This window comes from Dietzia natronolimnaea, from assembly GCF_002289575.1.
Taxonomy (GTDB): Bacteria; Actinomycetota; Actinomycetes; order Mycobacteriales; family Mycobacteriaceae; genus Dietzia; species Dietzia natronolimnaea_A.
In genome coordinates this window covers 1-56,192 of the sequence record NZ_NTGA01000021.1, presented here as the reverse complement: position 1 = coordinate 56,192, position 56,192 = coordinate 1, and the positions used below count along the sequence as shown (strand labels likewise).

Sequence of the window (56,192 nt, the reverse complement as noted above, 5' to 3'; positions counted from 1 at the left end):
ACCCGGACCGGCACCGAAGCGGATGTCCTTGAGGCCGTGCAGGGGGTCGAGGGTGTCGTGTCCGCGGTTCCGGCCGGGGAATCGGATACCGGGTGGAGCCGCATCACCGTGACCCTGGACGCCGCCCCGGCGACCGACCGGTCCGAGGACAGTGTGGTGGCCTTGCGCTCCGCGGTCGACGAGGTGCCGGGGTCCGAGGCGATCGTCGGTGGTCCGGTGGCCGAGGCCGTCGACACCTCCGACGGCAACCTGCGCGACCTCGCGCTGATCGCGCCACTCATCCTCTTGGTGGTGTTCGTCGTCCTGACGCTGGCGTTGCGGGCGCTGATCGCCCCGTTGCTCCTGTTGGGCGCGACGGTGCTGTCGTCGCTCGCGGCACTCGGCCTCGGAACCTTCGTCACCACCCAGATCCTCGGTTTCCCCGGGCTGGACGTGTCGGTCCCGCTGTACAGCTTCCTGTTCCTGGTGGCCCTCGGTGTGGACTACTCGGTCTTCCTCGTCATCCGGGCCCGGGAGGAGGCGGCCACGCACTCCACTCGCGAGGCCATGGTCCGGGCCGTGGCCCTCACCGGCGGCGTGATCACCTCCGCCGGAATAGTCCTGGCCTCGGTCTTCGTGGTCTTGGGCGTGCTGCCGCTCATCGTGCTCACCCAGGTGGGTGTGATCGTGGCCCTCGGCGTCCTGCTGGACACCTTCGTCGTGAGGACCCTCGTGGTGCCGGCTCTGTTCACCCTGGTGGGGGAGCGGGTCTGGTGGCCGGGCGATCCCCGGCGCGGTGTCACGCCCGCCGGAGAGGCCGACCCCGACGGCTCGGACGGCTCCGCCACCTCCGTCGCAGACGACTCCGCTCCAGCCAGCACCGCCGACACGAAGGAGTTCCACCCATGACCACCTCGCGCCGTTCCCGGTTCCGCCTCCTCGCCACCGCCCTCGCCGTGGTCCCGCTCATGGCCGCCGGTCTCGGGGCCGCCCCCGTCGCCGGGGCCCAGGACCTCACCGACGGGGGCCGCCTCGGAGGGGGCTCCTCGCAACTACAGCTGCCCGAGGGTAGTGCGGTCGGGTCGATCGGCGGCCCCGAGCTGCAGCAGGTCGGATACGTCGACCCCGACAGGTTCGTGGGCACGTGGTACCAGGTCGCCGCGATCCCGCAGCCGTACACGCTGCAGTGCACCAACGACACCACCGCCGAGTACGCACGGATCTCCCCCGACACCCTCTCGGTGCGCAACTCCTGCGGATCGGCCCTCAGCTCCGATTCGGTGATCGAGGGCGAGGCGACGATCCGCGACACCGCCACCAACGCCTCCCTGCGCGTGAACTTCCCGCAGGTGCCGTTCCAGGACGAGAACGGGCCGGTCAACTACCGGATCACCTACCTCGCGGACGATTACTCGCTGGCGATCGTCGGCGACCCGAGCCGGTCCTCCGGGTTCGTGCTGAGCCGCGGACCCGCTCTCGACGCGGCGCAGTGGTCCACCGTGCGTGACGTCGTCGACGCGCGTGGTTGGTGGTCGTGTGCGTTCCTGACCGTTCCCATGGCCGGCGGGCGGGGCGACGTCACCCCGCTGTGCCTGCTGCCCTGAGAGCGGGTCCCATGAGTACCGATCTCCGCTGCACGATCCGGGCCGGGGCGGACGAGGCGTGGGATTACTTCGCCTCTCCGGGAGCCTTCCTCCGGCTCTCCCCGCCGTTCATGCCGCTGCGCCCGGTGAGCCAGGCCGATTCCCTGCGGGACGGCGAGGCGGTGCTCGAGCCGAGGTCCGCTCTTCCCGGGCCCCTCGGGGTGCGGTTCGGCCCGCGCTGGATCGCCCGGCACGACCCTGCGGGGTACGTCGAGGGCGAGCGGTTCGTGGACCGCTGCGTCTCCCAGCCCTACGCGGGACTGACCGGATGGGTCCACGAGCACACCGTCACCCCTGGCCCGGACGGCACCAGCGTGCTGGGCGACCGGGTCGACGCCCGCGTGCCGGGCCCCCTGCTCTCCCCGGTCTTCGCCTACCGATACCGCCAGATGGCCCTCGACCTCGACCGGGTCCGGCGCTTCTCCCAAGCGGGCGGACCGCGGACCCTGACCGTCGCGGTCACCGGCGCGTCGGGCCTGGTGGGCACCGCCCTGTGCGCCTTTCTCGGCGTCGCCGGTCACCGGGTGATCAGGCTCGTCAGGGGCGCGGCGAGCGGGGCCGACGAACGCCGGTGGGACACCGATGACCCGGATCCGACACTCCTCGACGGCGTGGACGTGCTGGTCCACCTGGCCGGTGCGTCCATCGCGGGCCGGTTCACCGACCGGCACCTGGCCGCGGTCCGCGACAGCCGGATCGGTCCTACCCGCAGACTCGCCGAGCTCGTCGCCGCGCGGGACGGTGCCACGGCGATGGTGTCCTCCTCCGCCATCGGCTACTACGGCGCCGACTGCGGTGACCGGACCCTCACCGAGGAGACCGGTCCGGGTTCCGGGCCCCTGGCAGAGATCGTGGCCGAGTGGGAGGCGGCCTGCGAGCCCGCCCGCCGATCCCACGCCCGCGTGGTCACCATCCGCACCGGCCTCGTCCTGTCCGGCGCGGGCGGCCTGCTGCCTCCTCTGGCCGCCATCACCCGGACGGGCCTCGGCGGGCGATTGGGTTCGGGGCGGCAGTGGATGTCCTGGATCGCGCTCGACGACCTCACCGACATCTACCTCCGTGCCGTCGTCGACCCTGCACTGGTCGGAACCTTCAACGCCGTGGCACCGCAGCCGGTCACCAATGCGCAGTTCACCCGTGTCCTGGGGTCGGTGCTGCGCCGTCCCACCGTGGTGCCGGTCCCCGGGTTCGCGCCCGGCCTGCTGCTGGGCAGTCGCGGGTCGGACGAGCTCGCGCTGGCGGACCAGAGGGTCGACCCGGTGGTGCTGCGCCATCTCGACCACTCGTTCCGCTATCCCGCCCTCGGGGCCGCGCTGGCCCATGAACTGGGCGGGGAGAAGGTGCCCACCTCGCTCTGACGCAGGCCCTCAGCGCTGCAGGATCATCGGGACCAGGACCCGCCGCGCCAGCTCCCGGATCTCCTCCTCGGTCTCGAGGACCGGCGGTCCGTCCGGCATCACCGCGATGGAGTGGAGGAAGCGACCGACGACGCTCCCGACCTCACGGGACAGGGTGTCGAACTCGTCCGCGTCCATCGGGCGGGTGTGGACATCGGCGTTCCAGGTGCTCCGGATGAACTCGGCGACGATCTCGGTGATGGCATCGAGGACCGAGTCGGATTGTCCGGCGAGCATCGCCATGGCCTCGAGTTTGTCCACCTCGACGATGCGCTGGAGGATCTCGCTTCTCCGGATGTCGAAGACGGTGCCGACGAGAAGGTCCTCGACGTGTCTGACGGGGTCCCACTCGAGGGACTCGAACGGGGTGAACCGTGCGATGACCGACATCATCAGGCGCTGCGCCTCATGGGCGTACAGGGCACGCAGGATCTGTTCGCGTGGACCGAGCCGGCGATACAGGGTCACCCTCGTGACCCCGGCCGCCCGGGCGATGTCGTCGGTGCTCGCGCCCTTGATGCCACGCTCCGCGATGACCGAGGCCGCCGCCTCGATCAGGCGGATGTCCTCGTCATCGGGTGGCTGGGCGCCACCGCGTCCACTGTTACGTGCCACATGGGCATGTTACTTCCAGTGGTCGTGGCGGCGCCCGGAACCCGGCCGGATCCGTTCAGGGACGGTCGCGACCGGTCTCGTCGATCGGGTATCCGCCCTGGTGCAGATCGGTGTCGAGCCCCGCGGCGGGGTCGATGCCGGTGGGCTGACCCGGCTGCGCCCCCTGCGGGCCGGACAGGGCGGGCGTGTCGTCGGGAGCAGCCCCGCCCTCGGACTCCGGCACCATGTCGAACACGCCGGGCTTGGGCTTGGCCTTGCGCGGCTCCTCGTCCATGACCGAGGTCGTCCCCTTGGCGGCGGCCTCCGCGGCGGCCACGGAGCGGGCGATCTCCGGGTCGGTGGACGTGTCGAACCACTCGTCGGGCGCGGACGGCAGATCCGCATCCGTGTCCACGTCGGCGGGCTCGTAGCGGAACACGCCGTCGTCGTCCTTCTTGGCCACGGCCTTGGCGAAGTTCTCCAGCGAATCGCCGAACTGCGACGGGATCATCCACATCGTCGCGGCATCGCCCTTGGCCATCTCCGGCAGGTTCTGCACGTACTGGTAGGCGAGCATCTCGGGGGTGGGCTTCGAGGCCTTGACCGCCGCGTTGACGCGGGCGATGGCCGCGGCCTGACCCTCGGCCACGAGGTACCGGGCAGCCCGCTCACCCTGGGCACGCAGCATCCGCGACTGGCGGTCGGCCTCGGCGGACAGGATCGCGGCCTGCTTGTTGCCCTCGGCGTCGAGGATGGCGGCCTGCTTGGCGCCCTGCGCGGTGGTGATCGCGGCTTCGCGCTGGCCCTCGGCGGTGAGGATGGTCGCGCGCTTCTCGCGGTCCGCACGCATCTGCTTCTCCATCGAGTCCTGGATGGAGGGCGGCGGATCGATCGACCGCAGCTCGACCCGGGCCACCCGCAGGCCCCACCGGCCGGTCTCCGAGTCCAACACCCCGCGCAGCTGCTTGTTGATCATGTCGCGGCTGGTCAGGGTCTGCTCGAGGGTCAGGCCGCCCACGACGTTGCGCAGGGTGGTGGTGGCGAGCTGCTCCACGGCGATGATGTAGTTGTTGATCTCGTAGACCGCCGACTTCGGGTCGGTGACCTGGAAGTAGACGACAGTGTCGATGCTCAGCGTCAGGTTGTCCTCGGTGATCATCGACTGGGGCGGGAAGGTCACGACCCGCTCGCGCAGGTCCACCTTGGCGCGCACGCGGTCGATGAACGGGATGATCAGCGTGAGCTGACCGCTCGCGGTCCGCTGATATCGCCCGAGCCGCTCGATGACCGCGGCCTCCGCCTGCGGGATGAGCTTCACGGAACTCACCACCACCGAGGCGATCAGGATGACGATGACGGCGAGGAAGATCAAGCCTTCCATGGTTCCCTCCAATTGTGTCGTGCTGTCGGCTGTGTGTCTGACCCGCGTGCTCTAGATTCCACGCACGACGATCGCCGTGGCTCCGTCGATCTCATGCACGAGGACCTTGTCCCCGGCGTCGAACGTCTCGCCTTCGATGAGCGGGCGCGCCGTCCACGTATCACCGGCGATCTCCACCAGGCCGCCGGACGGCCCGATCGACTCGACCACGGTGCCGTCGCGTCCGGTCAGCGCAGCGGTATTGGTGTCGTGCTCGGGGAGCGCGGCCAGCATGCGGCGGCGGACGACGGGGCGGACACCCGCGACGAGGATGATCGAGACGAGTGCGAACGCCAGGGCCTGTCCCCACAGCGGGGCGCCGAGCGCGGCCGCTGCCGCGCCACCGAGCGCGCCTCCGGCGAGCATGATGAGGAAGAGTTCGCCCCCCGCCGCCTCACCGGCGGCGAGCAACACCGCTACTGCGAGCCAGACAAGTCCTCCATGCATGCCTACGACCCTACCGACATCCGCCGTTCCGCAGGTGGGACCACGACTCGTGGGCGGACTACGCTGAATCGACGTGTCGACTCTCAAGAAGTTCGCGTGGTTGTCGGTGGCCACGTCGATCGTCACCATCGCGCTGAAGATGGCGGCCTGGTGGGTGACCGGGTCGGTCGGCCTGCTCTCGGACGCCGCCGAGTCGGTGGTCAACCTGGTGGCCTCGGTGGTGGCGCTGATCGCCATCACCGTCGCGGAGCGGCCGGCAGACGATGACCACCAGTACGGCCACTCCAAGGCCGAGTACTTCTCCGCCGGGGTCGAGGGCGCGATGATCTTCGTCGCCTCGACGTTCATCCTCTACACGGGCGTCGAGCGGCTCATCAACCCGGTTCCGATCGAGTCACTCGGGTTGGGTCTCGCGATCTCGGTCGTGGCCGCGGTGGTCAACGGCGTCGTGGGCACCCTGTTGATCCGGGCAGGGATACGGCATCGGTCACCCACCCTGAAGGCTGACGGCAAGCACCTGATGACCGACGTCGTGACCTCGGTCGGTGTGGTGATCGGCGTGGCGCTGGTGTGGATCACCGGATGGGGGTTCCTCGATCCGATCGTCGCGATCGCGGTGGGGCTCAACATCCTGTTCATCGGGTACAAGCTGGTCCACGAATCCGGCATGGGGCTGATGGACGCGACACTTCCCGACGAGGACAACCAGGCGATCCAGGAGGTGCTGGACAGGCATCGACAGCCCGGCCGGGTCGACTTCCACGAGCTGCGGACACGCGAATCCGGCAGGTGGAGGTTCGTCGAGTTCCACGCGCTCGTACCCGGTGACTGGAGTGTGGATCAGGGCCACGACCTCGTCGAGACGGTCGAGCAGGAGATCCACGCCGCGCTTCCGCACTCCCACATCACCACCCACCTCGAGCCGATAGAGGACGAGCGTGCCTACAACGACGTGAGGTTGTAGCCGTGGGGCACCCCATCATGTTCGACGACTCCGATCCACTGCTCGCCCGGGTTGGTATCGGCAACTCGCCGGCGCCGGGAGGGTCGCCAGACTGGACGCCCTGCGGCGCCAGGCAGGCCGGCGCGATCACTAGGCGGGTTATCGCACGCTCCACTGCGAGGCCACGTCATCGATGAGCAGGGCGATGTGGAGCATGCTGGTGAGCAGCGAACCGTAGACCGGCCAGGAGTCCCGGGGCAGTCGGCCGTCCTCGGACATGGAGTGCGTCAACCCGATCAGCCTGTCGTGGATGGAGTCCATCTCGGCGTCGGGATCGGCGATCGCCCGGCCGGCGTCCCGCGCGATGGAGGCCCACTCGGTACGGAAGCGCTCGTCCCACGGACCCTCGGCGTAGGTGGCCTCGTGGAGGGTCCGGATCAGGTGCCTCATGTGCGAGACGGCCTCATCGACGCGGCGCAGCACCTCCGTGTAGTCGACGCCGTCGCTGACCTGACGTGCGCCACCGAGGCGTCGCCGGATCAGACGGGGGTTCGAGCGTCGGCTCTCGCGGGCGAAGTTGACAGTCCCCCATGCCGTCTCGAGTTCATCGGACACCGACTCGATCTCGCGACGCCACGCGTCGGCGGCATCGGTCTCCCATGAGGTGGAGAACTCATCGGCCATGTCAACGAGGATGTCGCCGATCCGGCGGTCGATGCTGTCGACGTGATTGGACGCCTGCTGATCGCGCACCGGGGGGATGATCAGCAGATTGACCAGTACCCCGATCCCCACCCCGACGGCGACCTCGATGATGCGGTCCAGCAGGAGGGGCTGCTGATCGGAGAACCCGCTGGAGAGCACGAACACCGCCGTGGTGGCGATCGCGACCCCCTCGTCCCTGATCCACGTGATCCGGGCCCCGGCCAGACCCACGAACATCGCCAGCGCGAAGGTCCACACACTGACGCCCAGGTAGAAGCCGATGAGGAAGGACATCCCGACACCGATCGCGGACGCCACCGTCGTCTGTACTCCGCGGGACAGCGACCGGTGGACAGTGGCGTGCACGGTGAGCAGCGCGGTCCAGGGCGCCAGGAACGGCAGAGGCGAGTTGAGGACGTGGGCGGAGAGCCACCATGCGGCGGTGGCGGCCACCACGCTCTTGATGATCTGAATGAGGTCGGTCGTGACGTCGGGCCGCCCCACCAGTTCACGAAGTCGTCGCATACAGGGAATTGTGGGGGTTGGCCGGTCGCGGCCACAATCCAGGTCGTCGTGCACCGCCGACCGCGTGTTCAGGGCGAACGTCCCGGATTCTGGCCTCGGTGACGGTACGCCTAGTGTCTAAGCACTCGGACAGTGCCGTATGGTCCGGTGTCGCTCGGAAGGACCCATGAACCCGCTCAGTTCCCCCACCACGTCGTCGGTGACGCTCGCACTCGGTCTCGACACCCGGATCACACTTCTCGCCGCCGGACTGATCTTCCTGTTGGCCCTGGGGCTGGGGGTGTGGAAGTACCGGCAGATGGCGACGAGCGCCGACCACCTCGCGCACCCGTACGTCGACATAGCGCACCGGGCGGCCCTGCTGTACTCCTTCGCGACGCTGCTCATCGCCGTGTTCGTGGAGCTGAGTAGTTGGCCGACCGGGGTCAACCTCGCCGCGGCCGGGGTCCTGGTGTTCTTCTTCGTCGTGGCGATCGCCAGCTACATCGTGCACGGTGCCCTGCGGGACACGACCAACCAGTTCGACGGTGCCTCGCCTGCGACGCACGTCGGCATGGTGGCACTGATAGTGGGTGAGATGGGCGGGTTCGCGGTACTCCTGGCGGGCTTCGTGAACGGGCAGTTCCTGAGCTGAGGCGCTGTCCGGGCCGGCACGGTTAGGCTTGCCCCATGCCGCTGCGCGCCCGCTCCGGATCCGACCGGCAAAGTAAGGAATTGAGAAGGATGCCGAGGAAGAAGCCGTCCGGGAGCATGGATCTGGGCACCCGGTCGCTGGTCCTGGGCGTCGGTTCCCTGGCGCTGTCCTGGGTCCCCATCCTCAACATCGTCGCGTTTCTCGCCGCGTTGATGGCGGTGGCGTTCGGCTTGCTCGCCCGGTGGCCCACGGGCTGGCTCACCAACGAGGACCCGGACCCGCGCCGGGGTCTGACGGGGGTCGTCCTCGGCGGGATCGCGATCGTCGTATTCGTCGTCACCGCGGTGCGGTACTCGGCGCTGTAGCCCGTCCGACGGGGCCCAACACGGTTCGCGTGCCGATCACTATCCGCATGCCGATCACCGTTCGAACTCAGTGCCTGTTGGACACCACCCAGCCGAGCGCCGTGCGCACCCGGCGGGCGAACCGTCCGGGGTGCGTCGCGCAGGCCGCATGACCGGCGCTGAGCGGGAACACCGCGCTGTGCGGCAGGAGATCGGCCATCTCGTCCTGGATCCACCGGGGGAAGGCGATGTCGCGCATGGTCTTGATGATCGCGACCGGGAGGTCCAGTTCGTGGAGCCACGACGTGGAGTTGAACCGGGCCACCTCCGCGATCACGGTCCGGTGGGTCGCGAGGGGCACGGAGGCCAGTTCGCGTATCGCCCAGGTGTAGGCACCGGGTACCTCGTCGTCGATCTCCCTGGCCACCTCGAGGGGGACGGCGTTGAGGGCGGGGGCACCGCGGGTCAACGAGCCGAGGGTGATCTTCTCCAGCCCATTGCGCTGGGCGCCCGTACCGGTGGCGGCCAACACCAGCCCGCCCAGCCGGGAGGGGTCCCGCCGGGCCGCGAGCTGGGCGACGATGCCGCCCATCGAGTATCCGCCGATGACGGGCATGTCGAGGTCCAGGTGGTCGGCCACCCGGAGCACATCCTCACTCAGCGACTGGAAGTCGAACCGGCCGCCGTCGCCCATGCCGTGGCGTCGCTGGTCGTAGGTGATGAGCCGGTACTCGCCCTGCAGGCGCTGGAAGGTCTGGTACCAGTTGAGCATCCCGGTCGCGGCCATCCCGTGCAGCAACACCACCGGGGTGAGGTGGTCCTCTCCGGTGTCGTAGAGCCTGGTGGTGACGTCGTCGGTGAGGGTGACGATCCTCCCCACAGGGAGCCGCCCCATGTCCGGCGCCATCCGCGGAAGGCGCGCGGCCGACCTCGGGAGCGACATCAGCGGAATCCTGGTCATGAGTCTCCTCCTCGGGTACCTCACCCCGATTGTCCGCCACGTCGCCGCCGGGTGCCCCGCGCCGTACAGGGTCAGTCCACGGAGACGAGCCCCTGCTCCACCAGGAAATCCCTCGCGACCAGCGCCGGGTCGTCGCCGTCGACGTCCACCCGCATGTTCATCTCGACCATCACCTCGTTGTCGAGGACATCGACGAGCGGAGCGAGGACCTCCTCGATCTCCGGGTGCGCATCCAGGAACTCGCCCCGGACGACGGTGGCGAGGTTGTAGACGGGGAAGAAGCGCCGGTCATCCTCCAGGACCACCAGGTCGAGACCCTTGATCCGGCCGTCGGTGGTGTAGACCTCGCCGAACCGGCATTCCCGGCCGGTGGCGGTGGCCTGGTAGATGATCCCGGGCTGCATGATGGGCACGGGGACCGTGGCGGCGTCGAAACCGTAGGCGTCGGCCAGGCCCGGCCAGCCGTCACGACGGACGGAGAACTCGGTCTCCATGCAGGTCACAGCCGACTCCGGATCAGTCTGCACGAGCCGGGCGTAGTCGGAGAGCGTGCGGGCGCCGGTCTCCTGCGCGGTGGCCCGGCTCAGGGCGAACGAGTAGGTGTTGTCGACGGTGGTCGGGGGCAGCCATCGGATGTCGTGGGCCTCGAGGTCGGCGTCCCGGACGGCCACCCACTGCCCTTCGGGGTCGCGGATCGGTTCGGAGTTGCCGAGATAGCTCATCCACGCGGTGCCCGTGTACTCCATCCCGATGTCGACCTGGCCGGTGACCAGGGCCTGCCGGAAACTGTTGGACCCGGCCAGCGAGGACATGTCGGAGACCTCCATCCCGGCGGCCGCCAGGAGGAACTCGACCAGATAGCTGCTGATCACGCCTTCGGTGAAGTCTTTGCCGCCGACCGTCACGCGCACCCCCTCGAGCGCGGGGACGGTGCCGTCCGGGCCCGGGCCCACGGGCAGCGGCACGGATCCGCCGTCGCTGAGACCGCACCCGGTCGCCACGAGCACAGTGGCCAGACACGTGGCCAGCAGGCGCTTTACCGCCGTCATCGCAGCCCCCTCGGGTTGAACAGGACCTCGCCCACCCCGCCGAGCCAGTCGACGAGCAGGGCCAGGCACACCGCCAGGACGGAGCCCACCACGATGGTGGCGGTGTCCTGGAGTCGGTAACCGGTGTCGATGAAGATCCCCAGACCGCCTGCGTCCACCAGGAAGCTCAACGTGGCGGTGCCGACCGCCAGGACCAGCGTGGTGCGGAGCCCGGCCAGGATGAACGGGACCGCGAGCGGAAGCTCGACGGTGCGCAGGACCCGGCGCGAGGTCATGCCCTGCCCCCGCGCCGCGTCGATCAGAGCGGGGTCCACGTTCCGGATCCCCACGATCGTGTTGCGCAGCACCGGGAGCAGCGAGTAGACGGCCACGGGCAGGACACCGATCCAGAAGCCGGTGCGGTTGGTGGCCAGGAAGAGCAGCACGATCAGCCCGATCGCCGGTGCCGCCTGGCCGATGTTGGCGATCCCGATGGCGACGGGCGCGAGGAAGCCCATCCGGCGGCGGGTCAGCAGGATTCCCAGCGGCACCCCCACCGCGACGACGATGGCGGCCACGGTGAAGGTGATCTGGACGTGCTCCAGTGTGCGTTGGGTGATGGACGAGGCGTTGAGCGAGGCCCGCTGGGTCTCGTCGAGCTCGGTCCCGAAGGCCCACCACAGCACGCCCACCGCGGCTAGGGTGATGACGATCGGCTGCACCACCAACCGCGCCGAATCCGCGCGGGACGCGGCACGGGAGGCGGTCGCCGCGGCGCTCACGAGCGCTCCACGGTGTCCGCGGGGCCGGTGGGCTCCGAGGAGCCAGGATCGTTGTGGTGGTGGTGGATGCGCCGGAGCTCCGCCACCAGGTCGTCGATCCCGATCGTCCCCCGGTACGCGCCTGACCTGTCCACCACCACGGTGGTCGCGCTGGCGGTCGAGAGCAGCCCGTCGAGCGCTTCCTGGAGAGTCGAGTCGACCGTCACGGTGCCCGTCACCGGCTGACCACCCGACCGCAGGTCCGGCATCCCGGCCACCAGGTCGCCGCGGACCCAGCGCAGGGGGCGCCCGGAGTCGTCCAGGACCACCGCCCACTCGTCGTCGGCCCCGCGGACGCGGGCGGCGAAATCGGCCGGGGCCTCCGACTCCCTCGCCGTCGTCGCCCTGCCCAGGTCCACGTCCCCCACCCGCCGGAGGGTGAGGGTCTTGAGCGCGGCGTCGTCGCCGATGAACCCGGCCACGGTCTCGTCTGCAGGGTTGGCCAGGATCGCTTCGGGGGTGTCGAACTGGAGGACCGAGGAACCGGGACCGAGCACGGCGATCCGGTCACCGAGCCGGACGGCCTCGTTGAAGTCGTGGGTCACAAAGACGATGGTCTTGTGCAGTTCCTCCTGCAGGCGGATGAGTTCGTCCTGGAGCGAGGCGCGGGTGATGGGGTCCACCGCCCCGAACGGCTCGTCCATGAGCAGCACCGGCGGGTCCGCGGCCAGCGCCCGTGCCACCCCGACCCGCTGTTGCTGACCACCGGAGAGCTGTGCGGGGTAGCGGTCGCGGTAGTCGGCCGGGTCCAGGCCCACCAGTTCCAACATCTGGTCCACGCGGTCCGAGATGCGCGACTTCCTCCACTTGAGAAGCCGGGGCACGGTCCCCACGTTCTGGGCCACCGTCATGTGCGGGAACAGACCGGATGCCTGGATCGCGTAGCCGATGTGGCGTCGGAGCGTGTCGGCGTCGAGGGTCCGGTTGTCCTGGCCGTCGATCGTGATGGTGCCCGAGGACGGCTCGATGAGGCGGTTGATCATCCGCATCGTGGTGGTCTTGCCGCAGCCGGACGGCCCCACGAACACGGTGGTGCGCCCGGCGGGGAGCTCGAGCGAGACGTGGTCGACCGCCGGCCGCTCCTGGCCGGGGTAGATCTTGGTGACGTCGTCCAGGGTGATGGGCACCCCGGACACGGCGTCGGTCTCGTGCGCGGCGGGTGTGGTCACTGGTTCCCCCTGATGGTCAGGCGCCCGAGCAGGACGAGGAGCGCGTCGAGGACGAGCGCGAGGACGACGATGAGAACGGTCGCCGTGAGCGCCATGGGCAGTGCGGTGGGCGTCCCCACCCGGGAGAGCCCGGCGAAGATGAGGTTGCCCAGCCCGGGTCCCTTGGCGTAGGCGGCGATGGCGAGGATGCCCATGGACATCTGGGTGGAGATGCGGATCCCGGCGAGGATCGACGGCCACGCCAGGGGGATCTCGATCCGGCCCAGGACGCCGATCCGGCTCATCCCCACCCCGCGCGCGGCATCGACCGTCGCGGCGGGGACGGCGTCGAGCCCGACGATGGTGTTGCGCAGGATCGGCAGCACCGCGTAGATGACCAGCGCGGTCATGGTGGGTAGGACACCCAGGCCCAGGATGGGGATGAGCAGCCCCAGCAGGGCGAACGAGGGCACGGTCAGGGCGGTGGCGGCCAGGCCGGTGGCCACGGCCGAACCGGCCCTGCTTCGGTACACCGCCACACCGACCGCCACCGACAGCAGCGTGGCGAGCAGGACCGCCTGCACGGTCGCGCTGACGTGCTGCCACGAGTCCGTGGCGAGCTGGAGCCTGCGGGTGGAGAGGAAATCCACGAGGTCGTTCAACGTCTCTCGGCTCCGTCCGTGCGGTTCGGTCTGCTCACGCTATCCGGACGGGTAGCCGTAGAGGGGTGGGATCGAGTATGCCGCGTCGCGAACGGGTGTGCGACCGGTGCCCGTGATGCACCATGGGGCCATGACTGCCAGGCCCGACCGACCACTGGACCCCGACCTGATCGAGCATCTCGACGAGTTGCTCGCCGCCACCGGCAGGATCGCCCGCCGACATTTCCACGGCGAGCTCCAGGATCTGGTCCCCGAGGACAAGGGCGGCGCCCGGGGGTACGACCCGGTGACCGAGGCCGACCGCGACATCGAGGCGTTGCTGCGTGCCGGGATCTCGTCGATGGCGCCGGGGGACCGGGTGGTGGGCGAGGAGAACGGCGAGTCCGGCCCCTCCGACGCCTCGCGCACCTGGTACCTCGACCCGATCGACGGCACCAAGGCCTTCATGACGGGCATGGCCGGGTGGGGCACGCTGGTCGGGGTGGTGGAGAACGGCCGCGCGGTGGCGGGGTGGATGGACCAGCCGGTGTTGGGGGAGACCTTCTCCGCGGTCCACGGCCGGTCCACCGTGCGTCGCCGGTCGGACGGTCCGGAGGCCTTCGACCTCCATGTCTCCGGGTGCGACGAGCTGTCCGAGGCGATCATGTACACCACGCACCCGTCGATGTTCGGAGACGACGGCGGGTTGCGACGGCGCTACGACGACCTCGCCTCGCGGGTCCGCCTGCAACGTTTCGGCGGGGACTGCTACGCCTACTGCATGCTCGCCGCGGGCCGGGTGGACCTCGTGGTCGAGTCGGACCTGAATCCCTACGACATCATCGCGCTCATCCCGATCGTCGAGGCGGCGGGCGGTGTGATCACCGGACCCGACGGGCGACAGCCACTGGACGGCGGGACCGTCGTGGCCGCCGCGACGCCGGCCCTGGCGGAGCAGGCGTGGGAAGTGCTCGGCGCGGATCCGCGGTGACCGACGCCCTCTTCGGGATCGACCGTCCTCCGGCGATCCTCGCCCCCGGCGCCGTCCATGTTCCGGACTGGATGGACCGCGCGCAGCAGGAGTTCCTGCTCCGGGCTTGCGTGGACTGGGCGTCCGCGCGGCCGCCGCGGTCGATCGTGCTGCCAGGCGGGGGGAGGATGTCGGTGCGGACGCTCTGCCTGGGGCGGCTCTGGACGCCGTACCGGTACGACGACGACGAGGTGGTCCCGCCGCTCCCGGACTGGCTGGTCCGGGCGGCGCGGGCGGGGCTCGACGCGGCGGCCGCCGTGGACGCGTCGCTGGTGGGGTCGGCGTACACCCCCGACGCCGCGCTGGTGAACCTCTACGGTCGTGGTGCCACCATGGGTCTGCACCAGGATCGCGACGAGGCCAGCTCCGCACCGGTGGTCTCGCTGAGCCTCGGTGACGCCTGCACCTTCCGCTTCGGTACCCCGGAACACCGCGGCAGACCGTATACCGACGTGCGGTTGGAGTCCGGGGACCTCGTGGTGTTCGGTGGCCCGTCGAGGATGGCGTTCCACGGGGTGCCCAGGGTCTTCGACGGGACCGCACCGGCCTGGTGCCGGGACGTGCTGGGGGCCGGGCCCGGGCGGGTCAACATCACGCTGCGGGAGACCCGCCCGCCCACGCCGCGGGAGTCCCGCCCGGCCGCGCCGCGCGCGCGCCGCCCGCCTACGCTGGGCGGATGAACTCAGGGAACCCCCGCTCCACCGGCCGGAGACGGTCACTTCTCCTCGTGGCGCTGGTCGCCGTCCTGGCGGTGGCCGCCGCGGTAGTGACCGTGCTCGTCTCGGCTGCGACGTATGCACCGGGGGTCCGCACCCTGTCCCCGAAGATCCAGGTGGCCGCGGGCTCGGATCACGTTGACCCCTACACCGGGCTCGCCGTCCGTGTCCCCGAGGGCTGGCAGGCCGAGTCGGGCGAGCATCTGATCTTCGGCACCACCGCGCTGACCCCCGACAGGGAAGCGGGGGACGGGGAGACCGACCGCTCGGACGGGATCGTGCTGACGGGCGCGCTCACCGAGGACCTGGTCGAGCCGCGCGATCCGGACAACCGGCGGGCGGCGATCACCCTGGCCGGTGGAATCGGACAGTTCTTCCTGCCGGTCCCGGGGCAGCCGGTCGAGGAGCGGGCGCAGGAGATCGCCACCGGCGTCGGCGACGGCTGGTCCGTGTCGTTTCGCGTGCTCCCCCTCGCCGAGCAGGAGTTCATCGGCCCCGAGGGCGCGCTCGTGTACACGGCGGTCGTCGGGGAGGGTGCGCAGCGCTACTGGCTCACGTACATCGGTCTCCCGGGTGACGGCACCCTGCACTCACCTCACGCCGAGTGGGCGGACGAGATCGTCGAGCGACTGCGGCCCACCGAGGCGGCCGACACCCCACGAGCGCGGTCGGGTGAGCCCGCCTGACCCCGGCTCAGGGCCGCATCCGCCGGAAGCCCACCACCGGGTTCCCGTCGGACAGTCCGTCCCGCGGCGCGCACACCTGCTCCACCTGCGCGCGGGCCTGATCCCGCACGGGCGTGGCCGGGTCGAGTACCGAGAGGTACTCGGAATGCTCGGCGAGCGCGTCCACGGCGAGTTCGACGAACCCGCTCACGTCGACGTAGTGCGTCATCTCCGGCGAGGACTCGAACCACATCTGCGGCCGCCCCTCTGCGGCATCGACCCCCACGGCCGCGACCAGGTCGTCGTACGCGGCCCCCACGGCCTCCCCGAATTCCATGTGATCACTCTGGTTGGGCTGCCCCGGAGCGAACTCGTCCCCGGAGAACAGGGAGACCACGACGTCGGGGCGGTGCCGGCGGATGGAGTCGGCAACGGCGTCGCGGAGCTCCGCGTCGTTGACGATCCTGCTGTCGGGGAAGCCCAGGAACTCCACCCGGTCGACACCGACGATCGCCGAGGAGCGCCGCTGCTCCTCCTCCCGGACCGGGCCCGCGACCTCAGGCGGCATCCCCTCGATGCCGGCCTCACCGCTGGAGGCCAGCACGTAGGCGACGCTCCGGCCCTCGGCCGTCCAGCGGGCCACCGCCGCGGACATCCCGTACTCGGGGTCGTCGGGGTGCGCCACCAGGACCAGGCAGCGGGTCCAGTTGGTGGGGAACGGCTCGGGCGCCACGGGATCCGGGGAAGGGGTCATGCCCCGAGTATGGCCCCGGGTGCGTCGGCGCGCGAGTGGTCGCGTCAGACCGTCGTCGTATGCTCGACCGCGCACCTCGTCCTCGTCGTATCCCCTGCTGAACCCGCCGTCATCTCGCCCCGGAGGCCTTGCCATGTCCGCACTCTTCCCCGACTATCGCCCCTCCTGGGAGACCGACGACCACCGGTTGCTCCGTGATCACGCCCGCGCCTTCTTCGCCAAGGAGATGACACCCAACCAGGAGAAGTGGGCCGCGCAGAAGCACGTGGACCGCGAGACCTGGCTCCGCACAGGCGAAGCCGGGCTCATCTGCCTCGACGTTCCGGAGGAGTTCGGCGGCCAGGGCGGAGACCCGGGGATGGAGTACCTGGTCACCGAGGAGCTCGTCTACTCCGGCGACACCGCCTTCGGGATGGGCGTGGGCTCCACCATCACCCCGCACTACATCGCCAACTACGCCACCGACGAGCAGAAGCGGCAGTGGCTGCCGAAGATGTGCTCCGGTGAGTGGATCTCGGCCATCGCCATGACCGAGCCCGGCGCGGGCTCCGACCTCCAGGGCGTGCGCACCACCGCCAGGCGGGACGGTGACACCTACGTCATCAACGGCTCCAAGACCTTCATCTCCAACGGCGGCTCCGCCGACTTCGTGGTGGTGGTGGCCAAGACCGACCTCGACGCCGGACACAAGGGCATGGCGCTGTTCGCCGTGGAGGCCTCGACCCCCGGGTTCGAGCGTGGACGCGTGCTGGAGAAGATGGGCCGCCACGGCGCGGACACCGCCGAGCTGTTCTTCAACGACATGCGCGTGCCCGCCGCCAACCTGCTCGGCGGTGAGGAGGGTCAGGGCTTCTACCAGCTGATGAACCAGCTCCCGCGCGAGCGCCTGGCGATCGCCGTGGACGCGCTCGCCATGGCCGAGGCCGCCGTGGTGGAGACCCTCGGGTACGTCCGCGAGCGGCAGGCGTTCGGCAAGCCCATCCTGGATCTGCAGAACACGCGGTTCGAACTGGCGGTGTGCAAGACCTCCGTCATGGCCTCCCGCACCTTCATCGACCACTGCATCTCCCGCGAGATCGCCGGGGAGCTGGACGCCGTGACCGCGTCGATGGCCAAGCTCCAGGCCACCGACATGCTCGACGACGTGGTGGACCGCTGCTTGCAACTGTTCGGGGGCTACGGCTACATGATGGAGTACCCGATCGCGCAGAAGTTCGCCGCCGCCCGGGTCATGCGGATCTACGGCGGCACCAACGAGATCATGAAGGAGGTCATCGGCCGGGCGCTGTGACCCGCCGCGCGTGGACGTCGATCGTCTACTATCGATGGTCGTCGATACTTTCTGCCAGGGGAGTCACCGTGACCGATCGTCCTTCCGTCCTCTTCGTCTGCGTCCACAACGCGGGCCGCTCGCAGATGGCCGCGGCCTACACCGCGCATCTGTCCGGTGGGGCGGTAGAGGTCCGCTCGGCCGGGTCGGCACCCGCGGATTCGATCAACCCGGCCGTCGCCGAGGCGATGGCCGAGGACGGCATCGACATCTCGGCGGCCACGCCAAAGGTGCTCACCGCCGAGGCGGTGCGGTCGAGTGACGTGTGCATCACCATGGGCTGCGGAGACGTCTGCCCGGTCTTCCCGGGCAAGCGCTACCTGGACTGGGCCCTCGACGACCCCGCAGGTCAGGGTGTCGACGCGGTCAGGCCGATCAGGGACGAGATCAAGCGCCTCGTGGAGGGTCTGCTCGCCGACCTCGGGGTGCAGTTGGTCCACTAGCGTCCGAGCGACAACTCCGTGAACCGGCGTCTACTCAGGCGCGGCCTGGTCAGGCGCGGTCTGATCAGGGGCGGTGTGGCTGGGCGCTGGCAGGAGGGGAACGAGGGAGGGTGGGTGACGCTGCCGTGAACGACGCTCGCTCGACGGACGTCGTGGTGATCGGGGGCGGACAGGCCGGCCTGGCTGCCGGCTTCCACCTCACCCGGGCCGGCGCGGACTTCGAGATCCTCGACGCGTCCCACGGGCCGGGGGGCGCCTGGCCGCACACCTGGCCCTCGCTGCGACTGTTCTCGCCCGCCGACTACTCGTCCCTCCCGGGTCGCCGGATGCCCCGGACGGACGGCGGCAACCCCGACGCGTCCCATGTGGTGGAGTACCTGCGCGGGTACGAGGAGTACTACGGGCTACCCGTCCGACGCGAAGTCCCGGTCGCTGCGGTCGAGCGCGGAGATCCGGACGGGTTCGTCGTCCACGCCGTCGATGGCCGCCGGTGGCGAGCGCGCGCGGTGATCAGCGCCACCGGCACGTGGTCGCGGCCGTTCGTGCCGACCTGTCCGGGCATCGCGGCATTCCGGGGCGAACAGATCCACAGCGCCGCCTACCGGGGTCCGGAGCCGTTCGGCGGTCGGCGAGTCGTGGTGGTGGGCGGGGCCAACTCGGGCGCGCAGATCGCCGCCGACCTCGCCGGGCACCTCGAAGAGAGTCACGGCGAACTGACATGGTGCACCACCGAGCCCCCGCGCTATCTGCCCGACCACGTCGACGGACGGGAGCTGTTCCGGGTCGCCTCAGCCTCGGTCCGGTCCGGGAGTAGCGGCGGTGTCGCCGAGTTGGGCGACATCGTCGTCGTCCCACCGGTGCGCGCCGCCCGCGACGCGGGTCTGTTGGCGGCCACCCCGATGTTCACCCGGTTCCATCCCGACGGGGTGGAGTGGGACGACGGCCGCCGCGAGAGGGTCGACGCGGTGATCTGGTGCACCGGGTTCCGGCCCGCTCTCGGACACCTCCGTGGCCTGGGTCTCCCGCGGGTGGGCGGCCGGGTGGTGGCCGAGGGGCCGGCGGTCCCGGACGTGCCCGGGCTGTTCCTGCTCGGCTACGGGGACTGGTGTGGTGCGGCGTCGGCGACCCTGATCGGCGTCGGCCAGTGGGCGAAGGCGGCCGTGACCGCTGCGCTCGCCCGGGGATCAGGCGCCCGGTGATCAGGCGCCCGGTGGTCAGGCCTTGAGGCGCGCGACGATGTCGACGAACTCCTCGGCGTAACCCAGGTGGGTCCGCAGACGCTCGAGCCGCTCGGTGGCCTCGACCTCGATCTCGGCGATCAGCGCGGCCGATCCCGCGGGATCGTCGGCGCGATGGTCCAGGGCCCGACAGAAGTCGCGCATCCGATCCAGGCTGAACCCCAGGGGCTTCATCCGGCGGATGAGCAGGATCCGCTCGACGTCCCCCGGCGTGTAGAGGCGGAACCCGCCGGGGGAATGCGCGGACGGGCTGGCCAGACCGAGTTCGTCGTAGTGCCGCAGGCTCCGGATCGAGAGCGCGGTGCGCTCGGCGACCTCGCCGATCTTCATGGTCTGCTCTCCGTGATTTGGCCCGCCCACAACTCTCCCGTTACGGTAGCTTTCTACTCTCGCGCGGTGTGAGAGTCCTGGCCCTGACTGTAGGTGATCCGTGAGCACCGAGTTCCCGACCGGCGTGCTGCCCTCGTTCCGCGCCGCGTTCTCCTCCCCCGCGCGGCTGCGCACCGAGGTGCTCGCCGGCCTCGTGGTGGCCCTGGCGCTCATCCCGGAGGCGATCTCGTTCTCCATTCTCGCGGGCGTCGACCCCCGGGTAGGTCTGTTCGCCTCCTTCACCATGGCCGTCACGATCGCCTTCACTGGCGGGCGCCCGGCGATGATCTCCGCGGCGACGGGGGCGATCGCCCTCGTCGTGGCGCCGGTGGTGCTCGAATACGGACTGGACTACCTCATCGCCACGGTCCTCCTGGCCGGCGTGATGCAGATCCTGTTGAGCGTCTTGGGGGTCGCGAAACTGATGCGGTTCATCCCCCGCTCGGTGATGGTCGGGTTCGTCAACGCGCTGGCGATCCTGATCTTCTCCGCGCAGATCCCGCACCTGGTGGGCGTCCCGTGGTTGGTGTACCCGCTTGTGGCCGCGGGTCTGCTCATCATGGTGTTCTTCCCCCGGCTCACCACGGTGATCCCCGCTCCGCTGGTCGCGATCGTGGCGCTGACGATCGTGGTGGTGTGGGTGGGATGGTCGGTCCCCGACGTGCACGATCAGGGCGAGCTGCCGAGTTCGTTGCCCTCGTGGCTGATCCCCGACGTGCCGTTCACGCTGGAGACGCTGCAGATCATCGCCCCCTATGCGCTGGCCATGGCGCTCGTGGGGCTCATGGAGTCGCTGATGACGGCCAAGCTGGTCGACGACATCACCGAGACCCACTCCGACAAGACCCGCGAGGGCTGGGGCCAGGGCGTCGCCAACCTCGTCACCGGGTTCTTCGGCGGGATGGGTGGCTGCGCGATGATCGGGCAGACGATGATCAACGTCAAGGCCTCGGGCGCCCGGACGCGGTTGTCCACGCTGCTCGCCGGCGTGTTCCTGCTGATCCTCGTCGTCGTCCTGGGCGATGTCGTCGGACTGATCCCGATGGCCGCGCTGGTCGCGGTGATGATCATGGTCTCGGTGGGGACCATGGACTGGCACTCGATCCACCCCCGGACCCTGCGGCTGATGCCGCTGTCGGAGACGCTCGTCATGGTGGTCACCGTCGCGGCGACGGTGTGGACCCACAACCTCGCGATCGGCGTGATCCTGGGGGTCGTCACCGCGATGATCATGTTCGCGCGCAGAGTCGCGCACATGACGACCATCGAGAAGGTCGCCGAGCTCGACACGGACCACGACGGGGCGGTCGACACCCGCACGTACCGGGTCACGGGCGAGTTGTTCTGGGCCTCGAGCAATGACCTCGTATACCAATTCGACTACTCCGGTGACCCCGCGCACGTGGTGCTCGACCTCACCGACGCCGACGTCTGGGACGCCTCGACAGTCGCCACGCTCGACGCCGTGCAGCAGAAGTACGCGGCCAAGGGCAAGACGCTGTCGGTGATCGGACTCGACGGGGCGAGCAAGGAGCGGCTCGACAAGCTCTCCGGGAATCTCGGCGCCGGGCACTGAGGGGCCTCGACGCCTGACGCCGGGGCCGAGCGCGCGCGGATCAGGTTCCCGTTCCATAGATGTCGGTCTATATTGATGACTGTCGATATGAAACCTGGGAGGCCGACATGTCCCGATCCGTGCACGACGCACCGCTGCCCGAGCTACTCATGCCCCAGACGCAACTCCAGCGCGACGCCCGTGAGCTGGCCCGGCACTACGAGGGCGTGTTCAGTCCGCAGACCGTCGAACGCGTGGTCTTCGAGTCGTACGCCTCGCTCCGTCGCACCGCCCGGGTCACGGCGCACCTGCCGTCCATCGCCCGGCGATTCGCCACCGACCGGCTCAAGGCGCTCGCCCAGGCCGAAGGCGCAGTGGCCAAGGACGTCCCGGAAGTGCTCTTCATCTGCGTACAGAACTCCGGGCGCTCGCAGATGGCGGCCGCGCTCATGGCGCACCGATCCGAGGGGCGTGTGCACGTGCGGTCCGCCGGATCGCTGCCCGGCTCCGGGATCGACGAGAACTGCGCGGCGGTGATGGCGGAGATGGGTCTCGACCTGGGCAAGGAGTACCCCAAGCCCCTCACCGACGACGTGGTGGCGGCCGCCGACGTGGTGATCTCCATGGGCTGCGGGGACGCGTGCGCCGTCTACCCGGGCAAGCGGTACCTGGACTGGGACGTCTCAGATCCCGCCGGGCAGGATCTCGATCGCGTGCGGTCCATCCGGGACGACATCGACGCCCGGGTCCGCGGGGCCCTGCCGGAGATCGTCGCCATGACGCCCTCGGACGCCCCGGGACTCACGGCATCACATGGCGCGGACGGAGGGGTGGGCTCATCCTGAGCGGCCCTGAGCGTCAGGGGACCCGGAGGCCTCGGACGTCCACGATGTCGCGGATCTGCGCGAACGCCTCCGGAACGATGCTGTAATGCGCCATGCGGCCCCGCTGTTCCCGGGTGACCAGGCCCGCCTCGACCAGCTTCTTCATGTGGTGGCTCACCGTGGGTTGAGTTATGCCGAGCGGCTCGGTCAGCGTGCAGACGCACACGTCGTTGCACTCCGCCGCCGCGATGTGGGACAGCAGTCGCAAGCGCATGGGATCGGCGAGCGCCTTGAATCGGGCCGCCGCGGCCTCCGCCTCGGCCTGGCCGAGGGGGCCGTTCGCGCCGGCGATGCAGCACGAGGCGTCCATGACGGCAACGGTGCCGGGCTCCTGCGAGGTCATGACTGCAGGGTACCCGGCCAGTGTGGCAGCCGGACAGGACACATTGACCCCCATCGATGAATCCCATAGGGTCGACGGCATGAGCACCCAGGTCTCGGCCCCGGCCGATCCCGGCGAGAACGTCGCCGCCAGACTGTCCTTCCTCGACCGCTATCTCGCCCTCTGGATCCTCGTTGCCATGGCGGCGGGGTTGCTGCTCGGACGCTTCGTCCCCGGCATCGCCGAGGCGCTCGACACCGTGAAGGTGGCCGACGTATCCCTGCCCATCGCGATTGGGCTGCTCGTCATGATGTACCCCGTCCTGGCGAAGGTCCGCTACGACGAGACGCACCGGGTCACGGGGGACCGGAGGCTTCTCGTCCTCTCGCTCGCGCTCAACTGGCTGGTCGGACCCGCGCTGATGTTCACACTGGCCTGGCTGATGCTCCCCGACCTGCCCGAGTACCGCACGGGACTCATCATCGTCGGACTGGCCCGGTGTATCGCCATGGTGTTCATCTGGAACGACCTCGCCTGCGGGGACCGGGAGGCCGCGGCGGTGCTCGTGGCGCTCAACTCGGTGTTCCAGGTCATCGCGTTCGCCGGCCTCGGGTGGTTCTATCTCCAGGTACTCCCCGGATGGCTGGGCCTGGAGACCACCACAGCGCAGTTCTCGGTGTGGGCGATCGCGCTGAGTGTGCTGGTCTTCCTCGGCATACCCCTCGTCGCCGGGTTCCTCACCAGGTACTACGGGGAGAAGGTCAAGGGTCGCGAGTGGTACGAGGAGACGTTCCTCCCCAAGATCGGCCCGTGGGCGCTCTACGGGCTGCTGTTCACCATCGTCGTGCTCTTCGCATTCCAGGGCGACGCGATCATGGCCAACCCGCTCGACGTCGCGCGGATCGCCCTGCCCCTGCTCGCGTACTTCGTGCTGATGTTCGGTGGGAGCCTGCTCGCGGCACGGGCGTCGGGCCTGAACTACGCCAAGTCCACCGCTGTCGCGTTCACCGCCGCGGGCAACAACTTCGAGCTGGCGATCGCCGTGAGTATCGGGACCTGGGGCGTGGCCTCCGGCCAGGCACTCGCGGGCGTGGTCGGGCCGCTGATCGAGGTCCCGGTCCTGATCGGGCTGGTCTACGTGAGTCTCTGGGCCGGTAAGCGCCTGTTCAAGGACGACCCCACGGTGCCGGCCGCGCTGCGCCAGGCGCCGTCCAGCGCTGTCCGCAACTCAGGAGAGGGCCCCCGGTGACCGATCGGCAGACTCCTCGACCCGCCGTTCTGTTCGTCTGCAAGTCAAACCGCGGCAAGTCCCAGATGGCAGAGGCGCTGCTGCGCCGCGTCGCGGGGGACGCCGTCGAGATCCACTCGGCCGGCACGCAACCCGCCGTGGGCAAGCCCCCCAACGCCGAGTCGGTGGCCTCGCTCGCAGAGGTCGGTGCCGACATGTCGGGCGCCGTCGCCGAGCCGGTGGACGACGACTTCTTGCGCCGCGCCGACCGCGTCGTCGTGCTCGGGACGGCCGCCCGCCTCGATCCGGTCGACGTGATGCGTGCGGACATCGAGGTCTGGGAGACCGACGAGCCCAGTGAGCGGGGGATCGACGGTCCGGAACGGATGGCGCTGATCCGCGATGACATCGACGCTCGCGTCAGGCGCCTGTGGGCGGAACTGGACGACCCGGGGGCCGCACCTTCCGATTAGGCGGGTCCCGCGGCCGGGCGTGCCCCGTGGCTCGGCGGTTTCGGCTAACCGACGTAGCGCTCCGGCTCCTCGCCGAAGGTGAAACCGCGGCCGGAGATGTGCTCGGGCGTGATCTCCACGAAGTTGTACTTGAGCGTGGGGATCCACGGCTTGAGGTCGAGTTCCTCGGCGCGATTGATCTCGTCGAAACCGTCCAGTCGCCGGGCTTCGCCCCGGACGACCACCGACCACGCCTCGCGGTCCTCGATGTGGTCCACCTGGAACACCACGTCGGGGTGGATGGTGAGGCCGGCGAGCTTGCTCCCCTCGGCGGTGCGGAAGAAGAGCTTGCCCTCCGTGGACAACGCGTAGTTGACGGGGTAGATGTCGGCCCGCCCGCCTGTGACGGTGACCAGACGGCCGAGGGACTCTGTCGCCAAGAGCTCGAGCGAACGGCCCTCGTCGAATTCTGTGATCGGGTTCTCGTCCATGAAAATATTCTCCCAGGCGCGGGGCCGCGACGGAAGAGTGCTGACCCCCCGAGGTGCCGATACCGGGTGACCGACATCACTGCGGGCTGATCACCTGCGGACTCGCCTGCCAATCAGGTAACGATCCGGCGAACCGAGATGCAGCAACCGGTTGCCGTCACTACGCTGGGACACACATATGAACCCAGGAGAACGAGAAGCACCCCGTAACCCTGATTCGTCCGACGCGATGTTCCGTCCGCCCACCGCGGCCGATGGTAATCGCATGTGGGAGATCGCCCGCGACAGCGGAGTCCTCGACCTGAACTCCTCCTATGCGTACGTGCTGTGGGGAGCGGAGTTCTCCGAGAGTTCGGTGGTCGTCGAGGTGGAAGGCCGCGTGGTCGGCTTCGTCACCGGCTTCCTGCGGCCCTCGGAGCCGGACACGATCTTTGTCTGGCAGGTGGGAGTCGACGCGGACCAGCGAGGCAAGGGTCTGGCCGCGCGGTTGCTCCACAGCCTGATGGACCGGCTGGCCGAGCGCGGTGTCGTCCGACTGCGCACCACCATCAGCCCGGACAACGAGGCGTCCCAGCGCACGTTCGGCGCGGTCGCGCGGGACCGCGGCATGACGCTGTCCAGCGAGGACTACCTGAGCTCGGAGCTGCTCGGAGAGGGTCACGAGCGAGAAGACCTCTACACGATTTCCTAGACGAGGGCCCACGGGCCGTCCGGCCCGCCACCGTCGCCCGCATCTTTCCCTTTGGAGTGATCAGAAGACCATGACCGAGTCCACGCACGACACGAGCACGAACACGGAGATCTTCTCGGACCGCGAGTCCGAGGTCCGCAGCTACTCCCGGAACTGGCCGGTGGTCTTCGACACCGCCAAGGGCACGACGCTCACGACCGTCGACGGGGATGAGTACCTCGACTTCTTCGGTGGCGCCGGTGCGCTGAACTACGGCCACAACGACGACGACATGAAGGCCGCTCTCCTGGAGTACATCCAGCGCGACGGCGTCACGCACTCGCTCGACAAGTACACGGTCGCCAAGCGTGCGTTCCTCGAGACCTTCTCCTCGACGATCCTCGAACCGCGTGGACTCGACTACAAGGTGATGTTCCCCGGGCCGACCGGGACCAACGCGGTGGAGTCGGCACTCAAGCTGGCCCGCAAGGTCACCGGGCGTGAGGCCGTCATCAACTTCACCAACTCGTTCCACGGCATGACCCTCGGCTCGTTGTCGGTGACCGGCAACTCGATGAAGCGCGCGGGCGCCGGCATCCCACTGGTCCACGCCACGCCGATGCCGTACGACAACTACTTCGGGGGCGTCACCGAGGACTTCCAGTGGATGGAGCGCGTCCTGGTCGACTCCGGCTCGGGCATGAACCGCCCCGCGGCCGTGATCGTCGAGTGCGTCCAGGGTGAGGGCGGCATCAACGCCGCCCGCGCCGAGTGGCTGCAGGCGCTCAACGAGCTCTGCGTCCGCCACGACATCCTGCTCATCGTGGACGACGTCCAGATGGGGTGCGGCCGCACCGGCGAGTTCTTCTCGTTCGAGTTCGCGGGGATCAAGCCGGACATCGTCTGCCTCTCGAAGTCCATCGGCGGGTACGGGCTGCCGCTCGCCCTGACCTTGTTCCGTCGCGACCTCGACGAGTGGACCCCCGGCGAGCACAACGGCACGTTCCGCGGCAACAACATGGCCTTCATCACCGCCGACGTCGCGCTGCGCAAATACTGGTCGGACGACACACTGCAGAACCGCACGCTCGAGAACGGCCGAATCCTGCGCGAGCGCTTCTCCCCGCTGGTCTACAAGTACGAGGGCAAGCTCGAACTGCGTGGCCGCGGTATGGCGTTCGGCATCGCGTTCCTCGAGAACCCGGAGCTCGCCGGCCAGGTCATGGCCCGGTGCTTCGACAACCATCTGCTCGTCGAGACCGCCGGCCCGAGCGACGAGGTGGTCAAGTTCCTCGCGCCGCTCACCCTGACCGATGAGGGGCGTGACCGCGGCATCGAGATCTGTTACGAGGCCGTCGACCACGTCCTGGCGCAGCAGTACGTCTGAGCGCGTCCAGACCATCCACCTTCCCCGAGGAGGCACCACATGATCGTTCGCACGACCGCAGGCATCACCGACACCGAGCGCCACATCAAGGGCAACAACGGCAACTGGGAGTCCAAGCGCATCGTCCTTGCCGACGACCGGGTGGGGTTCTCGTTCCACGAGACCACCATCGCCGCCGGCACGACCAACGACTTCCACTACGCCAACCACATCGAGGCGGTCTGGCTGACCCGGGGCAAGGGCACGTTGCGTGACCTCACCAACGGCGAGGAGTACCCGCTCGAGGCGGGGTCGATGTACCTGCTGGACGGTCACGAGAAGCACCAGGTGATCGTGGAGGAGGAGATGCAGATGCTCTGCGTCTTCAACCCCCCGGTCGTCGGCGACGAGAACCACGACGAGAACGGCATCTACCCGCTGTTGCGCTTGCAGGACGACGGAACGGTCGTCCGGGAGAAGTAAGGCAGCACCGCACTCCCCGGCCGGGGTCGCTCACCACGAGCGGCACCGACCGGGGAGTCGCGCGTTCCGGGCCCTGCTCCCAGCCCCTCGGCCCCAGCCCCTCGCCCCCTCCCTCTCGGCCCTCGCCCGCCAGGCTTGCGCGTCCTCTTCGGCCTGCGCGCCCGGACCGCACGCTGTGAGAGGGGGTGCGCGTCGGGTTCGGTCCATTCCGGGCGCACACCTGGCCGGGCGGGAGGGCACACTGGTCGGGTGTCCACGATCGTGTTCCTCCACGCCCACCCCGACGACGAGACCTCGCAGACCGCCGGGATGATGGCGCTCGCCTCGCGCGGTGGCCACCGCGTCGTCACGGTCTTCGCCACCGACGGCGACCACGGCCAGCGACCCGACCATCTCGGGCCCGACGGCGACCTGGTGGAGCACCGGCGCGGGGAGGCCCGGGCCGCCGCGGACGTCCTGGGCGTCGCCCGGATCGACTGGCTCGGGTACCGGGACTCGGGCATGACCGGATGGGCGCAGAACGACGACCCGTTGTGCCTGCACAGCGCCGACACCGACCACGCCGCCGGCCGTCTCGCCCGGATCCTCGACAGAGAAGACGCCGACGTCCTCGTGGGGTATGACCACCACGGGAACTACGGGCACCCCGATCACCTGGCCGTCCACCGGATCGCCCGACGCGCGGTGGGGGTGGCGGCCCGTCGACCGCGATTGCTGGAGGCCACGACCAATCAGGATGCCCAGCTCGAGATGCTCGACAGCCCCGAGGCGGCGGAGTTCCTGGCGGCGTTCGCGTCCGGCGGCATGGACGTGGAGGAACTGCGCCGGATGATCCTCACCGGTGATGACGGACTGCCGGTCGGGGTCCCGCAGTCGGAGATCGCGTGGGCGATCGACCTGCCCGCGGACGTCGTGGCCCTCAAGCGTCGCGCCATGGAGTGCCACGCCAGCCAGACCAGCGACATCGGCATGATGCTGGCCCTGCCGGAGAACGTCTACGCGGCGACGTTCGGGACCGAGTACCTCATCGAGCCGGGGTCCGACCAGTCGATGCGCCGCGGGTGGCCGTTCGACTGAATCGGCCGATCCGACCGGCCCCGCCCCGACCGGACCCGACCCGGACTTCAGGGCATGTCGAGCGCGCGGACCCAGTCGCCGTGGCCGTGCGCCGTGGCCAGGGGTCGCCCGTTGACGGCGACGACGAAGATGCCCTTGTGGCGCCGGATCGATTCCGGGACCTGCTCGGCGACGTCGGGCAGGAGGGTCACCCCCTCCACGGAGATCCACACCGCGCCCGCGTCCCGGCGGAGATCGGTGACCCGGCGGACGAACTCGGCGCGGGCCGGGGGCTCGAGGTATCCCAACACCGCGGTGTGGAACACCACCGGCGTGGACCCGTCTGGACAGGCGGCCACGGAGTCCTCAAGCTTCTCGACCAGGTCGCCGGCGATGATGTGCGGCGGATCCGCAGCGGCGATGTCGAGCGCGGCGTCCAGGCGGGGCACGCGCTCGGACTGCTGTCCGGGCCAGATCAGGCTGCGCAGCCAGGCACGCGAGTCCGCGTCGGCGGGGTCGATCGGGGCCAGGTCCACCCCGCCACGGTGGACGATGTCGGGCAGGGACTGCGGGCGGGGGACGCCGTCGCGCAGGGCGCAGTCGAGGACCGGGGCGCCGGAGGCCGAGGATCCGGTGTCGGACCCGGGTGGTCGCAGTTCGTGGGTGGGACCGCCGTCCAGCGTGTACCGGTAGGCGTACCGGTCCGGGTACAGGCACAGGCCGGCGGAGGCGCCCATCTCCACCAGCGAGAGCGGGCCCGGGAGCAGGGAGAGGAACGGCAGGAGCACCGCGCACCGCTTGGCCTCGTTGGTCTGTGTCGAGTGCGTGAGTGCGATCTGTTCGATTCCGGACCAGTGGGTGTGGACGAACTCCCGGAACACCGCGTAGTCCTCGGTCTCGGGCGCGCCCGCGTGCCGCGCGGAGGCGAAGACCAACGCGGGCTGTCTCTTGATCCGGGGAAGGCTCCCGATGAGGTCGCACGTGGCCGGGTCCTCGGCGACCCCCCGTGCCCACGCGAGGTAGACGGGCGTGCGGCCGCGGACCTCGAATTCGGCGAACTCGGCGTAGCGGGTGGGCACGTCGTCGACGTGAGCGGAGTCCATGTGGTCAGCGTGGCACACCGGCTCCGGTGGCGCGTGATTCCGACACCAGGTACGTTGGTGATGCATCAATCACTTGCCGCGACGACGACCGCAGGAGATCCCATGGCAGACGACACCGAGTTCATCGCAGCCAAGAACGCCTCGGAGGACGGCGAGTTCGTCCGCGACGCCACCTACATCAACGACCGGGTGGTGGCGGATCTCCCGGCGGGATCGGACCCGGTGGGCGACAAGGTCGGGGAGATGCGGTGGCCCGTCGAGGCCGGGCGGTACCGCCTCATGGCGGCCCGCGCGTGCCCGTGGGCCAGCCGCTCGATCATCGTCCGGCGTCTGATGGGGCTCGAGGATGCCATCTCCATGGGGCTGGCCGGCCCGACCCACGACGTCAATTCCTGGGTCTTCGACCTCGACCCGGACGGTAGGGACCCGGTCACGGGCATCTACCGCCTCCAGGAGGCCTACTTCAACCGGATTCCCGACTACCCGCGCGGCATCACGGTGCCGGCGCTGGTCGACCTCCCCACCACGTCGGTCGTGACCAACGCCTATCAGAAACTCAATTTCGACCTGCTCTCGGAGTGGTCCGCCTTCCACCGCGACGGTGCGCCGGACCTCTACCCGGAGGAGCACCGCGACGAGATCGACGAGCTGGACTCGTGGATCTATCCGACCGTCAACAACGGCGTCTACCGCAGCGGGTTCGCGGCCGAGCAGGGCGCCTACGAGGAGGCCTACGACGAACTCTGGGCCTCCCTGGACCGTCTCGAGGAGCGGCTGACGACCCGCCGTTATCTCGCGGGGGACACGATCACGGTCGCGGACATCCGACTGTTCACCACGCTCGTGCGTTTCGACGCCGTCTACCACGGTCACTTCAAGGCCAACCGCAACAAGATCACCGAGATGCCGGCCCTGTGGGGCTACCTCCGCGACCTGTTCCAGACGCCCGGTTTCGGCGACACCTGCGACTTCCCCCAGATCAAGGAGCACTACTACAACGTTCACCGGGACGTGAACCCCACCGGCATCGTGCCCAAGGGGCCCGACCTGTCCGGCCTGCTCACCCCGCACCACCGCGAGGAGTTGGGTGGCCGCCCGTTCGGTGACGGTACCGCCCCGGGGCCGATCGAGAACCCGTCCGAGCGTGTCCCGGAGGGCCACGGAGCGGGCTAGTTTCCCTCCGGGGGCCTAGACTGGCTCGCTGTGAACCCGGCCCCGTCCGAACTAGGTCGTTATCGACAAAGCGCCCGACAGTTCCTCATGTTCGGGATCGTGGGCGGATCCGGGATGGTCGTCAACATGATCGTCACGGTCCTCATGAACAGGGCCAACGGCGGCACCCAGAACGCACAGGACATCCTGTTCCCGTTCGCGGGGACGGACTACAACTTCCGCTTCACGACCCTGGTGTGGATCGTGGCGTTCCTCGTGGCCAACCTCTACAACTTCCTGCTCAACCGGCACTGGACGTTCGGTAAGGGGCACAAGGCCCCGGTCATGCAGGAGTTCTGGCCGTTCCTTTTGGTCGGTTCGGTCGCCGCGGCGGCGGGGATCTTCATCAAGCTGGCCTTCACCAACCCCACCTCGCCGCTCTACCTGCCGGAGCCGTGGTTCCACGAGGACGCGGGCATCCACTCCCGGGAGTACTGGGGTCAGCTGCTGACGATCCTCATCACGATGCCGCTCAACTTCGTCGTCAACAAGCTCTGGACGTTCCGTTCCGTGCGGCGGCGGCACCACGCGCGCTCCACCGCGGACGCGGTGGTCTAGGGGCCCGGTCGTGGAGTCCTCGACGCTGCTGCTGTGGTTCGACCTCGTGGGGGTGTTCTTCTTCGCCCTGTCCGGCAGCCTGCTGGCCGCACGCAAGAACATCGACATCACCGGTGGCCTGGTCCTGGGCCTGCTGGCCGGGCTCGGCGGGGGCATCATGCGGGACGTGATGCTGGGGGTCACGCCGTTGGCCCTGGCCCAGCCGGTCCTGTTGGTGCCGCCGTTCGTCGCCTCCGCGGTGGTGTACCTGATGGGCGCACACCTGCACCGCGTCCGGACGTTGATCATCGTCTTCGACGCGGCCGGGCTGGGGCTGTTCTGCACGTTCGGTACCGCCCGGGCGCTCGACCACGGCATGCCCGTCGCGTCCGCGCTCCTGCTCGGGGTGGTCACCGCGGTCGGCGGGGGCCTGCTCCGCGATGTCGTGGCCAACGAGATCCCGGCCGTGTTCAACGGCTCCGACCTGTACGTCATCCCCGCCGCCACCGGCGCCGCGCTGACCGCGCTGGCCGTCTCCACCGACACGTGGGGCCCGGTCGCGGCGGCGGTGTTGTCCGCGTTCACCTTCACGTTCCGGATGGTCGCGTGGCGCCTGCAGTGGCGCGTCCCGGCCCCGATGCGCGGGTGGAGCATGCGGGGGATCGACACCCGTCTCCGGCGCGACCGGCCGGTGTTCGGCCGTCCCGGCCGGATGAGGGGCGACGACGACGAGCTCCGCCGAGACGAGGACGTCGACGACTACCGGGATGGCCCACCGGGCCCCCGCCGGTAGTGTGTGCCGTCGTGCAGTATTACCTCAGCCTGCTGGGATTCGCGGCAGTCGACTCGGTCAACCTCCTGGCCTTCGCCGTGATCGCCGGGCTGTGGCTCACGGCCGCCGGGCGGGGGGGAGGCTTCACCCCGCGCGCCGCCCGGTTCACCGGCGGGGCGTTCTGCGGCATCGTCCTGCTCTCGCTGGTGTCGGTGTGGGTGATCGGCAACAACCAGGAGTTCGTGCGGAGCCTGTTCTACAACCTCTGGGCGATGCTGGTCATGGGTGTCGTCGGTCTGGTGATCACCGTGTTGGGGCTGCGCAGGCCGGCGGAGGCCAAAGAGGACAGCGTCGAGGCCCCGCTCACCCAGACCGTGTTGCAGCGCTTCGGCATCATGGCCACCGGCGTCTCGCTGGGCGTCATCCAGTCGGCCACGTCGGCGCCGTTCGCGGCGGGCATGGTCCTCATCTCCTTCGCCGAGACGCCGTGGTGGTCCAAGCTCCTCCAGATCCTGTTCTTCGCTGTCATCGCGATCCTGCCGAGCACGGCGCTGATCATCACGTTGTCGCGCGTCGACTCGTCCGGTGTCGCCGCGGCGACCCGCAGGATCGACAGGTTCCTCGCCCGCGGTCGCGTGGCCGGTCGGATGCTCACGCTCGTGGTGGGCGTGGCGCTCGTGCTCTTGGCGACGGTGCGCATCGTCCAACTCAGCGGGATCCTGGCGTAACCGGATCCTGTCGGAGTCAGTTCCTAAGGTGATGACGACCACCAAGAGGGGTGGTCCGCGAACCTGTTGGGGGAGACATGGCCGACTATCAGACGGATCAAGACGGCGGCGCGGTGCGGTGCGAGGACGGTCTGATGCGGCCTCCCTGGGCGGCGCGGGACCCGTTGCTGCGGGAGTACTACGACACCGAGTGGGGCATGCCGGTCCACGAGGAGGCCGGTCTCTTCGAGAGACTTGTCCTGGAGGGGTTCCAGTCAGGTCTGAGCTGGCTGACGATCCTGCGCAAGCGGCCGGCGTTCCGGGAGGCGTTCGCCGGGTTCTCGCCGGACGCGGTCGCGCAGTTCGGCGACCCCGACGTGGCCCGTCTCATGGCGGACCAGAGGATCGTGCGCAACCGTCGCAAGATCGACGCGGCCGTGGGCAACGCGCGCGCCGTGATCTCCCTCCGGGCCGAGGGGGGTCTGGGCGAGTTGATCTGGTCGCACCGGCCGGAGACCACCCCGCAGCCCCGGACGATGAGCGAGGTCCCGAGCCGATCACCGGAGTCGGAGGCGCTGGCCAGGGAGCTCAAGCGGCGGGGGTTCAGCTTCGTGGGTCCGGTGACGGTGTTCGCGCTGATGGAGGCGATCGGGGTCGTCGACACCCACCTCGTGGGCTCCCACCGTCGGGGGACCTCCGGCATCTGGTCGAGCGCAGGACTGCCCGGGATCGCCCCGGGGGGCCGGGGTCAGCCCGGCTGAGCGGGCCGCGCGGGCGACTGAGGTAATCCGGGGAGGTCGGCGCGGGGCGGGAGCCCGGGTGTGGAGCCGGCGAGAGCTCCCGCCTCCGTCAGCCGGCCGGTCGCCGGCACGCTCAGGCACCCCGGGATCCCGCGGAGGGTCGCCATCCGGGCGAGCGAGAGGTCCAGGTCTTCCTTCCGTAAGGTGCCCTCGGCGAGCGCGCGCTCGACGGCGTCGAGTGCCTCGGGGAGCCCGGCGGTGGTGATCCACAGCGGTGAATCGGCCCCGGCGATGAGCGATTCGGTGACCGCGCGGGGGAGCGGGAAGTCATTGGTCACGGCGCGCATCCCGGACAGATCGTCGGTGAAGATCGGGCCGTCGAAGGCAGGGGCGCCGTACCCGTGCCCCTCACGGAGCAGTCGATACGCGGCCGGTGAGAGCGACGCCGGCCGGTCGACCCCGGTGAGGCCCGGCACCTGCTGGTGCCCCAGCATCATCGCTGCGCCGGGGGTCTCGGCGAGTTCGGAGAAGGGCCGGAGATCGTGCGGGACGAGTTGGTCAAGCGGTGGCACGGTCACCGCTTCGTGGTGGCTGTCCCCGGACGATCGGCCGTGTCCGGGAAAGTGCTTGAACACGGGCGTCACCCCGGCGTCGAGGAGCCCCGCGGAGAACGCGCGGGCGTAGCTCACCACGCGGGCCGGGTCGGGTGAGAACGACCGGTCGCCGATCACCGCCCCGTCCGGTTGGTCGGACACGTCGACGGACGGGGCGAAGTCCACGGTCACCCCCATCCCACGGAGGAACTCACCGCGCGTCCTCGCCGTGGACCGCACCTCCTCGGGGCTCATGGTGGCGGCCATGACGCGGGCGGACGGCATCGGCCCGGCGTAGGGGGCGATGCGGGACACGCGACCGCCCTCCTCGTCGATCGACACGAGCAGCGGTAGCGCCGAGTCCTTCTGAAGGCGCGCCAGACCGTCGCCGGAGACGACTTCGCCCACGACATCCCCGCCGAGGAAGATCCCCCCGATGTTGTGCTCGTCGACCGCCCGCCGGGCGTCGGCCATCGAGCTCACGCCCACGGTGAACAATTGCGCGATCCGCTCCCGCTGGCTCAGTGAGTCCAGGGGTGACTCGCAGGCCGGCGCGGCGGTTCCGGAATGCTCGGACGGTCGGGCTGCCGCGTGGTGCTCCCGGGAGCCGGCCCCCGCCGTGCCCTCCGTGCCCACTGCGCCCTCCGTGCCCACTGCGCCCTCCGTTCTCACCGAAGCCTCCGTGCCGCAGCCGGTCAGCGCCAGCCCGGCGAGGAGTCCGGCGACCGGGACGACGACCGCCACACGGAGTCGACGGAGAGTACGCACCTGTCGAATGTAACCGCTGTGCCGCCGCCGATCGCAGGACCCGACGTCAATTCACCCGCCGGCCAACTGCGGGTGCGACCATGCCCGAATGACAGCCTCACTCGACCGTCGTCTGGGCATGAGCGATGCCGTGGTGGTGGGCCTCGGCGCGATGATCGGCGCGGGGGTCTTCGTGGCCTTCGCCCCCGCGGCGGCCCGGGCGGGGTCGCTGGTGTGGGCGGCGCTCGCGGTCGCGGCGGTGGTGGCGGTGTGCAACGCCGTGTCGTCGGCCCGGTTGGCCGCCCGGTTCCCCGCCGCCGGCGGCACCTACGTCTACGGGCGCGAGGTCCTCGGGCCGTTGCCGGGGTTTCTCGCGGGCTGGGGCTTCGTGGTGGGGAAGACCGCCTCCTGCGCGGCGATGGCGCTCACCGCGGGACTCTACGTGTGGCCGGAGCACGCCCATGTGGTGGCGGCCGCCGCGGTGCTCGCGCTGACGCTGCTGTCGGTGTTCGGGGTCCAGCGCAGCGCCGGTGCGTCCAAGGTGCTCGTGGCGATCGTGGTGGCGGTCCTCGCGGTGTTCGTGGTGGCGGCCTGGGCCATCGGGCCGGGGGCGGCCGACGCGGCGCCCCCGGTGTTCCCCGTGCCGTCGGTGGACGAGCAGCCGTGGCCCGCACGGCTGCTCGGGGTCCTCGGCGGGGCCGGGTTCTGCTTCTTCGCCTTTGCCGGATACGCACGCATCGCCACCCTGGGCGAGGAGGTGCGCGAGCCCGAGCGGACCATCCCCAGGGCGGTGGTGATCGCGATCTCCGTGGTCATCGTCATCTACGCGGTGGTCCTGGCCACGACGGTCCACATCCTCGGGGTGGGGGGCGTGGCGGCGGGCCCGGCGCCGGTGCTGGACGCGGCGCAGCGGATCGGTGACGGCGGGATCGCGCCGATCGTGCGGGTGGCCGCGGGAATCGCGGCGCTGGGCGCGCTGCTGGGGGGCATCCTCGGGGTCTCGCGGACGACGATGGCCATGGCCCGCGACCGGTACCTGCCCTCGCGACTGGCCTCGGTGCACCCGACCACGCGGACGCCGTACGTGGCCGAGATCTGCGTGGGCGTGGTCGTGGCCGGCATCGTCCTGGTGGCGGACGTGCGCCAGGCGATCGGGTTCTCGTCGTTCGCGGTACTGGTCTATTACCTCATCGCCAACGCGGCCGCTCTGCGGCTCCCCCGCGAGCACCGCCGTCTGCCGGCGTGGGTGCCGGTCCTCGGGGCGCTCGGCTGCGTGGTGGTGGCCGGGAGCCTGCCGTGGCAGTCGGTGGTGGCCGGGCTCGCCGTCTTCGCGCTCGGGGGAGTGGTCTACGCGGTCACCCGCCGTCGCGCGATCCCGCCGGGCGTACCGTCACAGTCATGAGCGAGCGCCCGCCCCGGTTCCACGACCGTCCTGATCGGCTGGACCGGCGCGGCCGCCTGCTGCCCGCCCACCTCCGCAGGCCCGTCGTCGGGGCGCCCATGGCCGGAGGCCCCACGACGCCGGAGTTGATCGCCGCGGTCGGCGAGGCGGGCGGCCTGGGGATGCTCGGCTCGGGCTACCTCGACGCCGCCGGTACGCGCGCGGAGATCGCCCGCGTGCGGGCGGTCACCGACGCGCCGTTCGGCGTCAACGTCTTCCTGGTGGAGCGGGACGACTCCGCCGCGGCCCTCGCCTCCGCTGGCGGACCGCGGGCCGTCGAGAACTACGCGACCGCGATCGAACCCGTTGCCGAGGAACTCGGGATCGCGCTCGGCGCGAGCCCGGACTTCACCGACTTCGACCAGGAGGCGACCCTCGCCGCGCTGGTCGCCGACCCGGTCGACGTGGTCTCGTTCACCTTCGGCATCCCCGGTCGCGACGTGGTGGAGGCGCTGCAGGAGGTGGGCACCGCGGTCGTCGTCACCGTCGCGGGCGTGCGGGACGCCCGCAGGGCGGTGGAGGCGGGCGCCGACTGGCTCTCGGTACAGTCCGCGCAGGCGGGCGGGCACCGCTCGACCACCACCATCGGCGAACGGCCGGACTCGGTATCGACGGTGGACCTCGTGCGGTCCGTCCGGTCGGAACTGCCGGACGTCCCGTTCGTCGCCGCGGGTGGGATCACCACCCCGCAGGACGTCGCGGCAGCCGTCGGAGCGGGCGCCGACGGTGTCCGACTGGGGACGGTCCTGCTGCGTACCCGCGAGGCTGGCACGAACGCCCTGTACCGCGCCGCGTTGGCCGATCCACGGTTCACCGAGTCGAGGCCGACGCGTAGCTATACCGGGCGCTACGCCCGTGCGCTGGTCAACGGGTTCGTGGCCGAGTTCGACGCGGTCGCTCCACCGGCTTACCCTCTTCTGCACGTCCTCACCGGGCCGATGCGCACGGCCGCCACCGCCAGCGGTGACGTGGAGGTTCCACCGTTGTGGGCAGGCTCGGGCTGGCGCGCGGCCGACGCCTACGCGGATCGGCCGGCCGCGGACGTGGTCGCCGAGCTCTGGGATCGCGGCACGACTCGACCGGGATGAACGGTGGCCCCGGGATGAACGACTGAGGCGGCTCAGCCGGCGCGACGCTCGGCCTCGGCGGCGATGTCCGCCAGGTCCTGTTCCATGGTCTTGCGGGTCGATCGCTCGGCGAGCCCGCCCATCAGAGCCATCACGACCCGCGAGATCGCCGGGGCGTGGGCGGTGTGGGAGCCGAACCGCATCCGCAGGGTCGATCCGGCGCCGTCGGGGTCCGGGGTCACGGTGAACACCGTCTTGTACTCGGTGCCGCCGTTCTCGGAGACGATCGCGGTGGAGTGCGGGGGCTCGGCGGCGAGGACCATCATCTCTTCCGTGGCCTTGATGCCGAACATCTTGCGGGTCTCCCGCCACCGCAGCCCCGGTCGGTAGGGCCCGGGGGTGAGGATCTCGACCGCGAGGACCCCGGTGAGGGTGCGGTGCGCGGAGGGGATGTCGGTGAGCACGGCCCAGACCTCGTCGGGGCCGGCGGCGACGTGGCGGGACAGATCGAGCTGCATGGCACCAGGGTAACGCCCCGAATGCGGAGACAGGCCCGGCCCGAAATGCGGAAACCGGCCCCGCTCGATGCGGGGCCGGTCACACGCGGTGCCCGGCCAGGCCGAACCCGGCCCGGGCTGGTGCGCCGTCAGGCGCGTCGACTCAGGAGCCGAAGTTCTCGACGAAGCCGCCGAAGAACCCGAGGACCTGGGCGATGAGGTCGGTGCCGAAGTCGGCGGCGTCGGAGCCGGTGTTGACGGCGGCGGAACCGGTGGCGATGCCATTGATGAAGTCGGAGATCATGGTTGAGATCCTTTCGTCGTACCGGCGGTGGGCTCTCCACCGCCGTGGTCTGCGTCGTTCGGACGCTCGGTGGGTACATCCGGACGACTGGTCCCGACGTTACCCACGGAGGGCGCTGAACCACACCTGACATGGGGTTATGCCGTGCCGCGTCCGGTAAAGCCGCATTCATAGCGACAGGAAGTAGGCGACTGAAAGTGCTCAGGTGAGAGCTGTCTCACATTTTGTTCCGGGCGGGGGTCACGCGGCCGTCGACCGGAGGACCGGGGGCCGGTCGACGGGCCTAGACTCGGGGGCGTGAACGCCATCCGCACCGCCACCGCTTCCTCCGGACCGACCCCCCTGCCCGCGGGCTTCCGCGCGCACGCCGGGGCTGCGGGGCTCCGCGAGGAGGGGGACGACGTCGTCGTCGTCGTCAACGACGGCCCGTCCCCGGCCTCGTCCGCGGTGTTCACCCGGTCCCGTTTCGCCGGCCCCTCGGTGGTCCTCAGTCGGGAGAACGCTGTCGGCGGCCGGGCGCGCGGCGTCGTGGTGGTGGCCAAGAACGCCAACGTCGCCACCGGCGAGCAGGGGATGGCCGACGCGCGCGAGGTGCTCGAGCACGCGGCCGCGGCGGTGGGAGCGGCGCCCGGGGAGATGCTCATCGCCTCCACCGGGGTCATCGGCCGGCGCTACCCCATGCCGCTCCTGCGCGCCCATCTCGACTCGGTGGCCGGCGCCGCGTTCGACGCCGACGCGGTCGCTCTGGCCGGCGCGATGATGACGACCGACACCCGCCCCAAGACCGCGACAGCGGACATGACGACGACGACGGGTGGCACCGCCCGGGTCGTGGGCATCGCCAAGGGGGTCGGGATGGTCGAGCCGGACATGGCGACGATGATCGCCGTGGTCTTCACCGACGCCGCCGTGACGCCCGGAGCGCTGGACACCGCGTTCAGGGGCGCGGTGGACGCCACGTTCAACTGTCTGTCCGTCGACACCGACACCTCGACCTCGGACACCGCCATCGCGCTCGCCAGTGGTGTGGCCGGTCCGGTGGACGACGTGGAGCTCCGACGAGCCCTGGAAGCCGTGTGCCTGGACCTCACCCTCCAGCTGGCCCGGGACGGCGAGGGCGCCACCAAGCTCCTCACCGTGAAGGTCACCGGCGCCCGGGACCGCGCCCAGGCCAAGCGCGTGGCAAAGACGATCCTCAACTCTCCCCTGGTCAAGACCGCCGTCCACGGGGCGGATCCCAACTGGGGTCGCGTCGCCATGGCGATCGGCAAGTGCCAGGACGACACGGACATCGACCCGGAGCGGGTGCGCATCGTCTTCGGCGACCTCGAGACCTACCCCGCGTTCCCCGGTGACGCCGAGCTCGAGCGGCTCACCGAGATCATGCGGGCCGACGAGGTCACCATCGCGGTCGACCTGGGTGTCGAGGGCGGCGGCGTGGAGGGGGGAGTCGCGGACGGCGCCTGCACGGTCTACGGCTGCGACCTCTCCCGCGAGTACATCTCGATCAACGCCGACTACACCACCTGACGGCTTCAGGCCGCGGGCCGCGCGTCAGCCGACGGGGCCCAGGGGCCGGCGAGCCATCGCGAGCATCGTGTCACGGGTGTCGTGCCAGACCCGGCCGGTGATGTCGCCCCACGGATCGTGGCCACCGGGGACCAGGGACACGCGGGCGGGGTCGCCCACCCGCCGGGCTTCGCGCACGTAGGCCTCGGACTGCTCGGGCGACACCACCTCGTCGTCGCGACCGTGGACGCACACCACCGGGATCCCGGTGGGCAGGTGGGACACGGGCGAGGCGTCGCGGTAGCGCTGACGACGGGTGTCGGAGCGGCCCCCGAGGAGCCCGGCGACGTACCTGTCCCCGGCCTCCTCCGCGCGCAGGAGATCCGACACGCCGGCCAAGGACACACACCCCGAGACCGGGACGACGGGACGGGATCCGGGCAGCGAGGACGGCAGGCGCGCCCGTCCGGCGACCCACAGCGCCAGGTGGCCGCCGGCGGAGTGCCCGGCGACCAGCACCCGGCGCAGGTCCAGCCGGCCGCCCACCTGTGCGGACACCTCCGCCAGGTGGTCGACGGCCCGGCATACGTCAGCGACCGTGGTGGGCCACCCACCCCCCGAGCCGACCCGGCGATACTCGATGTTCCACACCGCCACGTCGAAGGAGGCCAGGTCCCGAGCCTGGTTCTCCATGTACGCCAGGCCCATCGAATCCCTCCACCCGCCGCCGTGGATCAATACCACGACCGGCAGCGCTGGATTGGCCGACTCGGGCAGGTAGAGATCGCCGAAGGTCTGGCCGTCGGAGTCGCCGGGCTCACCGTAGAAGAAACGGCGCGGCTCGGTGACTCCGACCGCGCCCTCGGGCGGGACGTAGGGGCGGGCGGCCACGGAGTCGACGCCCGGGCCGGACGTCGGCTCGTCGTGGTCACCGGCCCCGAGGGCCGAGGTCAGCGCCCATCCCGCCGCGCCGCCCGCCCCCACCGACAGGCCGATCAACAGGGCGCGCCGCGACAGTTCGGTCCCGCTGCGGCGCGAGCGGCGGCCGGCACGACCTCGGTCAGGCACGCGGCGTTCAGGCATGCGGCGGCGGGACCTCCTCCTGGGTGCCCCCGGCCTCAGGCCTTGCCGGCGACGACGTCGTTCTCCGCCCCATCGTAGAACGGGATGTACCCCTTGTCGGACGACAGGACGTAGAGCGGATCGTCGAACCTGGAGGTGTCGAAGGCCTGCTCGCGAAGCTCGGTCTTGCGGCTCTTGTAGGTGGAGGTCACCTCGAGCTCCTTGGAGAGCCGGATGAACAACGGGACGGCGTACGACGGCAACGAACTGCGCAGGTGCTCGGCGAGCGCGGCGCCGTCGAAGTCGGACTTGTTGTGCAGCCGGACCGCGGCCATGCCCGCCTTGCCGTCGGCCCCCGGCACCGCCACGCCGTAGACCACGGCCTGATCGACCTCGTGGCGAGCGCTGACGGCCGCCTCCACCTCGGTGGTGGCGACGTTCTCACCCTTCCACCGGAAGGTGTCGCCCAGTCGGTCGACGAACGAGGCGTGCTTGAGCCCCTGGTCCATCATGAGGTCGCCCGAGACGAACCAGGCGTCGCCGTCGCTGAAGGCGTCGCGGATGATCTTCTTCTCCGTGGCCTCCTTGTCGGTGTAGCCGTCGAAGGGCTGGGAGTCGGAGATGCCGCTGATCAACAGTCCGGTGCCGCCCTTGCCGACCCTGGTCAGTCGGCCGTCCGCGCCGCGGCGGGGCTCCCCGGTGTCCGGGTCGTAGTCCACGATCGCGAAGTCCATCGGGCAGTAGCCTGTGGTCTTGGCGACGTTGAAGGCGTTGACGAAGGCGATGTTGCACTCGCTGGCCGCGTAGAACTCACAGATCCGATCGACGCCGAACCGCTCTTGGAACTCGTCCCAGATCTCGGGGCGGAGCCCGTTGCCCGTCATCACCCGGATGGAGTGGTCACGGTCGCCCGGGCCGGGCTCCTGGTTGAGCAGGTAGCGGCAGATCTCGCCGATGTAGATGGCGGCGGTGGCCCGGGCGGCGCGGGCCTGGTCCCAGAACTTCGACGCGGAGAAGTGCTCCTCGATGGCCAGACACGCGCCGGCGGCGAGGACGCAGCCGAGGCCGACCGTGAGTGCGTTGTTGTGGTACATCGGCAGCGGGCACAGCAGGACGTCGTCCTTCTTGAGCCGGACGCCCGACAGTCCGAAACCGGCCAGCGCCCGGTTCCAGCGGTAGTGGGACATGGTCGAGGCCTTGGGCAGGCCCGTGGTGCCCGAGGTGAACACGTAGTACGCGGTCTCATTGCCCAGCGTCTCGTCGGCCTCGGGCGGGTTGGTGGCGCCGGCGTCCGCGTCCAGCTTCTCCAGCTCGTCCTCGAGCCAGATCAGATCGGAGAGCTCGTCCGGGCGGTGACCGGCGGTGAAGTCGCGGAACGGGAGGTCGACCTCGGATCCCACGGCGATCAACTCGCCGAGCCACTTCTCGCGGGGGATGGACTCGGCGGCCTCGGCGCACTCCGCCCCGATGAGGACGACCTTCGAGTCGATGATCTTCTGCGAGTGCTCCAGAACCTCACCGCGCTGGTGGTGATTGAGCAGACCCACCGAGGCACCCGCCTTGACGGCACCGAGGATGGCGAGCATGACCTCGGGCCGGTTGACCATGCAGATCCCCACGGTGTCGCCACGCCGGACCCCACGGGCCCTGAGTACCTCGGCGACGCGGTTGGCGCGTCGGTTCGCCTCCCCGTAGGAGACCTCGGAGCCGAGGAACCGCATGAAGGGGGCGTCCGGCTGCGAGGCCGCCAGTTCCTGGAACCTGCGGCCGATCGAGAGCTTGTCGGTCCCCCGGGAGGTGCGGACGACCCGGAGACCACGCAGAACTGTCGGCAGATCCGAGATGAGGGAGGGCAGTCCGCCCGCCAGGTCCAACGGGGTGAGGGTCTTGGCTCCCTGCGATGCCCTGCGGGTGGTCTCAGTGGACGTGGTGGTCACGGCTTCTCCTCTTTCGGGGTGGTGGGTGACGTGGTTGTAGCTGACTCGGTGGTGGGTGACGTGGTAGTTGGCGACGTGGTTGTGGGTGACGCGGCGGTGAGTGACCTGGCGGGATCCCCGGCAAGGCCCCGCCAGGCGAGCTCGACGACCACCCCCGCGGCCACCGATTTGGGTGTGGACCGGTGCGCGACGCGATCGGCGACCGCCTCGCCGGCCCCGACGAGCGCTGTGGCGACCACTTCGAGCACCTCGCGACTGCGCCCGTCCACCGAGTTCTGCGCCAGCAGGTCGGTGGTGAGATCCACCAGGACGGAACGGGTCTTCTCGACCTCCTCGCTGAACGCGGGTTCGGCGACGGCCTGGCGGTACACGACGTTCCAGGAATCCGTGTGATCGTCCACGTAGTCGAGGAACGCCTCCACGACGTTCTCCAGACTGTGACGTGCGCCGGTGCCGCTGGTCGCCGCGGAGGTGAGGTGCTCGATGAGCCGCCCGGATTCACGGGTGACGCACGCGGAGAACAGTTCCTCCTTGGAGCCGTAGTAGAGGTACAGCATCGGCTTGGAGATCTTGGCGTCCTTGGCGATGGTGTCCATCGACGCCGACCGGTAGCCGAGATCGGAGAACACGCGAATGGCCGAGTCCAGCATCTGCTGTTCGCGGATCGCGCGCGGGATGCGTTTCGTCCCCGTCGTCACAAGACTCCTTCCGGCGGGACGTGGTGTCGTGTCCCACACCAACTTACCGGCCAGTAAGTAGTTGTGGGCGACACTCCACGCGATCCGTGGTGTGCAGGGTGATACCCTTTCGGCATCGGCATGCCTCGCGGCACGCGCCAGTGCACACCATTCTCGTGACCCGCAGGGAGAACTCGATGAGCTTCGGTACCGGAGCGCTCGCCAGCGCAGTCGGCGGAATCGTCCTCGGCGGCATCGTCGCCTTCGGCGCCAGCTCCGCGCTGGCCGAGAACTCCATTCCTGAGGTCTCCCAGCCGCCTGCGGACCAGGCCCTCCTGGGCCAGGTCGAGTACGGCGCCCGCTAGTCCCTCCCCGCGCCGGCCGAGGTGACCCGCGGGATCCGTCTCGGTGCAGGCGCGCGCGACGCGGTCGTCGTCTTCCTCGCCTTCCTCCTCCTGGCCTGCCTGCAGGCCCCGGGTCTGGTCGTTCCCGACACCAAGTACGACCTCGTCGTCGACCCGGGTCGCTTCCTCGCGCAGGCCACCCACCTGTGGACCGGTCTGTCGTTCGGCGGTCAGGTCCAGAACCAGGCATACGGGTATCTCTTCCCCCAGGGGCCGTTCTTCGTGCTCTTCGACCTGGTCGGGATGCCCGCCTGGCTGACTCAACGCCTGTGGTGGGCTGTCCTGTTGACGGTCGCCTACGTCGGTGTGGTCCGGGTGGCGGCCGCACTGCGGATCGGCACGCGCCCGACCCGGGCGGTCGCGGGGATCCTCTACGCCCTCGCCCCGCGGATGCTCGGCGACCTCGGCTCGATCTCCTCCGAGATCTGGCCCGTCGCGCTGGCCCCGTGGGTGCTGCTCCCGGTGGTGCGGGTACTGCAGGGACGCATGTCCCCGCGGCGGGGTGGGGCCGGTGCCGCGCTCGCCCTGGCGATGATGGGGGCGGTCAACGCGGCCGCGACCGCCATCGCCTGCCTACCGGCGATCCTCTGGTGGCTGATGTTCCGACCCGGACGGACATGGGCCCGGCTCGCGGCGTGGTGGCTGCCCCTGTCTCTCGCGGCGTGCGTGTGGTGGGCGGTCCCCCTGGTCCTCCTGGGTCGGGTCTCCCCCCCGTTCCTGGACTACATCGAGTCGGCTGAGGTCACCACGCGGTGGTCGTCGGCGACCGAGGTGCTGCGCGGGGCCGCGACGTGGGTGCCGTTCGTGTCCACGGACCGGGTGGCCGGCGCAGCTCTCACCAGCGAACCGGTGTTCGTCCTGGCCACCGGGGTGATGGCGGCTGTCGGCGTGGTGGGTCTGGTCCACCGGGGGATGCCGGCCAGGGGCCGGCTCCTGACCATCGCCGCGGTCGGACTGGTGGCGATGGCCGCGCCGTGGGTCGGGCCTGCCGGCGGTGGACTCGCCGAGGCCCTCCGCGGATTCCTCGACGGCGCCGGCGCGCCACTGCGCAACCTCCACAAGTTCGACCCCCTGCTCCGCCTGCCGTTGGTGCTGGGCACCGCCCATCTGCTGTCGGTCCTCCTCTCCGGCCTGCGCGGGGAGTCCGGGCGATCGCGGCAGGCGCAGCCGGCCGCCGGCGGCTGGACCGCGCTGGCGCACCCCGAGCGGAACCGCCGGGTCGCCGTCGCCATGGTCGTCGTGCTCGCGGGCACCGTCACTGTGGCTCCGGCGTTGCTCGGCCGGCTCGCGCCGGTGGGCGCCCATGCCGCTGTCCCCGATCACTGGGCTGAGGCCGCCGGGTGGCTCTCGGAGAACGCACCGGTGGCCCGGCCGGGGGCCACCGACGTCGACGGTGGCGGTCACGAGATGGACCCGGCCGCGACGACGCGGGCCCTGGTGGTCCCGGGATCGTCCTTCGGTCGACAGGTCTGGGGTGTCACCCGGGACGAACCGCTGCAACCGCTGGCCACCACGCCGTGGGCGGTCCGGGACTCGGTGCCACTGCAGCCCGCGCCGGCGATCCGCGCTCTCGACGCCGTCCAGCGCCGCCTGGCGGACGGCGACCCCGCCCCGGGGATGGCGGCCACGCTCGCCTCGCTCGGTATCGGCTATCTGGTGGTGCGCAACGACCTCACCGCCGACTCCGGCGCGCCCCGGCCGATCCTGGTGCACCAGGCGATCGACGGATCCCCGGGACTGGTCAAGGTCGCGGAGTTCGGGGAACCGGTCGGGGGAACGGACGTCGGTGACGAGGCGGGTGGGGGCGCCACGGTCGACGACCTGGCCACGGTCGACACGGTCGACACGATCGACGACGAGGTGGCCGTGGTCCCCGACTCGGGCCTCCGCCCGGCCTATCCCGCGATCGAGATCTACCGGGTCGATTCCCGGCTGGGCTCGGACGCCGCGTCGCCGGGGCCACCACGATCGGCCACCGCCCCGTACACCGTGGAGGTGCGCGACCTTCCGGTGGTGGCCGGCGGGCCGGAGTCCCTGTCGCGGCTCGACGACCTGTTGGCCGCGCGGGACACGGTCGGGTCCCCCGCCCGGGTGACGAGACTGCTCGAGGTCGACGCCCGGGAGGCGGGCGTGGAGCCCGCCTCCGATCCCTTCCCGAGGCCGCGGCCGGTCGCGGCCACAGGTCCCGTCCTCACGGATTCACCGACGGACCGCGAGACCGACTTCGGACGCCTGGACCACCACTCGTCGGCGGTCCGGTCCGAGGGCGATCCGCGTCGCAGCCGTGGCGCGGTCCCGGACTACGCGGCCACGGTCTCCGACACCGAGCCGGCGCGGGCGCAGGCCCGCTGGTGGGACGCGCGGGTGCGGGTCTCGTCCTCGGCATCCGACTCCGCCCAGATCGGCCCGGTGCGGCCCTCCCGTTCGGTGGCGGCCGCGGTCGACGGAGACCCGGACACCGCCTGGCGTTCCGGGGGTTACGGCACGGCCTTCGGGCAGTGGATCGAGATCGCGCTGCCCGAACCCGTCGACCGGGGCCTGCTCCGGATCACCGTGCCTGTCCCCGAGGCCGGTCCCGAGGCCACCAGTCTGCAGATCCGGACGGATTCTGGCACCACCACCGCGTTCCCGGCAGGTGGTGGTGAGCTCGTCGTGGCACTCCCCCCGGGCCCCACGGAGACCGTGAGGGTCACGGCGACGGGCTTCGCAGACGGGGGTCGGGGAACCTACTTCGAGGTGTCGGACATCGGGCTGAGCTCGGCCGGCGAGGAGATCCCTCTACTGCGGGTGGTGGCGCTGCCGGACCGGCCCGCCGATGCCGCGGCGCCGTCCGGATGGCTGCTGCGCCAGGAACTGGGGGGCCGGTCCGACTGCGTCCACGGCGGCACCCCGGTCGAGGGGCTGGCCGGCGCGGAGGAGGAGACCGGCGCGGTGCGGTGTGCCCCGGAGCTCGCCATCGAGCCCGAGGAGCCGGCCCGTTTCGCCCGCCTTCTCGACGTTCCAGCCGGGACCTCGGTACGCCCCCAGCTCCTCGTGCGACCGAGGGTCGGGGAGGCCCTGGACGACGTCCTGCGTGGCGACCCCACCACCCGCGCGCGCCAGGTCCGGGCGGAGGGGGAGTCCCTGGTGACCGACCCCGCCGGTGGACCCTCGGCGGCCGTCGACGGGGACCGGTCGACCAGCTGGTACGCCCCCGACGTCCCCTCGCCGACGGTGGAGCTGGGGTTGCCCGGCCGCCACCTGGTCGGCTCACTCAGGCTGTGGGCGCCGCGCTCGGACGCACCGGCGGCTCCCGGGGTCATCACGGTGGACACCGGGCTCCAGACCACGCGCGTCGACCTCGACGAGCTCGCGACCGAGGAGGACGGCTCCGTCGTCGTCCCGCTCCCCGCCGACCACACCGATACCGTCACGGTCCGGATCGACGCCGCGGACGAGGTACGGGCCCCGGATGGGACCCGGGTCCCGGCCGGGATCGCCGAGGTGTGGGTTCAGGACGCCGCGGGCGCCCGGATCGGTGCCCTCCCGGCGGCGGATGGCGAACCGGTCACCCTGTCCTGTCAGGACGGACCCCGGTTGGTCGTCGGCGACCGGACGGTCCCCACCCGCCTGTCGACCACGCGGCGCGAGCTGCTCGAGGGCCGCGCGATCGCCGTCGAACCGTGCGACGACGACCCCGTCGCGATGCCCGCCGGGCCGGTGGAGGTCTCGGTGGATCCCGGGGAGGCGTTCTCGGTGGACACGGTGGGCCTCGTCGTCGTCGACGCGGAGGCCGCCCCGGGCGCGCCCGCTCTGGGCGGGGAGCTGCAGGCGACCCGGGCGGTCACGACGGTCCGGTGGGAGGCCTCGCGCCGGGAACTGCACGTGCCCGCCGCCCCGCGGGAGCGCGTCCTGGTGGTGCCGGAGTCGGTGACCCCCGCGTGGCGGGCCCGGCTGGTCGCCGACGACGGCACCGAGTTGCCTGATGCCCGCCCGGTGACCGTGGACGGCTGGAAGCAGGGTTGGGTCCTGCCCGCGTCCGGAACCGGGGCCACGCTCGTGCTCACCGTTCCCCTCGACGGGCCGTACCGGGCGGCGTTGGTGACCGGACCGTTCGCGCTGGCAATGGTCCTGACCCTGTTCCTGCTCCGCGGTCGCGACCGCGCAGGCGCCCGCGCCGAGGTGCGTCGCGGCGGCGGAGTCGTGACCTGCCTCGCGACGGTGGCCCTCGCCTACGCACTGGCCGGACCTGTCGGGCTGGGACTGGCGGTGGTGCTGACCGGCGGTGCGCTCGTGACCAGTCGCCACCTGGGCGCGGGGCGGGCGCGGGACCTGTTGGTCGTGGGCTCGGGTGTGGGGATCGTCGCCGGGGCCGCGGTGCTGTCCCGCGCACCCTGGCCGGACCCGCTGGGGTACGCCGGTGACGGCTGGCTCCCTCAGGTGGCGACCGTGGCGGGACTCGTCTGCGCCGGGGTGGCCGCGGCCTGGCCGTCGGTGCTCGGTGTGCCGCGGGGAGTTCGCCGGGGGGCGGACCAACGACCCGACGGCACCTCCACGAGCGCGTAGCTCGCCGCCGCGAGAACGGTGGAGATCACGACGGTGATCAGCCAGATCTCGAGCATGTGCCCGGAGAACATGGGCACGAACGCGATCTGGAACGCGAAGTGCAGGACCAGGACGTGCCACAGGAACACCCCGTAGGACCACCGGCCCAGCATGCCCATCACTGGGGAGTCCAGCAGCGCGAACCGCTGCCCCCGCGGAGCCAACGTGACCGGCGCCAGCAGACAGAACGCCACCACGGCTCCCAGTGCGGTCCGGGCCGCGAACTCGGGGCCGGACGGGTGCACGAAGCCTTCGGTGAACCACTGCGGGACGGTGCTGACGCCGAGCGCCGCCGCGGAGACGGCCCACCAGCCCCATCGTGCGTGCCGGTGTCGGGCCAGCGACGCCAGCCGACCGGGCGGGGCGGCGGCGAGCTCGGCGAGGATCATCCCCGCCGCGAACCAGGAGGCGAACGCCGGGGGGAGGATCTGGTCGTTGACCCGTTCGGGTAGTCCGAGCCCGTACCAGGGGACCAGAGCCCACGCCAGGCTCAGTACCCCCACGGCGGCGATCACCGGGATCCGCCACCGCGCCGCGCGGCCCCGCAGCCCGGCCAACGCCCACCACAGCAGCGGCAGGACGAGGTAGAACGACATCTCCACGGACAGCGACCACGCGTGGGTCAGGCCCTCGACCAGCGAGTCGGGGACGTACACCTGCGTCAGGGTCAGGTTGGCGATCCAGGTCGAGGCCGAGGTGCGGGCGTTCTGGGGGATGAGGAGGAACGCCGCGGCCACCACGACGAGATAGGCGGGCATGATCCGGACGAGCCGCGAACGCAGGTAGGACTTCGGTGACCGGGCGGTACCGGGTCCGCCCCGACGGGCGTGCAGGGCGTGGGCTCGCCACAGCAGGAAGCCGGAGAGCGCGAAGAACACGGCCACGGACAGGTCGAACCGGCCCCAGAGTCGGTTGATCGCCGATCCCGTGGAGGACCCGGTCTGGAACGCGACGTGAGTGGTGAGGACGGCGATCGCGGCGACCGCGCGGAAGCCCTCCAACGCCGGCACGAACCCGGTCGCGGACGGGAGAGTTCCGACTTGTCGGTCGGGGGTGGCGAATGCGTTCTTCATCACTGTTAATCTTCTCCTGATGATGGTCCGGTCCGGCGACCGACCCGGAAGCTATCCGGGGGTAACCGGTGGATCCAGGGCGACTCCAGGAGGACAACCGATGGCACGACAGAGCAGTTCCGCGGGACGGAGGTCGTCAGTGCCCGCACTGGTCCTCGTCGGGCTCGGCGCGTTCCTCATCACTATCGCACTGGCACTGGTCTTCTTCGTGGTGCCGACGCAGAAGAAGACCCCGCTGGACATCAACACCACCACGGTCACCAACACCACGCAGGGTGCGGTACTGGTCGGCGCGGCACTGGCCGGCAACTCGCCGACCGAACTCAACGCCGACCGCCCCGAGTGCCGCGACGGGGGCGCGAACGACGACGAGGACGCGGCCGGCGGTTCGCCCGACGAAGGCGCGACCGACGACGAGCAGGTCGTCGAGACCCCGGGCGGTCCGGCCGCCGACGACTCGGATGTCCAGTTCCCGGTCACCTGCTTCATCGACAACGACATCCCGCTCTACTCGCAGCGCCGCGTCCAGGCGGTCGAGCCGTCGGACGCCGAGATCATCACGTTCCAGGCCGCGCAGTCGCTGCTCCGTGAGGACAAGAGCGGATCGGACGGGGTAGAAGGCCTGGTCAACGCGTCGATCGACCGGGTCACCGTGGACCGGGTGACCGCCGAGCCGACCGACGAGGCCGTGAGCACCCTGCAGCTGGCCGCCACCGGTGCCGGCGACGAGACCGCACCGGCCGGGTTCGTCCGACGGGGTCTGCAGTACAAGTTCCCGTTCGACACCGAGCAGCGGGACTACGACTACTTCGACGCCAGCACCTTCACCACCAATCCGATCTCCTTCGTCGGTGAGACCACCGTCGGCGGCATCGACGCGTACGAGTTCCGTCAGGAGCTCGGACCGATCGACATGTGGTCCTCGATCCGCGATCATTTCGCCTCGATCAGCGACGGGTACGACCCCGCCGTGGAGGCCGTCCTGGCCAGCTATCGGCGCGAGGGCATGACCGCGGGACAGTGGGGTCTGGCGGGTGACCCGGAGCGTGAGGTCGACATGCGTCGCTTCTACACCAACACCCGCACGGTGTACGTGAACCCCGAGACCGGTCAGGTCGTCAACGGCAGCGAGAACATCTACCAGTTCTTCGCCGAGGACCAGGACGAGGCAGAGGCCTTCGTCAACGATGCGGCGGGCATGGAGGAAGAGCGGGCCGAGCCCACTCGGACGGCCGTCCGGTTCGAGTCCGGGTGGAACGAGGAGACCCAGGAGCGGACCCTGTCCGCCGCCCAGGAGACGGCCGACACCCTCAACACGTTCGGTCGCATCCTGCCGGCGGTGCTGGGCGTGCTCGGCGTCCTGGCCGTGCTCGGCGGGATCCTGCTGGGCGTGCGCGGCGCCGCCGGTGGTCGCACCGGACGGGGGACGCGCGCCACCCGTGGCGCCCGCGGGGACGGGGTAGCCGGGCCGGCGCCGCGCGCATGACGGCCCGCTGACCCGGGCCCCCTTAGACCCGGTCCCCCGCCGACCCGGTCCCACGAGAAGAGCGTCCCGCACACATCGCCCGAGAGGCGGGTGTGCGGGACGCTCTTCTCGTCGGCTGGCCTGGGGTGGCCTGCCAGCTCGGACGCTCAGGCGGGACGGACCCTCAGGGCCCGCCAGCCGGCGACGAGGGTGGTGAGGACGACGACGACGAGGGTCGCCCCGAGAACCGAGGACAACTCCCGGGGCACCGCCCACACGGCCGCGGCGGTGAGCAGCAGGCCGATCCACGCGATCCCCGCCTCCACGGTCCGGTTGGCGGCGATGGTCGACAGGAGGAACGCCTGCAGGACGCTCAGGGTGACGCCGAGGCTCGCGAAGGCCCACAGCACCCCGGTGACCGGCCGGTAGCCCTCGCCCACCACGGCCGGCACGAGCGGCGCCGCCACCACGGCGGCGAGCACCACCACCGCGCCGATCCCGAGCAGTACGCCCACGGCCGAGCGGACCGCACCGCGGTGGCCGGCGGGGTCGGCCATCCTCGGGTAGAGCACGGTGCCGACCGCCTGGGGCAGCCAGAACGCGGCCTTGGCGGCCACCGCGCCGAGCGCGTAGCGGCCGGCGTCCTCGGGCGAGAGCAGAGCGCGGGCCAGGAGAAGGTCGACCGAGGTCAGCGCCATCATCACCAGTTGGACCTGGCCGGCGGCCAGCACGGCCGTCACACCGGGGGACGACACCACGGCGCCGCCGGCCCGGGTGCGGGAACCCCTCGTCGTCGTCGACCTGCCCACCCCGGCGGCCACCAGACGGGCCACGAGCCAGGCACCCGCCACACCGACCGCTCCCGCCGCGAGCGCCGTCCCGACCCCGCCACCCGCGGCCAGCACCGCGACCGCCGGGATGACCTTGCCGGCTCCCGCCAGCGCGAGCACCATCGCGAGGGCGCGGAACCGCTCGGCGCCCTGCAGCAACCCCTGTTCGGCGGCCAGCAGGCACAACACCGGCCCGGGGGACAGCGCGGCGGCGGTGGCGAGGACAGGGGTGTCGAGCAGGTGGGACACCGGGGCCACGGCGAGCGCCGCGATGAGCGCCACGAGTAGCGCGACCCGCGCGCCCAGGGAGCGCAGTGCCTCGTGCGGGACCCCTCTGACGAGCTCCCGTGCCACGACGGCCTGGAGCGCCAGCGACGGCACCGCGACCAGCAGTTGCGCGGAGAGCAGGGCGGCGAACGCGCCGTACCCCTCGGGCCCGAGCCAGCGGGAGGCCGGCAGGTGGAGCAGGTACGCGGCGATGTTGGCCACCAGGGACCCGAGCGTCACCGCCCCGGCACCGGTCAGGAAACGCCTGGTCGCGGAGCCGGGTGCCGCCGCGCGTGCCTGAGGGTCCACACCGGTGATCGTAGGGTGTCGCCCGCGACCTCGGCGCGTCGGACGGCATGGTGGAATGTGCCCATGTCAGCCACCGGGACCGGTCCGCGCCACGGACCCGCGGGTCCGGGCCCGGTTCCGGTTCCGGTGCCAGATTCGCGGGTGGCCGTCGCGGTGGATGCCGCGGTCGGGGTGGTGATCACGGCGCTGTTGCTGGCCGGCCTGGCCCGCCCGGGGTTCCCGTTGCTCCGGGACTGGGTGGCCACGCCGACTCCGCCGCTGTCGGACGCCGCTCTGGGCCTCGGCGAGTCGGCGGCGCGGGCGGTGCCGCAGGACGTGGCGGTGGCCTGGGCGACCCGCGCTCTGGAGGGCATCGGACTGCCGCTGTGGCCGCTGACGGGGCTGCTCACGGCGGCGTTCTGCGTGTGGATAGCGGTCGCCGCGGGCGCTCTGGTCCGGCAGGTGGTCCGCGGGGTGACCAGTGCGGGCGTCGACACCCCGGGGTGGTCGGGCCACCTGGTGAGGCTGCCGGCCGTCGTGGTGGCGGTGTGGAATCCGCTGGTCGTGGAGCGTCTCCTCCAGGGCCACTGGTCCCTGCTGGCCGGGGTGGCCGCGGTCGTGACGTTGCCGGTGCTGCTGGCCGGCCCGAGGCCCCGCCTCGCGGCGGCGTGCGCGGCGGTGGCCGTGGCGGGGCTCACCCCGATCGGCTGGGTGCTGGCGGTGGTGGCCGCAGCGGTGTCGTTGGCCTGCGGGGCGCGCCGACGGGCGAGGTCGGCCGCGGTGCTCGCGGCGGTGGCCGCGGTGACCGCGCTGCCCTGGGTGCTGGCCACTGTGCTCGGGGGCGGCGGGGCGGGCGGCGTCGGCGAGGGCGGCGGGTTCGCGGTCGGAGGGACCCCCGGGGTCGCTGCGTTCGCGGCCCGCGCCGAGACCGGAATCGGCACCCTGGGCTCGGTGGTGGCGCTGGGCGGGATCTGGAACTCCGCGGCCGTCCCGCCCTCCCGCACGAGCTGGTGGGCGGCCGCGGCACTGGTGCTCCTCCTGGCGGTCTGGGCCGTGGCGGCCCCCGGAATCTGGCGGGCCCGGCGTGACCCGACGGTCCGCGCCACGGTCCCCCTCGCGCTGGTCACCTGGCTGCTCGTGGCCCTGTCGGCGACGGCCCCTGGGATCGCCGCGCTCGCGGCGGTGGTCGACGCGATCCCGGCGGCGGGCCTGCTGCGCGACACCCAGAAGTTCGTGGCGCTCGCCCTGCCGGCCACCGTGCTCGCCTGGGGCCTGGCGGCTCGGGCGCTGGCCCCCCGGCTACGACCCGTCGGGGCGGCGGTGCTGCTCACGGCCGTGGCCGTCGCCGCCGTACCCGACGCCCCGCGCGTGCTGTGGGACTCGCTCCATCCGGTCACGTACGGCGAGGGGTGGGCCCGGGTGGCGGAAATCGTCGACGGCCGGCCCGGCGACATGCTGGTCCTGCCGGCCGGGTCGTTCCGTTCCACCCCGCTGTGGGCTGGCGGGGCCGCCGTGCTCGACCCCGCACCCCGGATGCTTGACACGCGGGTCCTGGTCCCCGGTGATCTGGTGGTGGGCGGTGCCGGCACGGTGACGGGGGAGGGTGACCGCGCCCGCGAGGCCACCGAGGCGCTGCTACGCGGCGACCACCCCCGCACGCTGACCGCACTGGGGGTGCGGTGGGTGCTCGACGAGCGCACCTCCGCCGGCCCCCGGGGGGAGTCCGACCGGACTCTGTCGGCGACGACGACGAGGTTCGCCGACCCCGAACTCGTCCTCTACGAACTGGGTGGGACGGACGGTCAGGAGCTCGCCGTGCCGCCGCCCGCCCCGCCGCCCGCGTCCCAGTCCTCCCGGGCTGCGGTCCTCGCGGCGCACGTGGCGTGGCTGGTCACCGGTCTGGCGGCGATGATCCTCGCCGCGGTGGGCCGCCGATCACCCCGGTGACCCGTCGTCCTTCGGTGACGGCGGTGAGGACCTCCGCCATCGCCGACGCGGTCGCGGGCCATGAGAGCGCGGCGGCCTTGCGTCGCGCGGCCTCGCCCATCCGGTCACGGAGTTCGGAATCGGCCAGCAGACGTTCGGTGGCCGTCGTCATGGCCGCGACGTCGTCCACGAGCAGGCCGGTCTCGCCGTCGTCGATCGAGTCCCGCAGCCCGGCCGCGTGGTGGTATCCGATGGTGGGGACACCGTGCTGCGCGGCCTCGGAGACGGCCAGACCCCACCCTTCTTTCCTCGAGGGCATGAGGTGGAGCGTCGCGGCGGCGAGGATCCGGTGCTTGGTGGCCTCGTCCACGTGACCGTGGAACACGACCGCACCCGCGGGGTGACGGGGCCCGGCGCCGTCCTGACCCCTGTCTCGGTCTCGGTCCTGGTCTCGGTCCAGACCCCGTTCGGCCGCGTACTCGCGGAGGCGGTCGGACCACCAGCCACTGCCGATGACGTCCAGCACCAGGCCGGGGTGGGTCCCACGGAGCGCCGCCACGACGTCCAGGGCGTCCTCGACATGCTTGTGCGGCACGAGTCGGGACAACACCGCCAGGTGCGGGCCGTCGGCGCGGGTCCCGGGCCCGCCCGGGCGCACGCCGTCAGGCAACGGGTCCAGACCGTTGCGGACCACCGCGATCCGCTCCGGAGCCACTCCGAGCTCGACGAGCTCCTCCGCCGACGGAAGTGACACGGTGACGTACTGGCTGCCCGAGTGCACTCGCGGCGAGAGGCGCGACTCGATCCACCAGCCGATCCTCGAGACCAGCCACCCGGCGACGGGCCACTGCTCGCGGTGGATGTGGTGGACCAGCACCACCACGGGCGCGGTGGTGGCGAAGCGGGAGAAGAACGGGACGCCGTTCTGGGTGTCGACCACGACGTCGGGTCGTCGCAACCGACCGAGCGGGCCCACCCCGAACCGACCGAGGAGAATCGCCCCGAGTGCCCGCGGGTACACGGTGAAGCGGCCGCCGCCACGGCTGATCGTGACCCCTGCCCCTGCCCCTGCCGCTGCCGCGGAACTTGGCCCGGCCCCGGCGAGACCTCGTCTCACGTCCGAACGGGGCGCTCCACGGGGACGGGAGGTCCGGTAGACGACGGTGTGCCCGGCGGCCGCCAGGCCGTCCGCGACGTGCTCCAGGTAGCGCTCACTGCCGCCGCCCTGTGGATGGGTGCTGTCTCGCCAGCACAGCAGCAGGATTCGAGCCACGGCGCACACTGTACGCAGCGCGGATCGGCCACGGGCCCGCCGGTATCGTCTCCGCTGTGACCCCACCTGCAGATCATCGGTCCGGCGCGCTCCGTTCGGTGGCCCGCCGGGCGAGTCTCGGACGCTCGCTCGGTCTCCTGCGGTCGTTCCCGCTCGAGCAGTCCGACCCGGATGCCTTCTACTCCGGCTTGGCGCGCGACACGGTCGAACTGGTGGCGGACCTGTGGGCGGACGCCGGGGACCTGGCGCCCGCCGGGCCGGGGGCGAGACTCCCGGGCCTCACGGTGCTCGACGTGGGGGGCGGGCCCGGGTACTTCTCGGACGCCTACGCCGCCGAGGGGGCGCGCTACGTCTCCGTCGAACCCGATGTGGGGGAGATGTCGGCGGCCGGACTGGACCAGGCGGGGTCGGTCCGGGGGAGCGGGATGTCGCTGCCCATCCGGTCGGGCTCGGTGGACGTGTGCATCTCCTCCAACGTGGCCGAGCACGTGCCCGAGCCCTGGACGATGGCCGAGGAGATGTGCAGGGTGACGAGGCCCGGCGGCCTCGTCGTGGTCTCCTACACCCTGTGGTACGGCCCGTTCGGTGGCCACGAGATGGGAGTGACGCACTACCTCGGTGGGCATCGCGCGCGGCGACTGTACGAACGTCGCCACGGCCGCCCGCCGAAGAACGTGTACGGCGAATCGCTGTTCCGGGTGGGGTGCGCCGAGGGTCTCGAGTGGGCGCGTGGGACGGGATCGGGTGACCTGCTCGCCGCCTTCCCGAGGTATCACCCACGGTGGGCGTGGTGGCTGGTGCGGGTGCCGGTGGTGCGCGAGGTCCTGGTGTCGAATCTCGTGGTGGTGCTGCGGGCGCGCTAGCTGTTCTGTCCACGCAGGTTGGGTACGCGGTG

Annotated in this window: 55 protein-coding genes and 1 pseudogene (1 of these 56 running past the window's edge); 33 read left to right on the top strand and 23 right to left on the bottom strand. The window is 70.9% G+C overall.

Annotated features, from left to right (window positions below; all coding sequences use genetic code 11):
- The 3 genes in view from CEY15_RS12390 to CEY15_RS12380 are tightly spaced (at most 11 nt apart) and all read left to right on the top strand, a layout consistent with a single transcriptional unit that may run on beyond the window.
- Positions 1 to 888: the final stretch of an MMPL family transporter gene (locus CEY15_RS12390; protein WP_245847605.1), read on the top strand. It extends 1,377 nt beyond the left edge of the window; 888 of the gene's 2,265 nt are visible here — the last part of the coding sequence; the start codon falls outside the window, past its left edge; the stop codon is at positions 886 to 888.
- A complete protein-coding gene (locus tag CEY15_RS12385; protein ID WP_095718697.1) occupies positions 885 to 1,583 on the top strand; it encodes a lipocalin family protein in 699 nt (232 codons plus the stop codon). The genes CEY15_RS12390 and CEY15_RS12385 overlap by 4 nt, the downstream gene beginning before the upstream one ends.
- A gap of 11 nt (positions 1,584 to 1,594) precedes the next feature.
- Positions 1,595 to 2,980 carry a TIGR01777 family oxidoreductase gene (locus CEY15_RS12380; protein ID WP_095718696.1) on the top strand — a complete coding sequence of 462 codons (1,386 nt, stop codon included), beginning with the start codon at positions 1,595 to 1,597 and terminating at the stop codon, positions 2,978 to 2,980.
- 9 nt (positions 2,981 to 2,989) lie between these two features.
- Here CEY15_RS12380 and CEY15_RS12375 read toward each other — a convergent pair whose 3' ends face one another.
- The 3 genes from CEY15_RS12375 to CEY15_RS12365 are packed head-to-tail and all read right to left on the bottom strand — an operon-like array spanning position 2,990 to position 5,480.
- Complete coding sequence (locus CEY15_RS12375; protein ID WP_095718695.1) at positions 2,990 to 3,634, bottom strand: TetR/AcrR family transcriptional regulator; 645 nt, start codon at positions 3,632 to 3,634, stop codon at positions 2,990 to 2,992.
- Between the two features lie 55 nt (positions 3,635 to 3,689).
- A complete protein-coding gene (locus CEY15_RS12370) occupies positions 3,690 to 4,994 on the bottom strand; it encodes an SPFH domain-containing protein (RefSeq protein WP_017837439.1) in 1,305 nt (434 codons plus the stop codon).
- Between the two features lie 51 nt (positions 4,995 to 5,045).
- Positions 5,046 to 5,480, bottom strand: coding sequence for an NfeD family protein (locus tag CEY15_RS12365; protein ID WP_031264989.1), 435 nt, complete (start codon positions 5,478 to 5,480; stop codon positions 5,046 to 5,048).
- Positions 5,481 to 5,553: 73 nt separating this feature from the next.
- Between CEY15_RS12365 and CEY15_RS12360 the strand changes: the two genes are divergently transcribed.
- On the top strand, positions 5,554 to 6,444 hold the full coding sequence (locus CEY15_RS12360; RefSeq protein WP_095718694.1) for a cation diffusion facilitator family transporter: 891 nt from the start codon (positions 5,554 to 5,556) through the stop codon (positions 6,442 to 6,444).
- Positions 6,445 to 6,582: 138 nt separating this feature from the next.
- Here the strand turns inward: CEY15_RS12360 and CEY15_RS12355 are convergent, their stop codons facing one another.
- Complete coding sequence (locus CEY15_RS12355; protein ID WP_095718693.1) at positions 6,583 to 7,653, bottom strand: FUSC family protein; 1,071 nt, start codon at positions 7,651 to 7,653, stop codon at positions 6,583 to 6,585.
- A 166-nt stretch (positions 7,654 to 7,819) separates the two neighbouring features.
- On the opposite strand from CEY15_RS12355, the gene CEY15_RS12350 reads away from it, so the two are divergent.
- Positions 7,820 to 8,287, top strand: coding sequence for a hypothetical protein (locus CEY15_RS12350; protein WP_095718692.1), 468 nt, complete (start codon positions 7,820 to 7,822; stop codon positions 8,285 to 8,287).
- An 89-nt stretch (positions 8,288 to 8,376) separates the two neighbouring features.
- Positions 8,377 to 8,652 carry a hypothetical protein gene (locus CEY15_RS12345; protein WP_245847604.1) on the top strand — a complete coding sequence of 92 codons (276 nt, stop codon included), beginning with the start codon at positions 8,377 to 8,379 and terminating at the stop codon, positions 8,650 to 8,652.
- A gap of 67 nt (positions 8,653 to 8,719) precedes the next feature.
- Here CEY15_RS12345 and CEY15_RS12340 read toward each other — a convergent pair whose 3' ends face one another.
- From CEY15_RS12340 to CEY15_RS12320, 5 genes are all read right to left on the bottom strand, one after another.
- On the bottom strand, positions 8,720 to 9,592 hold the full coding sequence (locus tag CEY15_RS12340) for an alpha/beta fold hydrolase (protein ID WP_245847603.1): 873 nt from the start codon (positions 9,590 to 9,592) through the stop codon (positions 8,720 to 8,722).
- A 71-nt stretch (positions 9,593 to 9,663) separates the two neighbouring features.
- Positions 9,664 to 10,641, bottom strand: a complete 978-nt coding sequence (locus tag CEY15_RS12335; RefSeq protein ID WP_095718690.1) for a glycine betaine ABC transporter substrate-binding protein — start codon at positions 10,639 to 10,641, stop codon at positions 9,664 to 9,666.
- Positions 10,638 to 11,402, bottom strand: coding sequence for an ABC transporter permease (locus tag CEY15_RS12330; protein ID WP_095718689.1), 765 nt, complete (start codon positions 11,400 to 11,402; stop codon positions 10,638 to 10,640). The genes CEY15_RS12335 and CEY15_RS12330 overlap by 4 nt, the downstream gene beginning before the upstream one ends.
- Positions 11,399 to 12,610, bottom strand: coding sequence for an ABC transporter ATP-binding protein (locus CEY15_RS12325; protein WP_095718688.1), 1,212 nt, complete (start codon positions 12,608 to 12,610; stop codon positions 11,399 to 11,401). The genes CEY15_RS12330 and CEY15_RS12325 overlap by 4 nt, the downstream gene beginning before the upstream one ends.
- Positions 12,607 to 13,251 carry an ABC transporter permease gene (locus CEY15_RS12320; RefSeq protein WP_017835741.1) on the bottom strand — a complete coding sequence of 215 codons (645 nt, stop codon included), beginning with the start codon at positions 13,249 to 13,251 and terminating at the stop codon, positions 12,607 to 12,609. The genes CEY15_RS12325 and CEY15_RS12320 overlap by 4 nt, the downstream gene beginning before the upstream one ends.
- Before the next feature lie 130 nt (positions 13,252 to 13,381).
- Between CEY15_RS12320 and CEY15_RS12315 the strand changes: the two genes are divergently transcribed.
- The 3 genes from CEY15_RS12315 to CEY15_RS12305 are packed head-to-tail and all read left to right on the top strand — an operon-like array spanning position 13,382 to position 15,662.
- Entirely contained in the window at positions 13,382 to 14,221 is an 840-nt protein-coding gene (locus CEY15_RS12315) for an inositol monophosphatase family protein (protein WP_095718687.1), read from the top strand.
- Positions 14,218 to 14,940, top strand: a complete 723-nt coding sequence (locus CEY15_RS12310; RefSeq protein ID WP_095718686.1) for an alpha-ketoglutarate-dependent dioxygenase AlkB family protein — start codon at positions 14,218 to 14,220, stop codon at positions 14,938 to 14,940. Before CEY15_RS12315 ends, CEY15_RS12310 begins: the two co-directional genes overlap by 4 nt.
- On the top strand, positions 14,937 to 15,662 hold the full coding sequence (locus CEY15_RS12305; RefSeq protein ID WP_245847602.1) for an APA family fibronectin-binding glycoprotein: 726 nt from the start codon (positions 14,937 to 14,939) through the stop codon (positions 15,660 to 15,662). The genes CEY15_RS12310 and CEY15_RS12305 overlap by 4 nt, the downstream gene beginning before the upstream one ends.
- A 7-nt stretch (positions 15,663 to 15,669) precedes the next feature.
- Here CEY15_RS12305 and CEY15_RS12300 read toward each other — a convergent pair whose 3' ends face one another.
- Positions 15,670 to 16,395 carry a PIG-L deacetylase family protein gene (locus CEY15_RS12300; RefSeq protein WP_176475104.1) on the bottom strand — a complete coding sequence of 242 codons (726 nt, stop codon included), beginning with the start codon at positions 16,393 to 16,395 and terminating at the stop codon, positions 15,670 to 15,672.
- Between the two features lie 133 nt (positions 16,396 to 16,528).
- Here CEY15_RS12300 and CEY15_RS12295 point away from each other — a divergent pair, with 133 nt between their 5' ends.
- The 3 genes from CEY15_RS12295 (at position 16,529) to CEY15_RS12285 (ending at position 19,367) form a co-directional block, all read left to right on the top strand.
- A complete protein-coding gene (locus CEY15_RS12295) occupies positions 16,529 to 17,686 on the top strand; it encodes an acyl-CoA dehydrogenase family protein (protein WP_095718683.1) in 1,158 nt (385 codons plus the stop codon).
- Between the two features lie 68 nt (positions 17,687 to 17,754).
- Entirely contained in the window at positions 17,755 to 18,168 is a 414-nt protein-coding gene (locus tag CEY15_RS12290) for an arsenate reductase ArsC (protein WP_095718731.1), read from the top strand.
- Between the two features lie 125 nt (positions 18,169 to 18,293).
- Positions 18,294 to 19,367, top strand: coding sequence for an ArsO family NAD(P)H-dependent flavin-containing monooxygenase (locus CEY15_RS12285; protein ID WP_095718730.1), 1,074 nt, complete (start codon positions 18,294 to 18,296; stop codon positions 19,365 to 19,367).
- 15 nt (positions 19,368 to 19,382) lie between these two features.
- On the opposite strand, the gene CEY15_RS12280 is transcribed toward CEY15_RS12285, so the two are convergent.
- Positions 19,383 to 19,736, bottom strand: coding sequence for a MerR family transcriptional regulator (locus CEY15_RS12280; protein WP_095718682.1), 354 nt, complete (start codon positions 19,734 to 19,736; stop codon positions 19,383 to 19,385).
- A 100-nt stretch (positions 19,737 to 19,836) separates the two neighbouring features.
- Here CEY15_RS12280 and CEY15_RS12275 point away from each other — a divergent pair, with 100 nt between their 5' ends.
- Both CEY15_RS12275 and CEY15_RS12270 read left to right on the top strand, forming a co-directional pair.
- Positions 19,837 to 21,351: a SulP family inorganic anion transporter gene (locus tag CEY15_RS12275; protein WP_095718681.1), complete on the top strand. Its 1,515-nt coding sequence runs from the start codon at positions 19,837 to 19,839 to the stop codon at positions 21,349 to 21,351.
- 107 nt (positions 21,352 to 21,458) lie between these two features.
- Entirely contained in the window at positions 21,459 to 22,175 is a 717-nt protein-coding gene (locus CEY15_RS12270; RefSeq protein WP_095718680.1) for a low molecular weight phosphatase family protein, read from the top strand.
- Between the two features lie 13 nt (positions 22,176 to 22,188).
- Here the strand turns inward: CEY15_RS12270 and CEY15_RS12265 are convergent, their stop codons facing one another.
- A complete protein-coding gene (locus tag CEY15_RS12265; RefSeq protein WP_031264539.1) occupies positions 22,189 to 22,557 on the bottom strand; it encodes an ArsR/SmtB family transcription factor in 369 nt (122 codons plus the stop codon).
- A 79-nt stretch (positions 22,558 to 22,636) separates the two neighbouring features.
- On the opposite strand from CEY15_RS12265, the gene arsB reads away from it, so the two are divergent.
- A complete protein-coding gene (gene arsB / locus CEY15_RS12260) occupies positions 22,637 to 23,785 on the top strand; it encodes an ACR3 family arsenite efflux transporter (protein ID WP_095718679.1) in 1,149 nt (382 codons plus the stop codon).
- Complete coding sequence (locus CEY15_RS12255) at positions 23,782 to 24,237, top strand: low molecular weight phosphatase family protein (RefSeq protein WP_095718678.1); 456 nt, start codon at positions 23,782 to 23,784, stop codon at positions 24,235 to 24,237. The genes arsB and CEY15_RS12255 overlap by 4 nt, the downstream gene beginning before the upstream one ends.
- 44 nt (positions 24,238 to 24,281) lie before the next feature.
- On the opposite strand, the gene CEY15_RS12250 is transcribed toward CEY15_RS12255, so the two are convergent.
- A complete protein-coding gene (locus CEY15_RS12250) occupies positions 24,282 to 24,707 on the bottom strand; it encodes a pyridoxamine 5'-phosphate oxidase family protein (RefSeq protein ID WP_017835755.1) in 426 nt (141 codons plus the stop codon).
- A gap of 178 nt (positions 24,708 to 24,885) precedes the next feature.
- Here CEY15_RS12250 and ectA point away from each other — a divergent pair, with 178 nt between their 5' ends.
- The 4 genes from ectA to CEY15_RS12230 all read left to right on the top strand — a co-directional run bounded on the left by ectA (position 24,886) and on the right by CEY15_RS12230 (position 28,303).
- On the top strand, positions 24,886 to 25,398 hold the full coding sequence (gene ectA, locus CEY15_RS12245; RefSeq protein ID WP_031264540.1) for a diaminobutyrate acetyltransferase: 513 nt from the start codon (positions 24,886 to 24,888) through the stop codon (positions 25,396 to 25,398).
- A 70-nt stretch (positions 25,399 to 25,468) separates the two neighbouring features.
- Positions 25,469 to 26,764, top strand: coding sequence for a diaminobutyrate--2-oxoglutarate transaminase (gene ectB / locus CEY15_RS12240; protein WP_095718677.1), 1,296 nt, complete (start codon positions 25,469 to 25,471; stop codon positions 26,762 to 26,764).
- 39 nt (positions 26,765 to 26,803) lie between these two features.
- A complete protein-coding gene (locus tag CEY15_RS12235; RefSeq protein ID WP_017835758.1) occupies positions 26,804 to 27,226 on the top strand; it encodes an ectoine synthase in 423 nt (140 codons plus the stop codon).
- 249 nt (positions 27,227 to 27,475) lie between these two features.
- Positions 27,476 to 28,303, top strand: a complete 828-nt coding sequence (locus CEY15_RS12230) for a PIG-L deacetylase family protein (RefSeq protein WP_095718676.1) — start codon at positions 27,476 to 27,478, stop codon at positions 28,301 to 28,303.
- 47 nt (positions 28,304 to 28,350) lie between these two features.
- On the opposite strand, the gene CEY15_RS12225 is transcribed toward CEY15_RS12230, so the two are convergent.
- Positions 28,351 to 29,385, bottom strand: coding sequence for a DUF2332 domain-containing protein (locus CEY15_RS12225; protein WP_095718675.1), 1,035 nt, complete (start codon positions 29,383 to 29,385; stop codon positions 28,351 to 28,353).
- Between the two features lie 102 nt (positions 29,386 to 29,487).
- Here CEY15_RS12225 and CEY15_RS12220 point away from each other — a divergent pair, with 102 nt between their 5' ends.
- From CEY15_RS12220 to CEY15_RS12200, 5 genes are all read left to right on the top strand, one after another.
- On the top strand, positions 29,488 to 30,558 hold the full coding sequence (locus CEY15_RS12220; protein WP_095718674.1) for a glutathione S-transferase family protein: 1,071 nt from the start codon (positions 29,488 to 29,490) through the stop codon (positions 30,556 to 30,558).
- A gap of 87 nt (positions 30,559 to 30,645) precedes the next feature.
- On the top strand, positions 30,646 to 31,155 hold the full coding sequence (locus CEY15_RS12215; RefSeq protein WP_095718673.1) for a GtrA family protein: 510 nt from the start codon (positions 30,646 to 30,648) through the stop codon (positions 31,153 to 31,155).
- 10 nt (positions 31,156 to 31,165) lie between these two features.
- Positions 31,166 to 31,927: a trimeric intracellular cation channel family protein gene (locus CEY15_RS12210; RefSeq protein ID WP_095718672.1), complete on the top strand. Its 762-nt coding sequence runs from the start codon at positions 31,166 to 31,168 to the stop codon at positions 31,925 to 31,927.
- Between the two features lie 11 nt (positions 31,928 to 31,938).
- A complete protein-coding gene (locus CEY15_RS12205) occupies positions 31,939 to 32,634 on the top strand; it encodes a hypothetical protein (protein WP_095718728.1) in 696 nt (231 codons plus the stop codon).
- 77 nt (positions 32,635 to 32,711) lie between these two features.
- Positions 32,712 to 33,374 (top strand): DNA-3-methyladenine glycosylase I, encoded by a 663-nt coding sequence (locus CEY15_RS12200; RefSeq protein WP_095718671.1) that lies wholly within the window; start codon positions 32,712 to 32,714, stop codon positions 33,372 to 33,374.
- Here the strand turns inward: CEY15_RS12200 and CEY15_RS12195 are convergent.
- A complete protein-coding gene (locus tag CEY15_RS12195) occupies positions 33,362 to 34,714 on the bottom strand; it encodes a glycoside hydrolase family 3 N-terminal domain-containing protein (RefSeq protein ID WP_095718670.1) in 1,353 nt (450 codons plus the stop codon). The two genes, CEY15_RS12200 and CEY15_RS12195, sit on opposite strands and share 13 nt — an antisense overlap.
- Positions 34,715 to 34,802: 88 nt before the next feature.
- On the opposite strand from CEY15_RS12195, the gene CEY15_RS12190 reads away from it, so the two are divergent.
- Both CEY15_RS12190 and CEY15_RS12185 read left to right on the top strand, forming a co-directional pair.
- On the top strand, positions 34,803 to 36,095 hold the full coding sequence (locus tag CEY15_RS12190) for an APC family permease (protein WP_095718669.1): 1,293 nt from the start codon (positions 34,803 to 34,805) through the stop codon (positions 36,093 to 36,095).
- Positions 36,092 to 37,222, top strand: a complete 1,131-nt coding sequence (locus CEY15_RS12185; RefSeq protein ID WP_095718668.1) for an NAD(P)H-dependent flavin oxidoreductase — start codon at positions 36,092 to 36,094, stop codon at positions 37,220 to 37,222. Before CEY15_RS12190 ends, CEY15_RS12185 begins: the two co-directional genes overlap by 4 nt.
- Positions 37,223 to 37,254: 32 nt before the next feature.
- Here CEY15_RS12185 and CEY15_RS12180 read toward each other — a convergent pair whose 3' ends face one another.
- Positions 37,255 to 37,719, bottom strand: coding sequence for an SRPBCC family protein (locus CEY15_RS12180; protein ID WP_095718667.1), 465 nt, complete (start codon positions 37,717 to 37,719; stop codon positions 37,255 to 37,257).
- Between the two features lie 142 nt (positions 37,720 to 37,861).
- Positions 37,862 to 38,002 carry a hypothetical protein gene (locus CEY15_RS18500; RefSeq protein ID WP_176475103.1) on the bottom strand — a complete coding sequence of 47 codons (141 nt, stop codon included), beginning with the start codon at positions 38,000 to 38,002 and terminating at the stop codon, positions 37,862 to 37,864.
- A 297-nt stretch (positions 38,003 to 38,299) separates the two neighbouring features.
- On the opposite strand from CEY15_RS18500, the gene argJ reads away from it, so the two are divergent.
- The gene (gene argJ / locus CEY15_RS12175) at positions 38,300 to 39,532 is read left to right on the top strand and encodes a bifunctional glutamate N-acetyltransferase/amino-acid acetyltransferase ArgJ (RefSeq protein ID WP_245847601.1); all 1,233 of its coding nucleotides are present in this window, start codon (positions 38,300 to 38,302) and stop codon (positions 39,530 to 39,532) included.
- A gap of 24 nt (positions 39,533 to 39,556) precedes the next feature.
- Here argJ and CEY15_RS12170 read toward each other — a convergent pair whose 3' ends face one another.
- The 3 genes from CEY15_RS12170 to CEY15_RS12160 are packed head-to-tail and all read right to left on the bottom strand — an operon-like array spanning position 39,557 to position 43,208.
- Positions 39,557 to 40,594: an alpha/beta hydrolase gene (locus CEY15_RS12170; RefSeq protein WP_095718666.1), complete on the bottom strand. Its 1,038-nt coding sequence runs from the start codon at positions 40,592 to 40,594 to the stop codon at positions 39,557 to 39,559.
- Between the two features lie 35 nt (positions 40,595 to 40,629).
- Positions 40,630 to 42,510, bottom strand: a complete 1,881-nt coding sequence (locus CEY15_RS12165) for a long-chain-acyl-CoA synthetase (protein WP_095718665.1) — start codon at positions 42,508 to 42,510, stop codon at positions 40,630 to 40,632.
- Positions 42,507 to 43,208 (bottom strand): TetR/AcrR family transcriptional regulator, encoded by a 702-nt coding sequence (locus CEY15_RS12160; RefSeq protein ID WP_245847600.1) that lies wholly within the window; start codon positions 43,206 to 43,208, stop codon positions 42,507 to 42,509. The genes CEY15_RS12165 and CEY15_RS12160 overlap by 4 nt, the downstream gene beginning before the upstream one ends.
- Before the next feature lie 155 nt (positions 43,209 to 43,363).
- Here CEY15_RS12160 and CEY15_RS12155 point away from each other — a divergent pair, with 155 nt between their 5' ends.
- Together CEY15_RS12155 and CEY15_RS18805 are read left to right on the top strand one after the other, a co-directional pair.
- Complete coding sequence (locus tag CEY15_RS12155) at positions 43,364 to 43,552, top strand: DUF2613 domain-containing protein (protein WP_245847599.1); 189 nt, start codon at positions 43,364 to 43,366, stop codon at positions 43,550 to 43,552.
- Positions 43,553 to 43,573: 21 nt separating this feature from the next.
- A pseudogene (locus CEY15_RS18805) lies at positions 43,574 to 47,095 on the top strand (alpha-(1->3)-arabinofuranosyltransferase domain-containing protein); the annotation flags it as partial.
- Positions 47,096 to 48,006: 911 nt separating this feature from the next.
- On the opposite strand, the gene CEY15_RS12145 reads toward CEY15_RS18805, so the two are convergent.
- Positions 48,007 to 49,248, bottom strand: a complete 1,242-nt coding sequence (locus tag CEY15_RS12145) for an acyltransferase family protein (protein WP_176475102.1) — start codon at positions 49,246 to 49,248, stop codon at positions 48,007 to 48,009.
- 100 nt (positions 49,249 to 49,348) lie between these two features.
- Between CEY15_RS12145 and CEY15_RS12140 the strand changes: the two genes are divergently transcribed.
- Positions 49,349 to 50,734, top strand: a complete 1,386-nt coding sequence (locus CEY15_RS12140; protein ID WP_245847598.1) for a DUF3068 domain-containing protein — start codon at positions 49,349 to 49,351, stop codon at positions 50,732 to 50,734.
- A gap of 146 nt (positions 50,735 to 50,880) precedes the next feature.
- Here CEY15_RS12140 and CEY15_RS12135 read toward each other — a convergent pair whose 3' ends face one another.
- A complete protein-coding gene (locus CEY15_RS12135) occupies positions 50,881 to 52,119 on the bottom strand; it encodes an oligosaccharide flippase family protein (RefSeq protein ID WP_095718661.1) in 1,239 nt (412 codons plus the stop codon).
- A gap of 126 nt (positions 52,120 to 52,245) precedes the next feature.
- Here CEY15_RS12135 and CEY15_RS12130 point away from each other — a divergent pair, with 126 nt between their 5' ends.
- Positions 52,246 to 54,045 carry a hypothetical protein gene (locus CEY15_RS12130; RefSeq protein ID WP_245847597.1) on the top strand — a complete coding sequence of 600 codons (1,800 nt, stop codon included), beginning with the start codon at positions 52,246 to 52,248 and terminating at the stop codon, positions 54,043 to 54,045.
- On the opposite strand, the gene CEY15_RS12125 is transcribed toward CEY15_RS12130, so the two are convergent.
- A complete protein-coding gene (locus CEY15_RS12125; protein ID WP_095718659.1) occupies positions 53,990 to 55,297 on the bottom strand; it encodes a glycosyltransferase family 4 protein in 1,308 nt (435 codons plus the stop codon). The genes CEY15_RS12130 and CEY15_RS12125 overlap by 56 nt on opposite strands.
- Before the next feature lie 56 nt (positions 55,298 to 55,353).
- Between CEY15_RS12125 and CEY15_RS12120 the strand changes: the two genes are divergently transcribed.
- On the top strand, positions 55,354 to 56,160 hold the full coding sequence (locus tag CEY15_RS12120) for a class I SAM-dependent methyltransferase (protein WP_042329186.1): 807 nt from the start codon (positions 55,354 to 55,356) through the stop codon (positions 56,158 to 56,160).
- Positions 56,161 to 56,192 lie beyond the last annotated feature (32 nt).

Bases quoted from the DNA above. Each gene is read 5' to 3' on its own strand.
- ectA (WP_031264540.1), top strand. From the start codon at position 24,886: ATGAACCCAGGAGAACGAGAAGCACCCCGTAACCCTGATTCGTCCGAC.
- CEY15_RS12185 (WP_095718668.1), top strand. From the start codon at position 36,092: ATGAGCGAGCGCCCGCCCCGGTTCCACGACCGTCCTGATCGGCTGGAC.
- CEY15_RS12335 (WP_095718690.1), bottom strand. From the start codon at position 10,641: ATGACGGCGGTAAAGCGCCTGCTGGCCACGTGTCTGGCCACTGTGCTC.
- CEY15_RS12180 (WP_095718667.1), bottom strand. From the start codon at position 37,719: ATGCAGCTCGATCTGTCCCGCCACGTCGCCGCCGGCCCCGACGAGGTC.
- CEY15_RS12350 (WP_095718692.1), top strand. From the start codon at position 7,820: ATGAACCCGCTCAGTTCCCCCACCACGTCGTCGGTGACGCTCGCACTC.
- CEY15_RS12300 (WP_176475104.1), bottom strand. From the start codon at position 16,395: ATGACCCCTTCCCCGGATCCCGTGGCGCCCGAGCCGTTCCCCACCAAC.
- CEY15_RS12345 (WP_245847604.1), top strand. From the start codon at position 8,377: ATGCCGAGGAAGAAGCCGTCCGGGAGCATGGATCTGGGCACCCGGTCG.
- CEY15_RS12170 (WP_095718666.1), bottom strand. From the start codon at position 40,594: ATGCCTGAACGCCGCGTGCCTGACCGAGGTCGTGCCGGCCGCCGCTCG.
- CEY15_RS12215 (WP_095718673.1), top strand. From the start codon at position 30,646: ATGTTCGGGATCGTGGGCGGATCCGGGATGGTCGTCAACATGATCGTC.
- CEY15_RS12250 (WP_017835755.1), bottom strand. From the start codon at position 24,707: ATGGACGAGAACCCGATCACAGAATTCGACGAGGGCCGTTCGCTCGAG.
- CEY15_RS18500 (WP_176475103.1), bottom strand. From the start codon at position 38,002: ATGATCTCCGACTTCATCAATGGCATCGCCACCGGTTCCGCCGCCGTC.
- CEY15_RS12140 (WP_245847598.1), top strand. From the start codon at position 49,349: ATGGCACGACAGAGCAGTTCCGCGGGACGGAGGTCGTCAGTGCCCGCA.
- CEY15_RS12380 (WP_095718696.1), top strand. From the start codon at position 1,595: ATGAGTACCGATCTCCGCTGCACGATCCGGGCCGGGGCGGACGAGGCG.
- CEY15_RS12265 (WP_031264539.1), bottom strand. From the start codon at position 22,557: ATGACCTCGCAGGAGCCCGGCACCGTTGCCGTCATGGACGCCTCGTGC.
- ectB (WP_095718677.1), top strand. From the start codon at position 25,469: ATGACCGAGTCCACGCACGACACGAGCACGAACACGGAGATCTTCTCG.
- CEY15_RS12315 (WP_095718687.1), top strand. From the start codon at position 13,382: ATGACTGCCAGGCCCGACCGACCACTGGACCCCGACCTGATCGAGCAT.
- CEY15_RS12305 (WP_245847602.1), top strand. From the start codon at position 14,937: ATGAACTCAGGGAACCCCCGCTCCACCGGCCGGAGACGGTCACTTCTC.
- CEY15_RS12385 (WP_095718697.1), top strand. From the start codon at position 885: ATGACCACCTCGCGCCGTTCCCGGTTCCGCCTCCTCGCCACCGCCCTC.
- CEY15_RS12295 (WP_095718683.1), top strand. From the start codon at position 16,529: ATGTCCGCACTCTTCCCCGACTATCGCCCCTCCTGGGAGACCGACGAC.
- CEY15_RS12225 (WP_095718675.1), bottom strand. From the start codon at position 29,385: ATGGACTCCGCTCACGTCGACGACGTGCCCACCCGCTACGCCGAGTTC.
- CEY15_RS12340 (WP_245847603.1), bottom strand. From the start codon at position 9,592: ATGACCAGGATTCCGCTGATGTCGCTCCCGAGGTCGGCCGCGCGCCTT.
- CEY15_RS12145 (WP_176475102.1), bottom strand. From the start codon at position 49,248: ATGAAGAACGCATTCGCCACCCCCGACCGACAAGTCGGAACTCTCCCG.
- CEY15_RS12200 (WP_095718671.1), top strand. From the start codon at position 32,712: ATGGCCGACTATCAGACGGATCAAGACGGCGGCGCGGTGCGGTGCGAG.
- CEY15_RS12365 (WP_031264989.1), bottom strand. From the start codon at position 5,480: ATGCATGGAGGACTTGTCTGGCTCGCAGTAGCGGTGTTGCTCGCCGCC.
- arsB (WP_095718679.1), top strand. From the start codon at position 22,637: ATGAGCACCCAGGTCTCGGCCCCGGCCGATCCCGGCGAGAACGTCGCC.
- CEY15_RS12220 (WP_095718674.1), top strand. From the start codon at position 29,488: ATGGCAGACGACACCGAGTTCATCGCAGCCAAGAACGCCTCGGAGGAC.
- CEY15_RS12370 (WP_017837439.1), bottom strand. From the start codon at position 4,994: ATGGAAGGCTTGATCTTCCTCGCCGTCATCGTCATCCTGATCGCCTCG.
- CEY15_RS12280 (WP_095718682.1), bottom strand. From the start codon at position 19,736: ATGAAGATCGGCGAGGTCGCCGAGCGCACCGCGCTCTCGATCCGGAGC.
- CEY15_RS12270 (WP_095718680.1), top strand. From the start codon at position 21,459: ATGTCCCGATCCGTGCACGACGCACCGCTGCCCGAGCTACTCATGCCC.
- CEY15_RS12235 (WP_017835758.1), top strand. From the start codon at position 26,804: ATGATCGTTCGCACGACCGCAGGCATCACCGACACCGAGCGCCACATC.
- CEY15_RS12190 (WP_095718669.1), top strand. From the start codon at position 34,803: ATGACAGCCTCACTCGACCGTCGTCTGGGCATGAGCGATGCCGTGGTG.
- CEY15_RS12355 (WP_095718693.1), bottom strand. From the start codon at position 7,653: ATGCGACGACTTCGTGAACTGGTGGGGCGGCCCGACGTCACGACCGAC.